Source organism: Pseudomonas sp. EA_65y_Pfl2_P74 (genome assembly GCF_963970575.1).
Taxonomy (GTDB): Bacteria; Pseudomonadota; Gammaproteobacteria; order Pseudomonadales; family Pseudomonadaceae; genus Aquipseudomonas; species Aquipseudomonas baetica_A.
In genome coordinates this window covers 57672-114332 of record NZ_CAXAOQ010000015.1, presented here as the reverse complement: position 1 = coordinate 114332, position 56661 = coordinate 57672, and the positions used below count along the sequence as shown (strand labels likewise).

General features: G+C 59.6%; 59 protein-coding genes (1 of these 59 cut by a window edge). 13 read left to right on the top strand and 46 right to left on the bottom strand.

Annotation, left to right across the window (positions count from 1 at the left end; all coding sequences use genetic code 11):
* Nucleotides 1-167 precede the first annotated feature (167 nt).
* The 9 genes from gcl to AACY18_RS14425 all read left to right on the top strand — a co-directional run bounded on the left by gcl (nucleotide 168) and on the right by AACY18_RS14425 (nucleotide 11121).
* Nucleotides 168-1943: a glyoxylate carboligase gene (gene gcl / locus AACY18_RS14465; protein WP_250603832.1), complete on the top strand. Its 1776-nt coding sequence runs from the start codon at nucleotides 168-170 to the stop codon at nucleotides 1941-1943.
* Nucleotides 1944-2083: 140 nt separating this feature from the next.
* On the top strand, nucleotides 2084-2866 hold the full coding sequence (gene hyi / locus AACY18_RS14460) for a hydroxypyruvate isomerase (RefSeq protein WP_339465218.1): 783 nt from the start codon (nucleotides 2084-2086) through the stop codon (nucleotides 2864-2866).
* A 96-nt stretch (nucleotides 2867-2962) separates the two neighbouring features.
* Nucleotides 2963-3856 (top strand): 2-hydroxy-3-oxopropionate reductase, encoded by an 894-nt coding sequence (locus AACY18_RS14455; protein ID WP_339433623.1) that lies wholly within the window; start codon nucleotides 2963-2965, stop codon nucleotides 3854-3856.
* A 157-nt stretch (nucleotides 3857-4013) separates the two neighbouring features.
* Nucleotides 4014-5288, top strand: a complete 1275-nt coding sequence (locus tag AACY18_RS14450) for a glycerate kinase type-2 family protein (protein WP_339465217.1) — start codon at nucleotides 4014-4016, stop codon at nucleotides 5286-5288.
* Nucleotides 5285-6700, top strand: coding sequence for a pyruvate kinase (pyk, locus tag AACY18_RS14445; RefSeq protein WP_339433621.1), 1416 nt, complete (start codon nucleotides 5285-5287; stop codon nucleotides 6698-6700). Before AACY18_RS14450 ends, pyk begins: the two co-directional genes overlap by 4 nt.
* A 62-nt stretch (nucleotides 6701-6762) precedes the next feature.
* Nucleotides 6763-7677: an urea transporter gene (locus AACY18_RS14440; protein WP_339433620.1), complete on the top strand. Its 915-nt coding sequence runs from the start codon at nucleotides 6763-6765 to the stop codon at nucleotides 7675-7677.
* A 21-nt stretch (nucleotides 7678-7698) separates the two neighbouring features.
* The gene (locus AACY18_RS14435; RefSeq protein WP_339433619.1) at nucleotides 7699-8523 is read left to right on the top strand and encodes an ion transporter; all 825 of its coding nucleotides are present in this window, start codon (nucleotides 7699-7701) and stop codon (nucleotides 8521-8523) included.
* Between the two features lie 104 nt (nucleotides 8524-8627).
* Entirely contained in the window at nucleotides 8628-9623 is a 996-nt protein-coding gene (locus AACY18_RS14430; protein WP_339433618.1) for a sulfate ABC transporter substrate-binding protein, read from the top strand.
* Nucleotides 9624-9933: 310 nt separating this feature from the next.
* Nucleotides 9934-11121: an MFS transporter gene (locus tag AACY18_RS14425; protein WP_339433617.1), complete on the top strand. Its 1188-nt coding sequence runs from the start codon at nucleotides 9934-9936 to the stop codon at nucleotides 11119-11121.
* 41 nt (nucleotides 11122-11162) lie between these two features.
* Here the strand turns inward: AACY18_RS14425 and AACY18_RS14420 are convergent, their stop codons facing one another.
* The 12 genes from AACY18_RS14420 to ccmA form a co-directional block, all read right to left on the bottom strand.
* Nucleotides 11163-11567 (bottom strand): type II toxin-antitoxin system HicB family antitoxin, encoded by a 405-nt coding sequence (locus tag AACY18_RS14420; RefSeq protein WP_221731941.1) that lies wholly within the window; start codon nucleotides 11565-11567, stop codon nucleotides 11163-11165.
* Complete coding sequence (locus AACY18_RS14415; protein ID WP_221731942.1) at nucleotides 11567-11779, bottom strand: type II toxin-antitoxin system HicA family toxin; 213 nt, start codon at nucleotides 11777-11779, stop codon at nucleotides 11567-11569. The genes AACY18_RS14420 and AACY18_RS14415 overlap by 1 nt, the downstream gene beginning before the upstream one ends.
* 154 nt (nucleotides 11780-11933) lie before the next feature.
* Entirely contained in the window at nucleotides 11934-12338 is a 405-nt protein-coding gene (locus tag AACY18_RS14410; RefSeq protein ID WP_339433616.1) for a hypothetical protein, read from the bottom strand.
* A gap of 25 nt (nucleotides 12339-12363) precedes the next feature.
* Nucleotides 12364-13566, bottom strand: a complete 1203-nt coding sequence (ccmI, locus tag AACY18_RS14405) for a c-type cytochrome biogenesis protein CcmI (protein ID WP_339433615.1) — start codon at nucleotides 13564-13566, stop codon at nucleotides 12364-12366.
* The gene (locus AACY18_RS14400; RefSeq protein ID WP_339465216.1) at nucleotides 13563-14033 is read right to left on the bottom strand and encodes a cytochrome c-type biogenesis protein; all 471 of its coding nucleotides are present in this window, start codon (nucleotides 14031-14033) and stop codon (nucleotides 13563-13565) included. Before AACY18_RS14400 ends, ccmI begins: the two co-directional genes overlap by 4 nt.
* Nucleotides 14030-14566, bottom strand: a complete 537-nt coding sequence (locus AACY18_RS14395) for a DsbE family thiol:disulfide interchange protein (RefSeq protein ID WP_339433614.1) — start codon at nucleotides 14564-14566, stop codon at nucleotides 14030-14032. The genes AACY18_RS14400 and AACY18_RS14395 overlap by 4 nt, the downstream gene beginning before the upstream one ends.
* Entirely contained in the window at nucleotides 14563-16551 is a 1989-nt protein-coding gene (locus AACY18_RS14390) for a heme lyase CcmF/NrfE family subunit (RefSeq protein ID WP_339433613.1), read from the bottom strand. The genes AACY18_RS14395 and AACY18_RS14390 overlap by 4 nt, the downstream gene beginning before the upstream one ends.
* A gap of 3 nt (nucleotides 16552-16554) precedes the next feature.
* Nucleotides 16555-17010, bottom strand: coding sequence for a cytochrome c maturation protein CcmE (gene ccmE / locus AACY18_RS14385; RefSeq protein ID WP_339433612.1), 456 nt, complete (start codon nucleotides 17008-17010; stop codon nucleotides 16555-16557).
* Nucleotides 17007-17183 carry a heme exporter protein CcmD gene (ccmD, locus tag AACY18_RS14380; RefSeq protein WP_339465215.1) on the bottom strand — a complete coding sequence of 59 codons (177 nt, stop codon included), beginning with the start codon at nucleotides 17181-17183 and terminating at the stop codon, nucleotides 17007-17009. The genes ccmE and ccmD overlap by 4 nt, the downstream gene beginning before the upstream one ends.
* Nucleotides 17180-17935, bottom strand: coding sequence for a heme ABC transporter permease (locus AACY18_RS14375; RefSeq protein ID WP_221731949.1), 756 nt, complete (start codon nucleotides 17933-17935; stop codon nucleotides 17180-17182). Before AACY18_RS14375 ends, ccmD begins: the two co-directional genes overlap by 4 nt.
* Before the next feature lie 98 nt (nucleotides 17936-18033).
* Nucleotides 18034-18702: a heme exporter protein CcmB gene (ccmB, locus tag AACY18_RS14370; RefSeq protein WP_339465214.1), complete on the bottom strand. Its 669-nt coding sequence runs from the start codon at nucleotides 18700-18702 to the stop codon at nucleotides 18034-18036.
* A complete protein-coding gene (ccmA, locus tag AACY18_RS14365; RefSeq protein ID WP_339433611.1) occupies nucleotides 18699-19334 on the bottom strand; it encodes a cytochrome c biogenesis heme-transporting ATPase CcmA in 636 nt (211 codons plus the stop codon). The genes ccmB and ccmA overlap by 4 nt, the downstream gene beginning before the upstream one ends.
* Before the next feature lie 197 nt (nucleotides 19335-19531).
* On the opposite strand from ccmA, the gene fliK reads away from it, so the two are divergent.
* On the top strand, nucleotides 19532-21106 hold the full coding sequence (gene fliK / locus AACY18_RS14360; protein WP_339465213.1) for a flagellar hook-length control protein FliK: 1575 nt from the start codon (nucleotides 19532-19534) through the stop codon (nucleotides 21104-21106).
* Nucleotides 21103-21432: an EscU/YscU/HrcU family type III secretion system export apparatus switch protein gene (locus tag AACY18_RS14355; RefSeq protein WP_339465212.1), complete on the top strand. Its 330-nt coding sequence runs from the start codon at nucleotides 21103-21105 to the stop codon at nucleotides 21430-21432. Before fliK ends, AACY18_RS14355 begins: the two co-directional genes overlap by 4 nt.
* Before the next feature lie 117 nt (nucleotides 21433-21549).
* Here the strand turns inward: AACY18_RS14355 and AACY18_RS14350 are convergent, their stop codons facing one another.
* The 14 genes from AACY18_RS14350 to flhA all read right to left on the bottom strand — a co-directional run bounded on the left by AACY18_RS14350 (nucleotide 21550) and on the right by flhA (nucleotide 35966).
* A complete protein-coding gene (locus AACY18_RS14350) occupies nucleotides 21550-21945 on the bottom strand; it encodes a DUF2802 domain-containing protein (RefSeq protein ID WP_339433597.1) in 396 nt (131 codons plus the stop codon).
* Nucleotides 21946-22431: a chemotaxis protein CheW gene (locus AACY18_RS14345; protein ID WP_095050193.1), complete on the bottom strand. Its 486-nt coding sequence runs from the start codon at nucleotides 22429-22431 to the stop codon at nucleotides 21946-21948. It lies immediately after the preceding gene.
* A gap of 90 nt (nucleotides 22432-22521) precedes the next feature.
* A complete protein-coding gene (locus AACY18_RS14340) occupies nucleotides 22522-23466 on the bottom strand; it encodes a CheW domain-containing protein (protein ID WP_339433596.1) in 945 nt (314 codons plus the stop codon).
* A 2-nt stretch (nucleotides 23467-23468) separates the two neighbouring features.
* Nucleotides 23469-24257, bottom strand: coding sequence for a ParA family protein (locus tag AACY18_RS14335; protein ID WP_339433595.1), 789 nt, complete (start codon nucleotides 24255-24257; stop codon nucleotides 23469-23471).
* Nucleotides 24258-24300: 43 nt separating this feature from the next.
* Nucleotides 24301-25191, bottom strand: coding sequence for a flagellar motor protein MotD (motD, locus tag AACY18_RS14330; RefSeq protein WP_339433594.1), 891 nt, complete (start codon nucleotides 25189-25191; stop codon nucleotides 24301-24303).
* A gap of 12 nt (nucleotides 25192-25203) precedes the next feature.
* On the bottom strand, nucleotides 25204-25944 hold the full coding sequence (locus tag AACY18_RS14325) for a flagellar motor protein (RefSeq protein WP_339433593.1): 741 nt from the start codon (nucleotides 25942-25944) through the stop codon (nucleotides 25204-25206).
* Entirely contained in the window at nucleotides 25944-27077 is a 1134-nt protein-coding gene (locus AACY18_RS14320) for a protein-glutamate methylesterase/protein-glutamine glutaminase (protein ID WP_339433592.1), read from the bottom strand. The genes AACY18_RS14325 and AACY18_RS14320 overlap by 1 nt, the downstream gene beginning before the upstream one ends.
* Before the next feature lie 49 nt (nucleotides 27078-27126).
* A complete protein-coding gene (locus AACY18_RS14315; protein ID WP_339465211.1) occupies nucleotides 27127-29400 on the bottom strand; it encodes a chemotaxis protein CheA in 2274 nt (757 codons plus the stop codon).
* A gap of 54 nt (nucleotides 29401-29454) precedes the next feature.
* On the bottom strand, nucleotides 29455-30243 hold the full coding sequence (locus AACY18_RS14310; protein WP_339465209.1) for a protein phosphatase CheZ: 789 nt from the start codon (nucleotides 30241-30243) through the stop codon (nucleotides 29455-29457).
* Between the two features lie 18 nt (nucleotides 30244-30261).
* Entirely contained in the window at nucleotides 30262-30633 is a 372-nt protein-coding gene (locus AACY18_RS14305) for a chemotaxis response regulator CheY (protein WP_221731959.1), read from the bottom strand.
* Nucleotides 30634-30800: 167 nt separating this feature from the next.
* Nucleotides 30801-31541 (bottom strand): RNA polymerase sigma factor FliA, encoded by a 741-nt coding sequence (gene fliA, locus AACY18_RS14300; RefSeq protein ID WP_003222919.1) that lies wholly within the window; start codon nucleotides 31539-31541, stop codon nucleotides 30801-30803.
* Nucleotides 31538-32368, bottom strand: a complete 831-nt coding sequence (gene fleN, locus AACY18_RS14295) for a flagellar synthesis regulator FleN (RefSeq protein ID WP_003222917.1) — start codon at nucleotides 32366-32368, stop codon at nucleotides 31538-31540. The genes fliA and fleN overlap by 4 nt, the downstream gene beginning before the upstream one ends.
* A 116-nt stretch (nucleotides 32369-32484) precedes the next feature.
* On the bottom strand, nucleotides 32485-33825 hold the full coding sequence (flhF, locus tag AACY18_RS14290) for a flagellar biosynthesis protein FlhF (RefSeq protein ID WP_339433590.1): 1341 nt from the start codon (nucleotides 33823-33825) through the stop codon (nucleotides 32485-32487).
* Nucleotides 33826-33836: 11 nt separating this feature from the next.
* Nucleotides 33837-35966 carry a flagellar biosynthesis protein FlhA gene (gene flhA, locus AACY18_RS14285; RefSeq protein WP_339433589.1) on the bottom strand — a complete coding sequence of 710 codons (2130 nt, stop codon included), beginning with the start codon at nucleotides 35964-35966 and terminating at the stop codon, nucleotides 33837-33839.
* Between the two features lie 380 nt (nucleotides 35967-36346).
* Here flhA and AACY18_RS14280 point away from each other — a divergent pair, with 380 nt between their 5' ends.
* The gene (locus AACY18_RS14280; RefSeq protein WP_339465208.1) at nucleotides 36347-38764 is read left to right on the top strand and encodes an Ig-like domain-containing protein; all 2418 of its coding nucleotides are present in this window, start codon (nucleotides 36347-36349) and stop codon (nucleotides 38762-38764) included.
* Between the two features lie 617 nt (nucleotides 38765-39381).
* The gene (locus AACY18_RS14275; protein ID WP_339432595.1) at nucleotides 39382-39741 is read left to right on the top strand and encodes a DUF6124 family protein; all 360 of its coding nucleotides are present in this window, start codon (nucleotides 39382-39384) and stop codon (nucleotides 39739-39741) included.
* Nucleotides 39742-40194: 453 nt separating this feature from the next.
* Here AACY18_RS14275 and AACY18_RS14270 read toward each other — a convergent pair whose 3' ends face one another.
* The 20 genes from AACY18_RS14270 to fliE all read right to left on the bottom strand — a co-directional run.
* The gene (locus AACY18_RS14270) at nucleotides 40195-40863 is read right to left on the bottom strand and encodes a hypothetical protein (protein ID WP_339432596.1); all 669 of its coding nucleotides are present in this window, start codon (nucleotides 40861-40863) and stop codon (nucleotides 40195-40197) included.
* Nucleotides 40864-40996: 133 nt separating this feature from the next.
* Nucleotides 40997-41248, bottom strand: a complete 252-nt coding sequence (locus AACY18_RS14265) for a hypothetical protein (protein ID WP_339465207.1) — start codon at nucleotides 41246-41248, stop codon at nucleotides 40997-40999.
* A gap of 141 nt (nucleotides 41249-41389) precedes the next feature.
* On the bottom strand, nucleotides 41390-42529 hold the full coding sequence (flhB, locus tag AACY18_RS14260; protein WP_339465206.1) for a flagellar biosynthesis protein FlhB: 1140 nt from the start codon (nucleotides 42527-42529) through the stop codon (nucleotides 41390-41392).
* Between the two features lie 3 nt (nucleotides 42530-42532).
* A complete protein-coding gene (gene fliR / locus AACY18_RS14255) occupies nucleotides 42533-43318 on the bottom strand; it encodes a flagellar biosynthetic protein FliR (RefSeq protein ID WP_122593412.1) in 786 nt (261 codons plus the stop codon).
* 3 nt (nucleotides 43319-43321) lie between these two features.
* Nucleotides 43322-43591 (bottom strand): flagellar biosynthesis protein FliQ, encoded by a 270-nt coding sequence (fliQ, locus tag AACY18_RS14250; RefSeq protein ID WP_339432599.1) that lies wholly within the window; start codon nucleotides 43589-43591, stop codon nucleotides 43322-43324.
* On the bottom strand, nucleotides 43588-44346 hold the full coding sequence (gene fliP / locus AACY18_RS14245; protein WP_339432600.1) for a flagellar type III secretion system pore protein FliP: 759 nt from the start codon (nucleotides 44344-44346) through the stop codon (nucleotides 43588-43590). Before fliP ends, fliQ begins: the two co-directional genes overlap by 4 nt.
* Nucleotides 44346-44798 (bottom strand): flagellar biosynthetic protein FliO, encoded by a 453-nt coding sequence (fliO, locus tag AACY18_RS14240; RefSeq protein WP_339465204.1) that lies wholly within the window; start codon nucleotides 44796-44798, stop codon nucleotides 44346-44348. Before fliO ends, fliP begins: the two co-directional genes overlap by 1 nt.
* A complete protein-coding gene (fliN, locus tag AACY18_RS14235) occupies nucleotides 44799-45254 on the bottom strand; it encodes a flagellar motor switch protein FliN (RefSeq protein ID WP_401138226.1) in 456 nt (151 codons plus the stop codon). It abuts the gene before it with no gap.
* A gap of 56 nt (nucleotides 45255-45310) precedes the next feature.
* A complete protein-coding gene (gene fliM / locus AACY18_RS14230; protein ID WP_003222890.1) occupies nucleotides 45311-46279 on the bottom strand; it encodes a flagellar motor switch protein FliM in 969 nt (322 codons plus the stop codon).
* 9 nt (nucleotides 46280-46288) lie between these two features.
* Complete coding sequence (fliL, locus tag AACY18_RS14225; protein ID WP_221731974.1) at nucleotides 46289-46792, bottom strand: flagellar basal body-associated protein FliL; 504 nt, start codon at nucleotides 46790-46792, stop codon at nucleotides 46289-46291.
* Nucleotides 46793-47003: 211 nt separating this feature from the next.
* Nucleotides 47004-48362, bottom strand: coding sequence for a flagellar hook-length control protein FliK (locus AACY18_RS14220; RefSeq protein WP_339432602.1), 1359 nt, complete (start codon nucleotides 48360-48362; stop codon nucleotides 47004-47006).
* Between the two features lie 106 nt (nucleotides 48363-48468).
* A complete protein-coding gene (locus tag AACY18_RS14215) occupies nucleotides 48469-48816 on the bottom strand; it encodes an Hpt domain-containing protein (RefSeq protein ID WP_339432603.1) in 348 nt (115 codons plus the stop codon).
* A 31-nt stretch (nucleotides 48817-48847) separates the two neighbouring features.
* Nucleotides 48848-50551, bottom strand: a complete 1704-nt coding sequence (locus tag AACY18_RS14210; RefSeq protein WP_339432604.1) for an ATP-binding SpoIIE family protein phosphatase — start codon at nucleotides 50549-50551, stop codon at nucleotides 48848-48850.
* A gap of 5 nt (nucleotides 50552-50556) precedes the next feature.
* Nucleotides 50557-50862 (bottom strand): STAS domain-containing protein, encoded by a 306-nt coding sequence (locus AACY18_RS14205; protein WP_339432605.1) that lies wholly within the window; start codon nucleotides 50860-50862, stop codon nucleotides 50557-50559.
* 110 nt (nucleotides 50863-50972) lie between these two features.
* Nucleotides 50973-51422 carry a flagellar export protein FliJ gene (fliJ, locus tag AACY18_RS14200; protein WP_339432606.1) on the bottom strand — a complete coding sequence of 150 codons (450 nt, stop codon included), beginning with the start codon at nucleotides 51420-51422 and terminating at the stop codon, nucleotides 50973-50975.
* A gap of 6 nt (nucleotides 51423-51428) precedes the next feature.
* Nucleotides 51429-52787 (bottom strand): flagellar protein export ATPase FliI, encoded by a 1359-nt coding sequence (fliI, locus tag AACY18_RS14195; RefSeq protein ID WP_339465202.1) that lies wholly within the window; start codon nucleotides 52785-52787, stop codon nucleotides 51429-51431.
* Nucleotides 52777-53580 carry a flagellar assembly protein FliH gene (gene fliH, locus AACY18_RS14190; RefSeq protein WP_339465201.1) on the bottom strand — a complete coding sequence of 268 codons (804 nt, stop codon included), beginning with the start codon at nucleotides 53578-53580 and terminating at the stop codon, nucleotides 52777-52779. Before fliH ends, fliI begins: the two co-directional genes overlap by 11 nt.
* Before the next feature lie 4 nt (nucleotides 53581-53584).
* Nucleotides 53585-54604 (bottom strand): flagellar motor switch protein FliG, encoded by a 1020-nt coding sequence (gene fliG, locus AACY18_RS14185; protein ID WP_007920042.1) that lies wholly within the window; start codon nucleotides 54602-54604, stop codon nucleotides 53585-53587.
* Nucleotides 54597-56384, bottom strand: coding sequence for a flagellar basal-body MS-ring/collar protein FliF (fliF, locus tag AACY18_RS14180; RefSeq protein WP_339432609.1), 1788 nt, complete (start codon nucleotides 56382-56384; stop codon nucleotides 54597-54599). Before fliF ends, fliG begins: the two co-directional genes overlap by 8 nt.
* 15 nt (nucleotides 56385-56399) lie before the next feature.
* A protein-coding gene (gene fliE, locus AACY18_RS14175) for a flagellar hook-basal body complex protein FliE (RefSeq protein ID WP_221731982.1) crosses the window boundary here: on the bottom strand, nucleotides 56400-56661 show its 3' portion. Its footprint extends 68 nt past the window's final position; the window shows 262 of its 330 coding nt (coding positions 69-330); its start codon lies off the right edge, out of view; the stop codon is at nucleotides 56400-56402.

Here is a 56661-nt window from a genome sequence, read left to right as displayed (position 1 = left end):
AATAATTATCGAAAATCGCTACATGCGACGAAAAGCCACAGCAGAATCGGCTTCCGACGAATGAAACGAACGCTTGATAAAATGGATTGACCTGCGCCGTCCGCCGTGAATACACTCTGCGCAAAGCCACTTGTATACAATTACAAAACGTAAAGAGGCACAAAACCATGAGCAAAATGAGAGCAATCGAAGCCGCCGTTCTGGTGATGCGCCGTGAAGGGGTTGATACCGCTTTTGGCATCCCGGGCGCTGCAATCAACCCGCTGTACTCCGCCTTGCAGAAAGTCGGTGGCATCGATCACGTCCTCGCTCGCCACGTTGAAGGCGCCTCGCACATGGCCGAGGGTTACACCCGCACCAAGGCCGGCAACATCGGCGTGTGCATCGGCACCTCCGGCCCGGCCGGTACCGACATGGTCACCGGGCTCTACAGCGCCTCGGCCGACTCGATTCCCATCCTCTGCATTACCGGCCAGGCACCCCGCGCCCGTATGCACAAGGAAGACTTCCAGGCGGTCGACATCACCAGCATCGTCAAGCCCGTCACCAAGTGGGCGACCACGGTTCTGGAACCGGGCCAGGTGCCTTACGCGTTCCAGAAAGCTTTCTTTGAGATGCGCTCCGGCCGTCCAGGCCCGGTGCTGATCGACCTGCCGTTCGACGTGCAGATGGCTGAAATCGAATTCGACATCGACGCCTACCAGCCGCTGCCGCTGGCCAAGCCGACCGCAACCCGCGTGCAGGTGGAAAAGGCTCTGGCCCTGCTCGATCAGGCCGAGCGTCCATTGCTGGTCGCCGGTGGCGGCATCATCAACGCCGACGCCAGCGATCTGCTGGTGGAGTTCGCCGAGCTGACCGGTATTCCGGTGATCCCGACCCTGATGGGTTGGGGCACCATTCCGGACGATCACCCGCTGATGGTCGGCATGGTCGGCCTGCAGACTTCGCACCGTTACGGCAACGCGACGATGCTCAAATCCGACGTGGTACTGGGCATCGGTAACCGCTGGGCCAACCGCCACACCGGTTCGGTTGATGTCTACACCGAAGGTCGCAAGTTCATTCACGTCGACATCGAAGGTACGCAGATCGGTCGTGTGTTCACACCGGACCTGGGCATCGTGTCCGACGCCGCTGCCGCATTGACCGTGTTCATCGAAGTGGCGCGTGAATGGCAAGCCGCCGGCAAGCTGAAAAACCGCAGTGCCTGGCTGCAGGATTGCCAGCAGCGCAAAGCCAGCCTGCATCGCAAAACCCACTTCGACAACGTGCCGGTCAAGCCACAGCGCGTTTACGAAGAAATGAACCAGGTGTTCGGCAAGGACACCTGCTACGTCAGCACCATTGGTCTGTCGCAAATTGCCGGCGCGCAGTTCCTGCACGTCTACAAGCCGCGTCACTGGATCAACTGCGGCCAGGCAGGCCCGTTGGGCTGGACCATTCCGGCAGCGCTGGGCGTGGTGAAGGCCGATCCGAACCGTAAAGTCGTGGCCCTGTCGGGGGACTATGACTTCCAGTTCATGATCGAAGAACTGGCGGTCGGCGCTCAGTTCAAACTGCCGTACATCCACGTCGTGGTGAACAACTCGTACCTGGGTCTGATCCGTCAGGCACAGCGCGGGTTCGAAATGGACTACTGCGTGCAGCTGTCCTTCGATAACCTCAACGCGCCGGAACTCAACGGTTACGGGGTTGACCACATCGCAGTGGCTGAAGGCCTGGGCTGCAAGGCACTGCGTGTGTTCGAACCGTCGGAAATCGCCCCTGCCCTGCGCAAGGCCGAACAGATGATCGAAGAGTTCAAGGTGCCGGTGATCGTCGAGATCATTCTGGAGCGTGTGACCAACATCTCCATGGGTACCGAGATCAACGCCGTCAACGAATTCGAAGACCTGGCACTCGTCGGCAACGACGCACCGACGGCGATTTCGCTGCTTGATTAACTGTTGACCGCTCTCCCTGTGGGAGCGGGCTTGCCCGCGAAAGCATTTCCACATCCGACAATGATGTTGGCTGATCCACCGCTTTGGCGAGCAAGCCCGCTGCCACAAGGGGAACTTCACAAGATTTACGGGAGACCACCATGCCGCGTTTCGCAGCCAACCTGTCCATGCTGTTCACCGAACAGGATTTCCTTGCCCGTTTCGACGCCGCCGCCAAGGCCGGTTTCAGTGGTGTGGAATATCTGTTTCCGTACGACTTCAGCTCCGCCGAAATCAAGGCAAAACTGGAGGCCAACGGTCTGACCCAAGTGCTGTTCAACCTGCCGGCCGGTGACTGGGCCAAAGGTGAGCGCGGTATCGCGTGCCTGCCGGATCGGGTCGAAGAATTCCGCGCCGGTGTCGATCTGGCCATTGCCTACGCGCAAGTGCTGGGCAACACCCAGGTCAACTGCCTGGCCGGTATCCGTGCGCAAGGCGTGGACGATGCCACCGTGGAAAAGACCTTCGTCGCCAACCTCAAGTACGCGGCCGACAAGCTGCAAGCGGCGGGCATCAAACTGGTGATGGAAGCGATCAACACCCGTGACATCCCAGGCTTCTACTTGAACAACACCGCGCAAGCCCTGTCGATTCGCGGACAGGTCGGCAGCGCCAATCTGTTCCTGCAATACGACATCTATCACATGCAAATCATGGAAGGCGATCTCGCCCGCACCCTGCAATCGCACCTGGGTGAGATCAACCATGTGCAGCTCGCAGACAACCCCGGGCGCAACGAGCCAGGTACCGGTGAAATCAACTACCGCTTCCTGTTCGAACACCTGGACCGCATCGGTTATCAGGGTTGGGTCGGTTGCGAATACAAGCCGCTTACCACCACTGAAGCAGGGCTCGGCTGGTTGAAAACCCACAACGCAATTTAAGAACAACGCAAAACCTGTAGGAACGGGCTTGCTCGCTCCCACCCAAAGCAACACCCCCAATTTGCTTGAGCAAGACAAAAACAAGAGGATTTTCTCATGGCTAAAATCGGATTTATCGGCACCGGCATCATGGGCCACCCAATGGCGGCGAACCTGCAGAAAGCCGGTCACAGCCTGTTCCTGTCGGCGCACCACGACCCCGCGCCTGCCGACCTGGTTGCCGCGGGTGCCGTCGCGCTGGCCAACCCGCGCGAAGTGGCTCAGGAAGCCGAGTTCATCATCGTCATGGTCCCGGATACCCCGCAGGTCGATGACGTGCTGTTCCGCGCCGACGGCGTCGCTGCCGGTATCGGCAAAGGCAAAGTCGTGATCGACATGAGCTCGATCTCGCCGACCGCCACCAAAGCCTTCGCGGCGAAGATCAACGAAAAAGGTGCGCAATACCTCGACGCACCTGTGTCCGGTGGTGAAGTCGGTGCCAAAGCCGCGACCCTGAGCATCATGATCGGTGGCGACGCCGATGCCTTCGAACGCGCACTGCCGCTGTTCCAGGCCATGGGCAAGAACATCACGCTGGTCGGTGGCAATGGCGACGGTCAAACCGCAAAAGTGGCAAACCAGATCATCGTGGCCCTGAACATTCAGGCCGTGGCTGAAGCCTTGCTGTTCGCTTCGAAAAACGGTGCCGATCCAGCCAAGGTGCGTGAAGCGCTGATGGGCGGCTTCGCATCCTCCAAGATCCTCGAAGTGCACGGCGAACGCATGATCAAAGGTACCTTCGATCCAGGCTTCCGCATCAGCCTGCACCAGAAGGACCTGAACCTGGCTCTGCAAGGCGCCAAGGAACTGAACATCAACCTGCCGAACACCGCCAACGCCCAGCAAGTGTTCAGCACCTGCGCGGCCATCGGTGGCAGCAACTGGGATCACTCGGCGCTGATCAAGGGCCTGGAACACATGGCCAACTTCTCGATCCGCGACAAGCAGTAAGCCTTTGCCCCGCTTTCCATGTGGGAGCGGGTTTGCTCGCGAAGAGGCAATGTCAGTCGACACCAAGGTTGACTGACCCCGCGCACTCGCGAACAAGCCCGCTCCCACACTGGATCTGAGTTGCCCTTTCGAATAACAAGAATTCCGGGAGCCCGCCATGTCGGTCGATCCGCAACAACTGCTGCGCGAGCTGTTTGCCACAGCCATCGACGCGGCCCACCCGCAGCAAGTCCTCGAAGCCCACCTGCCAGACGATCGCACCGGTCGGGTCATCGTCATCGGCGCCGGTAAAGCCGCGGCCGCGATGGCGCAAGTGGTCGAACGCTGCTGGCAGGGGGAAGTCTCTGGCCTGGTAGTGACTCGTTACGGTCACGGCGCCCCATGCGAAAAAATCGAAGTGGTCGAAGCTGCGCATCCGGTGCCGGACGCTGCCGGCCTGGCCGTGGCCAAGCGTGTGCTGGGCCTGGTGAGTAACCTGAGCGAAGACGACCGCGTGATCTTCCTGCTCTCCGGTGGCGGCTCTGCCCTGCTCGCCTTGCCGGCCGAAGACATCACCCTCGCTGACAAGCAATCCATCAACAAAGCCCTGCTCAAATCCGGCGCGACCATCGGCGAGATGAACTGCGTGCGCAAGCACCTCTCGGCGATCAAGGGCGGACGCCTGGGTAAAGCCTGCTGGCCTGCCACGGTCTATACCTACGCGATCTCCGATGTACCGGGCGACCTCGCCACGGTCATCGCCTCTGGCCCGACCGTGGCCGACCCCAGCACCTCGGCTGAAGCACTGGCGATCATCAAGCGCTACGGCATCGAGATCCCGGCGTCGGTACGCACCTGGTTGCAAAGCCCTGAATCGGAGACCGTCAAACCCGGTGATCCGAGCCTGGCCCGCAGTCATTTCCAGTTGATCGCCCGTCCTCAGCAATCGCTGGACGCCGCGGCGGTGAAGTGCCGTCAGACCGGTTTCAGCACGCTGATCCTCGGCGATCTGGAAGGTGAATCGCGCGAAGTGGCGAAAGTCCACGCCGGCATCGCTCGCCAGATCATCAACCACGGCCAGCCACTGGCGGCGCCGTGCGTGATCCTCTCCGGCGGTGAAACCACCGTGACCGTGCGCGGCAATGGCCGTGGCGGGCGCAACGCCGAATTCCTCCTTAGCCTGACCGATAGCCTCAAAGGCCTGCCCGTCGTCTACGCCCTGGCCGGTGACACCGACGGCATCGACGGCTCGGAAGACAACGCCGGTGCCATCATGACCCCGGACAGCTACAAGCGCGCCGCGGCACTGGGCTTGAGCGCCAGTGACGAGCTGGATAACAACAATGGCTACGGCTATTTCGAGGCGCTCGATGCGCTGATCGTCACCGAGCCGACCCGCACCAACGTCAACGACTTCCGCGCCATTCTGATTCTCGAGAGCTCTAAATCATGACGCCTGATAAAAAGGTCAAAATCCTCGCCACCCTCGGGCCTGCTGTCGATGGCATCCAAGACATCCGCGAACTGGTCGAGGCCGGAGTGAATATCTTCCGCCTGAACTTCAGCCACGGCGACCACGCCGACCACGCCAAGCGCTATCAGTGGATCCGCGAAGTCGAGCGTCAGCTCAACTATCCGCTGGGCATTCTGATGGACCTGCAAGGGCCAAAACTGCGTGTCGGCAAATTCGCCGAGGGCAAGGTGCAGTTGCATCGCGGTCAGGCGTTCCGTCTGGATCTGGATGCGACTCCCGGCGATGAGCGCCGGGTCAACCTGCCGCATCCGGAAATCATCGAGGCGCTGGAAGCCGGCATGGATCTGCTGCTCGACGACGGCAAACTGCGTCTGCGCGTGGTGACTAAGTACGACGATGCGATCGACACCACCGTGCTCAATGGCGGCGAGCTGTCAGACCGCAAAGGCGTGAACGTGCCGCAAGCGGTGCTCGACCTCAGCCCGTTGACGGCCAAGGATCGCCGCGATTTGAGTTTTGGTCTGGAGTTGGGTGTGGATTGGGTGGCGCTGTCGTTTGTCCAGCGCCCGCAAGACATGCTCGAAGCCCGCGCACTGATCGGCGACAAAGCCTTCCTGATGGCCAAAATCGAAAAGCCTTCGGCCGTCGAGCAACTGCGCGAAATCGCCGAGCTGAGCGACGCGATCATGGTGGCTCGCGGTGACCTGGGCGTGGAAGTCCCTGCCGAGAGCGTGCCGCAGATCCAGAAAAACATCATCAGCACCTGCCGTGAATTGGGAAAACCGGTGGTGGTGGCAACGCAGATGCTCGAGTCGATGCGCTTCTCTGCGACGCCGACCCGCGCTGAAGTCACCGACGTGGCCAACGCCGTGGCCGAGGGTGCCGATGCGGTGATGCTGTCGGCGGAAACCGCGTCGGGGGAATACCCGCTGGAAGCCGTGCAGATGATGAGCAAGATCATCCGTCAGGTGGAAAACGGCCCGGATTATCAGACGCAACTCGACGTCAGCCGCCCCAAGGCTGAGGCGACTGTTTCCGATGCCATCAGTTGCGCGATCCGACGCATCAGCAACGTGCTGCCAGTGGCCGTGCTGGTCAATTACAGCGAGTCCGGAGCCTCGACGTTGCGTGCGGCGCGGGAACGGCCCAAAGCACCGATCCTCAATCTGACGCCGAACCTGCAAACCGCTCGCCGTTTGAGCGTGGCGTGGGGCATTCACTCGGTGGTCAACGATCGTCTGCGTCAGGTCGATGAGGTGTGTTCTACCGCGCTGGAAATCGCCCAGGCGCAAGGCATGGCCGAGCGCGGTGACACGCTGTTGATCACTGCCGGTGTGCCGTTCGGGCAGCCGGGCTCGACCAACTCGCTGCGCATTGAGACGTTGATTTAACTCCAACATGATCGTTCCCACGCGCAGCAAAGGAACGATCAGTACTGACTTTCAGAACTGCCATGCCTGCCAACTCTTTCAACACCCACTGCCCCGACTGGGCCGAGGCTTTGCTCAACGGTTTCAGTCAAATCTTCTTCCAGCGTCATCCGCTGTGCGGCCTGCTGTGCCTGCTGGCGATCCTGCTCACCGCTCCGGTGCTGTTTGCCGGCGCGCTGCTGGGTGCCATGGCCGGATTGCTCACCGCGCAACGACGCAACTATGCCAAGGCTGATCGCCAGGCCGGATTGTTCAGCTACAACGGTGTCTTGCTCGGCCTGCTGCTGAGCCTGTACTTCCCGTGGTCGCCGATGCTGCCGCCGTTGATTCTTGCTGCCGGTGGCCTGAGCGCAATGCTCACACAGCAATGGCTCAAACATGTGTACCACCGCCGATCCATACCGGCCTATACCTCGCCTTTCGTGGGCATAAGCTGGGGGCTGCTTCTCTTCGCGGCGCCGCCCATGCCCATGCCTTCTGTCGAACTCAATAACGTGAGCCTGCTCGCCGCCGAGTTCAGAGGGTTGGGTCAGGTGATGTTTCTCGGTCATCCGCTGGCCGGCACCTTGATCGCCATCGGTTTGCTGATAGCTGATCGCCGGGCCTTTGCCTGGGCGCTGTTGGCAAGTGCAATCGGCCTCGGTTCAAGTCTGCTGCACCACGAAACCAATACCGCCCTGCTCGGCCTGGGCAGCTACAACGCCGTACTCGCCGCACTCGCCTTCAGTGCACAACGTCAACAACCGTGGCTGCCGTTGCTCGGCATCGTCCTCGCGCTGCTGGTGACACCCCTGTTTGCCGCCGTCGGTCTGGCCACGCTGACCGCGCCATTCATTCTCGCCTGCTGGCTGATCCGCGCTGGCATCCAGATGCTCGGCAACGCAACGGTTAACAGCACGCCTTGCGCTCATGGGGAGAATCAACCTAGGCTGCGCTGATCTTCGATTCAGGCGTTACATATGGACAGCAGCAAGCGTTGGCGTGATCAGCTTTACGTAGTGATTTTCCAGACCGACACCACGGCTGGGCGGCGTTTCGACGGCATTTTGCTGTTGATCATCCTCGCCAGCCTGGTGGTCGTGATGCTCGACAGCATCGACAGCGTTCACCGCAACTATGCCGATGCACTGGCGTACATCGAGTGGGGCTTCACCATTATCTTTCTCGGTGAGTACATCCTGCGCCTGTATTGCTCACCGAAGCCGTTGCGTTATGCCTTCAGTTTTTATGGGCTGGTGGATTTGCTGGCAATCGTGCCCGGCATCCTCGCCCTGTATTACAGCGATGCACAGTATCTGCTGATCATCCGCATCATCCGGATGCTGCGGATTTTTCGCGTGCTCAAACTCAGCCCGTACCTCAAGCAAGCCAACTATCTGATGTCGGCGCTGCGCGGCAGCAAGCAGAAGATCGTGGTGTTTCTGGTCAGCGTCTGCACGCTGGTGACGGTGTTCGGCACGCTGATGTACGTGATCGAAGGCCCGGAACACGGCTTCACCAGTATTCCCAAAGGCATCTATTGGGCAATCGTGACGCTGACCACCGTGGGCTTCGGCGATATCGTGCCGACAACCCCGCTGGGCCAGGTGATTTCGTCGCTGGTAATGATCACCGGTTACTCGATCATCGCCGTGCCCACCGGGATTTTCACCGCCGAACTGGCCAACGCCATGCGCGGCGAACATCTGCAACACGATTGCCCGGTGTGCAAGAAAAACAGCCACGAACACGACGCAGCTTTCTGCTCCCGATGCGGCAATGCACTGTTCAAGAAAATGGAATAAGCAAAGTGCTTTTTAATCTTTAAGCGACTATGCGTGCCCCGTTATAGTCAGTGGCAAGTGGCCTCACCTTTGGCACAACACCCCCACAGAACAAGGAATGCGCAGTGAAAAAACTCTTTGGCGCCTCACTTCTCGCCGCCGGTCTTGCGTTCGGTAGCGTGGCTCAAGCCGCACCGACCCTGCTGAACGTTTCCTACGACGTGATGCGCGATTTCTACAAGGACTACAACACTGCGTTCCAGAAACACTGGCAAGCCGAGCACAACGAAAACATCACCGTGCAGATGTCCTTCGGCGGTTCGAGCAAGCAAGCGCGCTCGGTGATCGATGGCCTGCCGGCCGACGTCATCACCATGAACATGGCCACCGACATCAACGCCCTGGCCGATCACGGCAAACTGGTGCCGGAGAACTGGGTTACCCGACTGCCGGACAACAGCGCACCGTTCACCTCGGCGACCGTGTTCATTGTGCGCAAGGGCAACCCGAAAGCCCTGAAAGACTGGCCGGACCTGCTTAAAGACGGCGTGCAGGTGATCGTGCCAAACCCGAAAACCTCGGGTAACGGCCGCTACACCTACCTCTCGGCCTGGGGCTACGTGCTGAAGAACGGCGGTGACGAGAACAAAGCCAAAGACTTCGTCGGCAAACTGTTCAAGCAAGCGCCGGTGCTGGATACCGGTGGCCGCGCCGCGACCACCACATTCATGACCAACCAGATTGGCGACGTGCTGGTGACTTTCGAGAACGAAGCGGAAATGATCGCCCGCGAATTTGGCCGTGATCAGTTTGAAGTCATCTACCCAAGCGTCTCCGCCGAAGCCGAGCCACCGGTGTCGGTGGTCGATAAAGTCGTCGACAAGAAAGGTTCGCGCGCAGCCGCTGATGAGTACCTGAAATACCTGTGGTCGCCTGAAGGTCAGGAAATCGCTGCGGCCAACTACCTGCGCCCGCGTGACCCGGCGGTGCTGGCCAAATACACCGACCGTTTCCCGAAAGTCGACTTCCTGTCGGTGGAGAAAACCTTTGGTGACTGGCGCACCGTGCAGAAGACCCACTTCAATGATGGTGGGGTGTTTGACCAGATTTACAGCCAGTAATAGTCAAGCGGCTCTATGAAAAGGCGATCTCAACGGGTCGCCTTTTTTGTGGGAATTTGAAATCACCACCATGTCCCCTATGACGAACAGTAAAGCGCAGCAGTAAACATACGCACGCTACTGAAGAAGATGTAGCTGAATGTATCATCGACGCTCAATGGTCGAACGCAAGGTTCACCGAGGTGGTAACCACCTGACTGCAGCCATTCATTGCTCAAAGAAATAATCGATATCAACCGAAGGCCTCTTCTGCCAATACGATTTGTCCCATAGCCTCTGCGCATTCCCTTTCGCTGGATCGAGAAACCTTATGACCACCGCCACTCACGCAATGACCCGAGGTATGGTGCTGCTGTTCGCCTTCTGCTGCGGCGCCATCGTTGCCAACATCTACTACGCCCAGCCGATCATCGGCCTGATTGCGCCGGACCTTGGCCTCTCCGACACCATGGCCAGCTTCATCGTCTCGCTGACGCAAATCGGTTATGCGCTGGGCCTGTTCTTTCTGGTGCCGCTGGGCGATCTGCTGGAAAACCGTCGGTTGATGATCATCACCACGGTGGTGGCGATTGCCAGCCTGCTCGGCGCCGCATTTACCGATCAGCCCAACGTGTTTTTGCTGATCTCGCTGCTCGTGGGTTTCAGTTCCGTGTCGGTACAGATCCTGATTCCGCTGGCCGCGCATCTGGCGCCGGAGGAATCTCGCGGGCGCGTCGTCGGCGCAATCATGGGTGGTCTGCTGCTGGGTATCCTGCTGGCGCGGCCGGTGTCGAGCGTGGTTGCCGATCATTTCGGCTGGCGGGCGATGTTCATGATTGCGGCAGCATTGATGGCGGCGATCAGCGTGGTGCTGGCACTGACCGTGCCCAAGCGCCAACCGGATCACAGCGCCTCTTACGGGCAACTGCTCGGTTCGCTGTGGACGCTGCTGCGCCAACAACCGGTGCTGCGTCAGCGCGCGTTTTATCAGGGGTGCATGTTTGCCACGTTCAGCCTGTTCTGGACAGCGGTACCACTTGAGTTGGCGCGCAACCACGGCCTGTCACAAAGCGAGATCGCGATCTTCGCCCTGGTCGGCGCCATCGGTGCCATCGCCGCCCCCATCAGCGGACGCCTGGCCGACGCTGGCCACACTCGCATCGCTTCGCTGCTGGCGATGCTGTTCGCCAGCCTGAGCTTCCTGCCCGCCTTCATCCACCCGGCCTACAGCGTGATCGGCCTGGCCGTGACCGGCGTGGTATTGGACTTCTGCGTACAGATGAACATGGTGCTTGGCCAGCGTGCGGTGTACTCGCTGGACGCGAAAAGCCGTGGTCGCTTGAACGCGCTGTACATGACCAGCATCTTCATCGGCGGCGCCTTCGGCTCGTCGGTCGCCAGCGCGGTGTTCGAGCATGGCGGCTGGTTGTGGATCGTGATTGTTGGCAGTGCGTTTCCATTGTTGGCGTTGTTGCGTTTTTTGGGTGCATCGCAACGGCGATCGCTGGCGACTGCGTAACACGTAAAAAGCATCGCAGGCCAACTGGCCCGCGATGCTTTTCAATACCTGACCAGCTTCTCCATCGCCGCATCCGCCAGAAAGGAGGAGCGGCTTTTGACGTTGTGTTCGCGCACATAGCGGTCGATTCGCTGAATCACATAACCGGGCAGGGTCACGTTGACCTTCTCGGTCTTGCCCAGGTATGGCGAGATATCCAGCTCCAGCATGCCCCAGCCCATCCCGGCGAACTCCGGATTGTTGCGATGCGCCGCAGCAGAGGTCGGCATCGGAATCGCCTCTCCGTCCGCCGCAATCTCCTGCAACATGATGTGGGCGATTTCAACGGCTGCATTGTAGGCATCTTCAAAGCTATCCCCTGCCGTCACGGCGCCGGGAATATCGGGGATCTGAATACCGATGGCGGTGTTCTCATCGCCCCACTCGATGCAGATTGGATATTGCATTATGGATCTCCTTCGAAACTGGCTGGCGGGTTGTACAACCCGGCACGCCTCCTGATGCTTTTGACCGTCCCCAACGGCAAATCCTTTTTCGGGTGAGGAACGGGAATCGTGTATGGGTTGTAGCGGTGCCTGAAGAGGTGATGACTGCCGGTAATCCTGTCCAGCGTCCAACCCGCCTCCTCCAGCTCCTTGATCAATAACCTGCTCTGCACCAACCGCCTCCTTGCCCTGGCCCATTAAAAGTAACCCTAGAGTTATCTTTACTCAAGCACAGAAATCCAAAGAGCGACGTCCGGTTGTTTTACAGAGTGTGATTGATTGCAGCCACAGACAGCACAACGGCGATCCAGGGATCGCCGTTTTTCATCACTGCCCGAACTGCTTGCCCAGCCCCGGTGGCACGCCGTGGATGTCGGTGTCTTCCCATGGGCCGTTGGGGCTGATCGAGCGGCTCCAGCCGTTGTTCCAGCGATAGTAGGTGCGCTGGCGGTAGAACGTGTCGGACTGGTCGTCAAGCACATAAACGCCGAGTTTCTGATCCCAATGGCTGTTGCCGCCCGGTGGCGGGGCGAAGCTGGCCGAGGTGCGCGGGACAGGTTTGGCCGGTTTGGCCGGAATGCTTTTGCCCGGTATCGGCGAGGTCGAAGGGGTCGGGCTGGGTTGTGACGGCGGAATCGGCGGCAGGTGGGTGGTCCGTTCCGGTCGTTGCACCGCACATGCACTCAAGCCCAGGGCCAATGTGAGAACCGTGATTCGGGCGATGGTGTGCATAGCGGTGCTTTCCTGTGTTGCCCGGTTACTTGTCCGGGCTGTCGATGGTCAGTTTTTGCAGCGCGGTGGTGCTGCTGGCCAGCGGGCCGCTGCGGCCAACCCACTCACCGGCGGTCGGCTGACCGGCACGGGAGATGCGCGCAACCAGTTGGACTTCAGGGAAGTTCGACAGTTTCAACTGCGGCATCATGGCGTCGGCATCGCCCAGTTCGACCGTGACCGGCAGATCGGCCACGGTCAGGCGCTTGGCCGCCAGCGGTGCCGGTGGCCCGGACGTGGCGCGGGCGAAAATGAACACGCTGTCGCCCGGTTGCACCTTGTCTTTGAGTTCATTAGCCACATCGACGCGTACCTTAAGCCGTGCGGCAGGCTTGGCAGCCGGTGCCTGGGCAACCTTGCCGCCGCTGGCTTGCAGGCGCTCGGCGGCACGTTCGATCCCGCCTTGCAGCGCTTCGCGGGATTTGTCGCTCGCAGGCAATTGCGCCAGCAAACGGTTCCAGTAGTCGATGGCCTCCTGATAACGCTCGCCTTCGAACGCGGCGATGCCGAGCAGACCAAGGCTGGTGACTTCCTTTGGATCGGCCTTCAGCGCTTCATCGGTCAGGGCCTGGATCTTGCTCGACCATTTTTTGCCATCGGCGAAATACTGCGCCTGCGCCCACTGGCCGAGCAGTTCCGGTTGGCGACCAGCGAGATTGGCGGCACGTTCAAACATCTTCGCCGCGTCCGCCGGACGCTCCTGAGCCATGTAGGTACGACCCAAGAAATACAGACCTTCAGCAGAATCCGGTTGTGCCGCAACGGCACGTTCCAGACGCAGGGTCATTTCTTCCATCGACTGCGGTGCCTGGGCGAATTCGCGGGTCAATTCGACCTTGTCGGCGGCGCCGAAGTGCAGGTACAGGGCCAAACCCAACACTGGCACCAACACGGCGGCCAGCAGCGGCAGCGGTTTACCCAGTTTCGAGACACGCGGCGCGGTAACGCCTTCGGTGTCGGCGAGCAATTCACGCGCGGCTTCGGCGCGGCCGCTGTCCATTTGCGCGGCATCCAGCACACCTTCGGCCTGCTGCGATTGCAACTCGGCGACACGTTCCTGATACAACGCAACGTTGAGGGCAGTACGATCCTCTTCACGCTGGGCGCGGCGTTCACGCAATACAGGGATCAGCAGAAAACTCAGGGCGACCAGAAGCAACAGCCCTGCGGCAAGCCAGAAATCAATCATTCTTGGTTTTTATCCAACAGTTGGTCGAGGCGCTGACGCTCTTCGGTAGACAGCGATTGCGGGGTGTCGGCGCGTTGTGCGCGACGGCGGCGGACGATCACCGCGATCACCACGAAACCACCGAGCAGCAGGCCGGCCGGGCCGAACCACAGCAGCGCGGTCTTGGCGTTGAGTGCGGGTTTGTAGCGGACGAAATCGCCGTAGCGATCCACCATGAAATCGATGATCTGCTGGTTGTCCTTGCCCTCGCCGAGCATGCGGAAAATCTCTTTGCGCAGGTCAGCGGCAATCGGTGCATTGGAATCGGCGATGTCCTGGTTCTGGCATTTGGGGCAACGCAGTTCCTTGGTCAGTTCGCGGAAACGTTCGCGATCACCTTCCTTGGCGAACTCGTAGGTGTCGATCGCGGCATGGGCCACACCGACCAGGTTCAAGCCCAACACAATAGCCGCTAAAAAACGCTTCATGGCTTGGCCTCATCGACCAGCGCCTGATACTTGGCCGCGAGTTTTTCGCGCCAGACCTGTTCGTCGATCACACCGACGTACTTGTCGCGGATGATGCCCTTGGCGTCGATGAAGAAGGTTTCCGGCGCGCCGTAGACACCGAGGTTCAGCCCCAGCGAGCCTTCGTCGTCACGGATGTCCAGTTGATACGGATTGTGGAATTCGGCCAGCCACTTCAAGGCATCGGCGTTGACGTCCTTGTAGTTGATCCCGTAGATCAACACGCCACGCTCGGCGAGTTTGTTCAGCACCGGATGCTCGACCCGGCAGGAAATGCACCAGGTGCCCCAGACGTTAACCAACGCCGGTTTGCCGAGGATGTCAGCCTTGGTCAGGGTCTTGTCGCCCTGAACCGCCGGCAGCGAAAACTCCGGGAACGGCTTGTTGATCATCGCCGACGGCAGCTCTGCCGGATCGAGGTACAGACCGCGATACAGAAACACCGCCACCAGCAGGAAAAGCGCCAGGGGTACCAGCATCAACCAACGTCTCATGCAGCCGCTCCCGTCATGCCCAGCGCTTCACGCACTTTGGATTTCACCTTGACCCGATAACGTCGATCCAGCGCCGCGAGCAATCCGCCCAGACCGGTCAGCAGACCGCCGAACCAGATCCAGCGCACGAACGGTTTGACGTGAACCCGTACCGCCCACGCGCCGTTTTCCAGCGGCTCACCGAGGGCGACGTAGAGGTCACGGGTGAAACCGGCGTCAATCCCGGCTTCGGTCATCATCGAACTCTGTACGGTGTACAGGCGTTTTTCCGGGTGCAATACACTGACTTCCTTGCCGTCGCGGATCACCCGAATGGTGCCTCTGTCGGAGGTGAAATTCGGCCCTTCGAAGTGTTTGGCGCCTTCGAAGACGAAGTGATAACCGGCCAGATCCATCGATTCGCCCGGCGCCAGACGCAGGTCGCGTTCGGCACTGTTCTGGCTCGACAACACCACGCCCAGCGCGCAAACGGCGATGCCGAGGTGGGCGATCTGCATGCCCCAATAACTGCGGGTCAGGGTCGGCAGACCTTTGATCAGACCTTTGTGGCGAGTCTTGTCGAAAATATCGCGCACGCCGGCAAGCAACACCCACGCGGCGAGCAGGAAGGTTGCGATAACGGCCCAGTTGAAATCGCCGTAAGCGACACCGGCGACCACCGCCAGCGCGACGCTGCCCAGCAACACCGGGGTCAGCATGCTTGCCAGCCATTTCACCGGGGTGTCTTTCCAACGGACGATCACGCCAACCGCCATCACCATCATCAACAACGCCATCAATGGAATGAACAGCGCGTTGAAGTACGGCGGGCCGACCGACAGTTTGGCGCCGCTGATGGCATCAAGAATCAGCGGGTACAACGTGCCGAGCAGAATCATCGACGCTGCCACAACCAATACCAGATTGTTGCCCAGCAGCAGGGTTTCCCGCGACCACAGGTTAAAGCCGACCTGGCTCTTGACCACCGGCGCGCGCAACGCAAACAGCGTCAGCGAACCGCCGACCACGAACAGCAGGAAAATCAGGATGAACACGCCGCGCTCCGGGTCGGAGGCGAACGCATGTACCGAAGTCAGCACGCCGGAACGCACGAGGAAGGTACCGAGCAGGCTCAACGAGAACGCAGCAATCGCCAGCAACACGGTCCAGCTCTTGAACACACCACGTTTTTCCGTGACCGCCAGCGAGTGAATCAACGCGGTGCCGACCAGCCAGGGCATGAACGAGGCGTTTTCCACCGGATCCCAGAACCACCAGCCGCCCCAGCCGAGTTCGTAGTAGGCCCACCACGAACCGAGCGTGATGCCGATGCCGAGGAAGGCCCAGGCGACGATGGTCCATGGCCGCGACCAACGCGCCCACGCGGCATCGAGACGCCCCCCCAGCAGTGCGGCGATGGCGAAGGCAAAGGCTACCGAGAAACCGACATAACCCATGTACAGCATCGGCGGATGGACGATCAGGCCGATGTCTTGCAGCAATGGATTGAGGTCGCGACCGTCCGCCGGAATTTGCGGCAGGATGCGCGAGAACGGGTTCGACGTCAGGATCAGAAACAGCAGGAAACCGGTGCTGATCATGCCCATCACCGCCAATACGCGGGCGAGCATGACTTGTGGCAACTGGCGGGAAAATACCGACACGGCGAAGGTCCAGCCGCCTAGGATCAGCGCCCACAACAGCAACGAACCTTCGTGGGCGCCCCACACGGCGCTGAATTTGTAGTACCACGGCAAGGCGCTGTTGGAGTTCATCGCAACGTAGGCCACGGAGAAGTCGTCGGTCATGAAGGCGTAGGTCAGGCAGCCGAAGGCAAACACCAGAAACGCGAACTGCCCCCACGCCGCCGGTTGGGCCAGGCCCATCCACAAACGGTCGCCGCGCCAGGCACCGAACAGCGGCACCACGGCCTGCACCAGCGCAAAACACAGCGCCAGAATCATCGCCAGATGACCCAACTCAGGAATAAAAATCGCCGAAGTCATCGATCAACCCTCCTTCGCTTGAGTCGGCGCGGATTGACCGCTGTCTTTCAACGCTTTGGTTACTTCCGGCGGCATGTACTTCTCGTCGTGCTTGGCCAGCACTTCATCGGCGACGACCACGCCATCGGCGTTGATCTTGCCCAGGGCCACGATGCCCTGCCCTTCGCGGAACAGATCCGGGAGGATGCCGCGATAGGTGATGGTCACGGCTTTGTTGAAGTCGGTGACGACGAATTTGACGTCCAGCGAGTCCGGCGAACGTTGCAGCGAGCCCTTCTCGACCATGCCGCCGGCACGGATGCGCGTGTCGTGCGGTGCTTCGCCGTTGGCGATCTGGGTCGGGGTGTAAAACAGATTGATGTTCTGCTGCAGGGCGCTCAAGGCCAGGCCGACGGCAGCGCCGACCCCGACCAGAATGGCCAGAATGATGATCAGACGTTTTTTGCGCAGCGGATTCACTTGCCGTTCTCCCGGCGCAGACGACGCGCCTCTTGTTGCAAATAGTGCTTGCGGGCCGCGATGGGCTTCACCACGTTGTAGATCAGCACCGCCAGACAGATGCCGTAGGCCGACCAGACATACAGGCCATGATGGCCCATGGCGAGGAAATCGCCGAATGAAGCAAAAATCATCGCGAGGCCTCCAGACTGTTCTGCACTTCTTCTTTAACCCAACTGGCGCGGGCTTCACGTTTGAGCACTTCAAGGCGCATGCGCAGCAACAGCACGGCGCCGAAGAAGCAGTAGAAACCCAGCACCGTCAGCAGCAGCGGCAGCCACATCTCGGCCGGCATCGCCGGTTTTTCGGTGAGGGTGAAGGTCGCGCCCTGGTGCAGGGTGTTCCACCACTCCACCGAGTACTTGATGATCGGGATGTTGATCACGCCGACGATGGCCAGCACCGCGCAGGCCTTGGCGGCGCTGTCGCGGTTGCTGATCGCATTGCCCAATGCGATCACGCCGAAATACAGGAACAGCAGAATCAGCATTGAAGTCAGCCGCGCATCCCAGACCCACCACGACCCCCAGGTCGGTTTACCCCAGATCGCCCCGGTCACCAGCGCCACGGCAGTCATCCACGCGCCGATCGGAGCGGCGCATTGCAGGGCGACGTCGGCCAGTTTCATCTTCCACACCAGCCCGACCACACCGCACACCGCCAGCATCACGTAGATCGACTGAGCGAGCATCGCAGCGGGCACGTGGATATAGATGATGCGAAAGCTGTTGCCTTGCTGATAGTCCGGCGGCGCGAAGGCCAAGCCCCAGACCACGCCGACGCCAATCAGCAGCAACGCTGCGATGCTCAGCCACGGCAGCAACTTGCTGCTGATGCCGTAAAACCACTTGGGCGAGCCGAGCTTGTGAAACCAGGTCCAGTTCATACTGTTTCCATCACGGGTGCCGCTCATCGTCGCGAGCTGGCAAAGGGTCATGCTTTTTCTTTAAAAAAAAGCGATCAAAAAATGATCAGACCTCATTATTATTCGCCGACGCTGATCTTCAGGCCAGCAGCTATTGCAAACGGTGTCAGGGTGATCGCCAGGGCGGTCAGGCTACCCAGCCACAGCAGATACCCGGTCGCCGGCATGCCTTGCAACGCCGCCTGCAAGGCGCCACTGCCGAGGATCAATACCGGGATGTACAACGGCAGAATCAGCAGCGCCAGCAACAGGCCGCCACGCTTCAAACCGACCGTCAGTGCCGCGCCCACCGCACCGAGCAAGCTCAGCACCGGTGTGCCCAGCAACAACGAAAGCAACAAAACCGGCAGACACGCGGCAGGTAAACCCAGCATCAACGCCAGTAAGGGCGAGAGCAGAACCAGTGCCAGACCGGAGAAAAGCCAGTGTGCCAGCACCTTGGCCAAGACCAGAAGTGATAGCGGGTGCGACGAAAGGACCCACTGCTCAAGGGAGCCGTCTTCGAAGTCACTGCGAAACAGCCCGTCCAGCGAGAGCAGGACCGACAAAAGCGCCGCCACCCAGACTAACCCCGGGGACAGGTTTTGCAACACTTGAGTTTCCGGGCCGACGGCCAGCGGGAACAACGCGATGACGATGGCGAAGAAAATCAGCGGATTGGCCAGTTCCGCCGGGCGGCGAAACAGCAGTCGGGATTCACGGGCAACCAGCAGGCCAAACACACTCATACAGCCCAGTTCCCCAGATCGATGTCGCGATAACCGGCCGGCATCCGGCTCAGTGTGTGGTGTGTGGTCAATACAACGAGGCCTCCGCGTTCGCAGTGGCTCGCCAGATGCGCTTCGAGTTGCGCCACGCCCTGCTTGTCGAGGGCGGTGAAGGGTTCGTCGAGAATCCACAGTGGTGGGCTGTCGAGATACAACCGCGCCAGCGCCACGCGGCGTTGTTGCCCGGCGGAAAGCGTGTGACAGGGAACATCTTCGAATCCGCGCAATCCTACGGCTGCCAGCGCTTGCCAGATCGACTCGCGTTCGGCGGGTTGATGCAGGGCGCAAAGCCAGGACAGATTTTCTTCCGGGGTCAGCAGATCCTTGATTCCGGCGGCGTGGCCGATCCACAACAGGTTGCGCGCCAGTTCGGCCGGCTGTTCGGTCAGGGGCTGACCGTTGAGCAACACCTGGCCGCTGGTCGGCTGCATCAAACCGGACAACAACCGCAAAAGACTGGTTTTACCGCTGCCGTTGGGCCCGCTGATCTGCACCATATCGCCACTGGCCAGCCTCAATTCGAGATTTTCGAAAAGCAGCCGCAGATCACGTTCACACGCGAGGGCAACAGTTTGCAGGACAGGACTGGTCAAGGGATCACGGGCCTTATACGGTTCAAGTCGGCTCTGGCACGGCCGTTAAAGAGATGCAGCATAGATGCATTGACGGCTCGATCTAGAGAGCTGCGTCAAACAATTGCTATGTTTTTTGAACGAAGCGCAAGACGGGCGGCATTATACATGCCGTGCCTTACTCTCAAGAGTGCAATTTCCTCAGGTTGTGTCCGCGTATGACAGGCGAAATGAACATCCTCCCGCTCCCGCCAACCACCCCGGCGAATGCTCGCCCGCAGGTGGGTGAGTTGCTCAAACTGCTGACCCCGGTCGAAGGCTTGATCGGTGCCGGCCAGAGCGCCAAGGCCGAGGTGTTATCGCTCAAACAGGCGGATCAGACCTTTCAACTGCTGCTCAAGGTGACCCTCGACAGCGGTCGGCAAACCACCGTGCAAGCGACCAGCAACCTGCCGTTGGCGCAAGGCACCAGCCTGGCGATCACTCAGCCGTCGGCGGGCAATCTGGCGATTACCGTGCAGCAGGCGATTGCCAGCAGCGTCGCCACCCTCACCCGCATCGATACCGCGCAATTGCCGGTCGGCACATTGCTACAGGGCAAAGTGGTGACTTCGCAGGCGTTGCCGCAGCCACCGGGGCAAGCGACGGTTTTTCGTTCGATGGTCAGCCTGCTCAATACCGCGCTAAGCGGCAGCACGTTGACCGTCGACAGCCCACAGCCGCTGCGCATCGGCACCTTGCTTTCGGCACGGGTACAGGATTCCCAAACCCTTACATTCGTACCGCTGAGCAGTCGTCAGGAGCAATTGGCGGTGAGCCAGCAACTGGTCGGTCAGCAAAGCCGCCAAGGTTCGCTGGATGGATTGTTGAAGGTGCTGCAAAGCCTGCCGCCAGCCACCGATCAGACGTCGGCGGATGTGCGCGCCGCCGTCAACAAACTGCTCGCCGGCCTGCCGGATGTGCAGCAAATGAGCACGGCCAAAGGCGTTGCCTTGGCGCTGGCCAACAGCGGCGCGTTCCTCGAAGCGAAACTGCTGACCGGACAAACCCCGACGCTGGCTCCGGACATGAAAGCCGATCTGCTCAAGCTGATCGCGCAACTGACGCCTGGGTTGCCGAGCAGCACCAGTTTCAACGCTATCCTCGCCGCCAACACACTGGCGCAAGCGCTGCCGAGCTTCGTGCGCAACGCCCTCGGCACCCTCGGCCAGGTCAGTGCCAAACCGGTGCCCGGCGGCTTTCCGCTGCCCGACCGCTTGCTGCAAAGCCTGGAAGGCGAAGGCGATCTGGAGCATCTGTTGCGCCTGGCGGCCGCTGCGGTTTCACGCCTGCAAAGCCATCAGTTGTCGAGCCTGGAACAGACTGGCGTCACCGATGACGGGCGCCTGCTCAGCACCTGGCAACTGGAAATCCCCATGCGCAACCTGCAGGACATCGTGCCGCTGCAGGTCAAGTTCCAGCGCGAAGAGGCGCCGGAAAAAGAGCCTCAATCCAACGAGCGCCGCGACGAACGCGAACCCAGGCAACAATTGTGGCGCGTCGATCTGGCGTTCGACATGGAACCGCTGGGGCCCATGCAGATTCAGGCGCAGTTGATCAGTGGCAGCCTGTCGAGTCAGCTCTGGGCCGAACGTCCTTACACCGCTGACCTGATCGAAAACAATCTGGCCGCGCTACGCCAGCGCCTGCTGGATCGCGGCTTGAATGTCGGCGATCTCGACTGCCACCACGGCACCCCGCCGCAAGGCAACCAAACCCGTCTCGAACACCGCTGGGTTGATGAAACTGCATGAACGACGCTACCGCTCCACGCCAGGCCATCGCCCTCAAATACGACGGCAACCACGCTCCGACCCTCACCGCCAAGGGTGACGAGGAACTGGCCGAAGAAATCCTGCGCATTGCCCGCGACTGCGAAGTGCCGATTTATGAAAACGCTGAACTGGTGCGCTTGCTGGCGCGCATGGAACTGGGCGACAGCATTCCCGAAGAGCTGTATCGCACCATTGCCGAGATCATCGCGTTTGCGTGGAACCTGAAGGGGAAATTCCCCGAGGGGCATGATCCGGATGCGCCGATGGTCGAGAAGGATGTCACCGAACGAGGGGATGATGATTAAGGCCTAAAAGCAAAAAATCGCAGCTTCGCCAGCGCCTACATTGGAATGAGTTTCCCTGTAGGCGCTGTCGAAGGCTGCGATCTTTTGATATTGCTTGCCGCTCGAAACTCGAAACTTCTAGCTGCTCTTGTGCAACTTGCGCATCAACTCCGCCTCAGCCTGGGTCAAGCCACAGGACTGAGTCAGCTCATCGACGCTCGCGCCCATGCCCACCAGTTTCGCCGCCTGGGCGAACGATAGGCTGGAAGGGTCGCGCTGTTCCAACTGAACAATCTTGTCCGGCAAAGGACCGACGACCGCGCGCAACTCGTGCAGGGCTTCACCCATGCGCACGTTGCCGTTCTGGTAATCATCGACACGCTTGGCCAGCTCTTTGATGCGCTGATCACGCAGCGCATCGCCCTGAGCCTGTTGTGCCGCGATAACCTTTTGCGCCTTGATGTACGCCAGAAACATTGCCAGCGTGCCTGCCCAGAAAAGGAACAGGACAATGACCGCCACCTCGAGAATCAATCAGATGCTCTCCAGTTCCGACCATTCTTCTTCGCTCATCATCTTGTCCAGCTCGACCAGGATCAGCAACTCGTTGTTCTTGTTGCACACGCCCTGGATGAACTTGGCCGATTCTTCGTTACCGACGTTCGGTGCGGTTTCGATTTCCGACTGACGCAGGTAAACCACTTCGGCCACGCTGTCGACCATGATGCCAACCACTTGCTTGTCGGCTTCGATGATGACGATACGGGTGTTGTCGCTGATCTCGCCGGTGCTCAGGCCGAAGCGCTGGCGGGTGTCGATCACGGTGACCACGTTACCGCGCAGGTTGATGATGCCCAGCACGTAGCTGGGTGCACCCGGCACCGGAGCGATCTCGGTGTAACGCAGGACTTCCTGAACGCGCATCACGTTGATGCCGTAGGTTTCGTTGTCCAGTTTGAAGGTCACCCATTGCAGGATCGGATCTTCAGAACCTTTTGCATTCGTCGCCTGACTACTCATACCCTGACCCCTCGAAAAAACCGCACTGGGCGGTGTGTGTTCTGTGTGGTGGCATTCAACAATGCCATCGCCTACTTGTTATGTCGGCTGCTATGTCGGTTTATGTAGGGGCTTGTTGCCGCCCAATTGCTTTGCCCCGCCGCTGGCGATCAACTCGGCCAGCGCGGAAACGTCAAGCAATGCACACATGTGCTCAATCACCGTGCCGGCGAGCCATGGCCGCTGACCCCGGTGACTTCTCCATTTGATTTCATTCGGGTCCAGACGCAACGAGCGACTGACCTGATGCACCGCCAGGCCCCACTCGTAACCTTGTACCGAAATCACGTACTGCAAGCCCTGACGGAAATCATCGCGATAGCGATCCGGCATGACCCACCGCGCGGTATCGAGAACTTTCAGGTTTCCAGCCTGACTCGGCAGGATCCCGAGAAACCATTCTGGCTGACCGAACAGCGGCGTCAGCTCGTGACCGGCCAGCGAATAGATCGAACCGAGGCACACCAGCGGCACCGCCAGCGTCAATCCGGCAACGTCGAACAGCAAACATTCGAAAGCTTCCGATGCCCACGCTGGACGGCCGTCGGTTTCCACCGGTGGCGGTGTGTTGCTCGGCGGCAGATGCACTTCAACCAGTGGCGGGACCAGCGTCTGTTCGACGGGTGCAGGGACGACCGGTGCAGGCTCGATCACTGCCGGTTCTGGCGCGGTCTTGAGCAATTGGGTTTGCAGCAGCGGTGCCAACGTCGAAACCGAGGCGCGAACCGGTTCGGCTTCTTCGATCAACGCCACTGGCGCCTTGGCGACGGGTGCGACGGCAGGCACGGCCACAGGCGCAACAGCTTTTTGTGCATCACGCGCCTGCTCTTCCAGTACCGCCGCCTGAAATTCATCCAGCGCTTCAGCGCTTTCAATCACCTCAGGCTGCGCCGCCACCTGCGCCGGCAATTCGTCGGGAATTTCCTCCAACAAACTGTCCAGATAAGACTGCAAAGCCAACTGCGGCTTGGACGTCAACTTCAGCGGCCGATTCATGCTCAGGCCACCTGCGGAACAAGTTGTTGCGCCAGCAGATGCTTGAGCAACGCGCGGTAGGCCAGCACGCCACGGCTCTTGCCGTCGAATTGCGACGGCGTGACACCGGCACGGCTGGCATCGCGCAGACGCGTATCGACCGGGATGTAACCCTGCCAGATCTCGTCCGGAAATTTGTCGCGCAGTACGCGCAAGGTGCCCAGCGACGCCTGGGTGCGGCGGTCAAACAGGGTCGGCACGATGCTGAACGGCAGCGCCTGTTTGCGCGAGCGGTTGATCATTGCCAGGGTGTTGACCATGCGTTCCAGGCCTTTGACCGCCAGATGCTCGGTCTGCACCGGAATCACCAGTTGCTGGCTCGCCGCGAGGGCGTTGACCATCAGCACGCCGAGCAACGGTGGGCTGTCGATCACGGCGTAATCGAAATCCTGCCACAACTGCGCCAGACTCTTGGCGATCACCAGCCCCAGACCACTCTGCCCCGGCGACTGACGCTCAAGGGTCGCGAGTGCGGTGCTCGATGGCAGCAGGGAAATACGTTCGTCGCTGGTCGACAGCAGCAACTGCCCCGGCAGGCCTTGCGGCACGCTGCCCTTGTGCAGAAATAGATCGTAGTTGCTGTGTTCCAGGCTGTCGGGGTCATAGCCGAAATAGCTGGTCATCGAGCCGTGCGGGTCGAGATCGACCACAACCACGCGCTTGCCCGCCTCGGCCAGCAACCCGGCTAAAGCGATGGAAGATGTGGTTTTACCAACACCACCCTTTTGATTGGCGACTGCCCAGACTCTCATTCGGTTCGTTCCTCCCGGCCGATATGCTCGACCGAGACATAGCTCAGCGTGTTAATGCGGGCGACGGAGAATTGACGGCACTCTCGCGTCCCGGCGTCTTGACCACGGTCGGTGCAGTTTGTGTGCCAGCACGCTTGAGTGCGGCATCCGGTTTGGCGTTGGCCGTTCCGGTGCCCGTAAGGCTGCGACGCACATCGAGATTTCGCGACACCACCAGCACCACACGACGGTTTTTCGCTCGGCCTTCGGCCGTGGCGTTGTTGGCTACCGGCTGGAATTGGCCGTAACCCACCGACGCCAGGCGACCGGGGTTCACGCCCTGCATCGCCAACATACGCACGATGCTCGCCGAGCGCGCCGAAGACAGCTCCCAGTTGGTTGGGTACTGCGCAGTGCGAATCGGCTGGTCGTCAGTAAAACCTTCGACGTGGATCGGGTTGTCGAACGGTTTGAGGATCGCCGCGACCTTGTCGATGATGTTGAAGGCGACGTCACTCGGCATGGCGTCACCGCTGCCGAACAACAGGCTGGAATTGAGTTCGATCTCGACCCACAACTCGTTACCGCGCACGGTCATCTGGTTGGAGGCGATCAAGTCGCCGAACGCGGCGCTGATGTCATCGGCGATGCTTTTCAGCGGATCACTGGCACCGGCGATACCGGCGTCGACCTGATCGGCATCCTTGACCAACGGCTTGGCCGGGGTCACGGTCTTGGGTCGTTCGTCGCCAATCGGAATCGGCTTGAGCGAGCGGTCGGAGTCGGTGAAGACGCCGATCAGCGCTTCGGAAATGACCTTGTACTTGCCTTCATTGATCGACGAGATCGAGTACATCACCACGAAGAACGCGAACAGCAAGGTGATGAAGTCCGCGTAGGACACGAGCCAGCGCTCGTGGTTGACGTGTTCTTCCTGGTGGCGACGACGAGCCATGAGGTCAGTCCCTTAATCCATGAAGCCTTGCAGCTTCAACTCAATGGAGCGAGGGTTTTCACCTTCGGCGATCGACAGGATCCCTTCCAACAACATTTCGCGATAACGCGACTGCCGCAACGCGATTGACTTCAGTTTGGCCGCCACCGGCAGCAGGATCAGGTTGGCGCTGGCCACACCATAAATGGTGGCGACAAAAGCCACGGCGATGCCGCTACCCAATTGCGTCGGATCGGCAAGGTTGCCCATGACATGAATCAGGCCCATTACCGCACCGATGATGCCGATGGTCGGCGCGTAGCCGCCCATGCTTTCAAAGACTTTGGCCGCTTCGACGTCGCGCGCTTCCTGGGTGTAGAAATCCACTTCAAGAATGCTGCGGATCGCTTCCGGCTCGGCACCGTCGACCAGCAGTTGCAGGCCTTTGCGCGAGTAGCTGTCGGGTTCGGCGTCGGCCACGCCTTCCAGCCCCAGCAAACCTTCCTTGCGCGCAGTGAGGCTCCAGTTGACCACCCGATCAATGCCGCCCGCCAGGTCGACTCGCGGCGGAAAGAAGATCCAGGCGAGGATCTGCATCGCGCGTTTGAACGCGCTCATCGGTGATTGCAGCAGCGCAGCACCGATGGTGCCGCCCAGTACGATCAGTGCCGCCGGGCCGTTGGCCAGCGCACCGAGGTGACCACCTTCAAGGTAGTTACCGCCGATGATGGCGACGAACGCCATGATGATCCCGATAAGGCTTAGAACATCCATCAGATACACGCCTCGACGATGTGCTTGCCGATATCGTCCAGACCGTACACCGCGTCAGCGAGATCGGCTTTGACGATGGCCATCGGCATGCCGTAGATCACGCAACTGGCTTCGTCTTGCGCCCACACGGAGCTACCGCCCTGCTTGAGCAGACGCGCGCCCTCACGGCCGTCGGCGCCCATGCCGGTCAGTACCACCGCCAGAACTTTGTCACCGTAGGATTTCGCGGCAGAACCGAAAGTAATGTCCACGCACGGCTTGTAATTCAGGCGCTCGTCGCCCGGGAGGATTTTCACCGCACCACGGCCGTCGATCATCATTTGCTTGCCACCCGGCGCCAGCAACGCGAGGCCCGGACGCAGGATGTCGCCATCCTCGGCTTCCTTGACGCTGATGCGGCAAAGCTTGTCGAGTCGCTCGGCGAACGCCTTGGTGAACGCCGCCGGCATGTGCTGGATCAAGACAATCGGTGCCGGGAAGTTGGCCGGCAATTGCGTCAAGACGCGTTGCAGGGCAACCGGGCCGCCAGTCGACGTACCGATGGCAACCAGTTTGTAGGCCTTGCGTTTCGGCGCGGGCGACGATGCGCTGGCGGCCGAAGTGCGGGTGGGCGCCGGAGCAGGTGCCGGACGAGCCGCAGCGCTGCTGTGGCTGCTGAAGCTCGACGCCGCTGGCGTGGGTGTCGGCGCAGGCGCAGCCACCGGAGCCGGTGCGCTATAGCCACTGAAACGACGATTACTGCGCGAGATGCTGTGCACCTTCTCGCACAGCAGTTGCTTGACCTTCTCCGGATTGCGGGAGATGTCTTCGAAATTCTTCGGCAGGAAATCCACCGCGCCGGCATCCAGCGCATCCAGGGTGACCCGGGCGCCTTCGTGTGTCAGCGAGGAGAACATCAAGACCGGGGTCGGACAGCGCTGCATGATATGCCGCACAGCCGTGATGCCATCCATCATCGGCATCTCGTAGTCCATGGTGATCACGTCTGGCTTGAGGGCCAGGGCCTGATCGATCGCCTCTTTACCGTTGGTTGCCGTGCCGACAACCTGGATGCTCGGATCCGCAGAAAGAATTTCCGAGACGCGGCGGCGGAAAAAACCCGAATCGTCCACCACCAGGACTTTGACTGCCATAAACACTCCATTAGGTGCAGCGGGACGTTATCGCCCCGCTGCCCCGGATTCAAATACGCCGTGCGGCGTAACGCTTGAGCATGCTTGGAACATCGAGAATCAGTGCAATGCGGCCGTCACCGGTGATGGTGGCGCCGGACATGCCCGGAGTGCCCTGCAGCATTTTGCCCAATGGCTTGATGACCACTTCTTCCTGGCCGACCAGTTGATCGACGACGAAGCCGATCCGCTGAGTGCCCACCGAAAGGATCACCACATGGCCTTCGCGCTGCTCTTCGTGAGCGGCGGAGCTGACCAGCCAGCGCTTGAGGTAGAACAATGGCAGCGCCTTGTCCCGCACGATCACCACTTCCTGGCCGTCCACGACGTTGGTCGTCGACAGGTCGAGGTGGAAGATTTCGTTGACGTTGACCAACGGGAACGCGAACGCCTGATTGCCGAGCATCACCATCAGGGTCGGCATGATCGCAAGCGTCAGCGGTACCTTGATGACAATCTTCGAGCCCTGGCCCTTGGTCGAGTAGATGTTGATCGAACCGTTGAGCTGGGAAATCTTGGTCTTCACCACGTCCATGCCGACACCGCGGCCGGACACATCGGAGATCTCGGTCTTGGTCGAGAAGCCCGGGGCGAAGATCAGGTTGTAGCACTCGCTATCGCTCAGGCGATCGGCCGCGTCCTTGTCCATCACACCGCGTTTTACCGCGATGGCACGCAGAACGTTCGGGTCCATGCCTTTGCCGTCATCGGAGATCGACAGAAGAATGTGATCGCCTTCCTGCTCGGCCGCCAGAACGACTTTGCCGCCCCGCGCCTTGCCTGAATCTTCACGTTCTTCCGGCGATTCGATACCGTGGTCGACCGCGTTGCGCACCAAGTGGACCAGCGGGTCGGCCAGAGCCTCGACAAGGTTTTTGTCCAGGTCGGTTTCTTCGCCGACCAGTTCCAGGTTGATCTCTTTCTTGAGCTGACGCGCCAGGTCTCGAACCAGGCGTGGGAAGCGCCCGAAGACCTTCTTGATCGGCTGCATCCGGGTTTTCATTACCGCGGTCTGCAAGTCAGCCGTCACCACGTCCAGGTTCGACACGGCTTTGGACATGGCTTCGTCACCACTGTTCAGACCCAGGCGCACCAGACGGTTACGCACCAGCACCAGTTCGCCGACCATGTTCATGATTTCGTCGAGACGCGCGGTGTCGACCCGCACAGTCGTCTCGGCTTCGCTCGCCGGTTTTTCCGGTGGCGGTGCTGCTGGAGCGCGGGCAGGCGCCGGTGCGGCAGCGGCAGCCGGTTTTGGCGTTTCGGCTTTTGGTTCAGGCTTGGCCGCAGGTTTGGGCGCAGCAGCGGCCGGGGCCTTGGCGGCTGGCGTGGCAACAGTCGAAGCGGAACCCGTAGCAGCGGTGCCGACTTCAGAGAACTTGCCTTTGCCATGCAATTCGTCGAGCAGCGATTCGAACTCGTGATCGCTGATCAGATCGCTGCCGGCAGCGGCGGCAGCCGGTGCGGCTGGCGCAGCAGGTGCCGAGGCAATCGCCGACTCCAGCGCATCAACGGCGAAATTGCCTTTGCCGTGCAACTGATCGAGCAACGCTTCGAATTCGTCATCGGTGATGTCCGAACTGTCGCCCGCCGCCGGTGCTGCCGGTGCTGCCGGAGCCGCCGCCGGTGCTACAGCGTCAGCCGCGAACTGGCCTTTACCGTGCAACTGATCGAGCAATGACTCGAACTCGGCATCGGTAATTTCATCGCTGGCGGCCGCATCGGCAGCTGGCGCAGGCGCAGCAGCCGCCGGGGCTTGGGCTTCAGCCTTGACGGCGTTCAGCGAGTCCAGCAGTTGTTCAAATTCGTTATCGGTGACGTCGCCCGAATCGCCTTCGACGACCAGGTCTTCGATCATCTCGGCCACGGGAGATGCCGGGGCTTCGTCCGCCGTTTGCGGCTCGGCCAGACGCGCCAGGGCGGCCAGCAGCTGCGGGGTGGCCGCCGTGATCGGTGCACGTTCGCGGACTTCGCTGAACATGCTGTTCACCGCGTCCAGTGCTTCGAGGACAACGTCCATCAGTTCTGCATCAACGCGCCGCTCACCCTTACGCAGGATGTCGAACACGTTTTCGGCGATGTGACAGCACTCCACCAGCTCGTTGAGCTGAAGGAAGCCGGCGCCCCCTTTTACAGTGTGGAAACCGCGAAAAATTGCATTGAGCAGATCTGCATCATCCGGACGGCTTTCCAGCTCGACCAGTTGTTCGGACAGTTGCTCAAGAATCTCGCCGGCCTCAACCAGGAAATCCTGAAGGATCTCTTCATCGGCGCCGAAGCTCATTAATGGGGTGCTCCTACAGGTCTAAAAACCCAAAAAACCTAAAATTCCAAAACTCTAGAACCCAAGGCTGGATAACAAATCGTCCACATCGTCCTGACCGGACACAACGTCTTCTCGTTTATCGGCATGAATCTGCGGACCTTCACCCTGCGAGAGATGTTTTTGTGGATCTTTTTCTGCAAGCATCGCCTCACGGTCATGTTCGATGCCCGCAAAGCGGTCCACCTGACTGGCCATGAGCACGAGTTTGAGCAAATTGCTTTCGACTTCGGTGACCAGTTGCGTCACACGCTTGATCACCTGACCGGTGAGGTCCTGGTAATCCTGGGCGAGGAGGATGTCGTTCAGATTGCCCGACACCGCACGGTTGTCCGTGCTGCTGCGCGACAGAAAACCGTCGACCCGGCGCGCCAGTTCACGGAACTCTTCAGCCCCGACCTCGCGACGCATGAAGCGGCCCCAATCGGTGCTCAGCGCCTGGGCTTCTTCAGCCAGGCCATTGACCAGCGGCGTGGCGCTTTCCACCAGATCCATGGTGCGGTTGGCCGCGGCTTCTGTCAGCTTGACCACATAGCCCAGACGCTCGGTGGCGTCGGTGATTTGCGACACTTCCTCAGCCTGCGGCATGTGCGGATCGATCTGAAAGTTGACAATCGCACTGTGCAGTTCGCGCGTGAGCTTGCCCACTTCCTGATACAGGCCGCGGTCACGGGTCTGATTGAGCTCATGGATCAGTTGCACAGCGTCGCCGAACCTGCCTTTTTCAAGGCTTTCGACCAGTTCGACCGCGTGTTTTTTCAGGGTCGACTCGAAATCGCCCTGTGAAGATTCGTTATGCTCCATAGCTCCCCCGCGCGTTCATCAGCCGATGCGTTCGAAAATCTTCTCGATTTTTTCTTTCAACGCCTGGGCCGTGAAAGGTTTGACCACGTAGCCGTTAACACCGGCCTGGGCCGCTTCGATGATCTGTTCGCGCTTGGCTTCAGCGGTCACCATCAGCACGGGCAGGTGCTTGAGTTTTTCATCGGCACGCACGTGGCGCAGCAGGTCGATACCGGTCATGCCCGGCATGTTCCAGTCCGTTACCAGAAAGTCGATGTTTCCGCTGTTGAGTACCGGAATGGCGGTAATGCCATCGTCGGCCTCGACGGTGTTGGTGAACCCCAGATCACGCAGCAGGTTCTTGATGATCCGCCGCATCGTTGAGAAGTCATCAACGATGAGGATTTTCATGTTTTTGTCCAATTCGACCTCCAAGCAGTCTTAAACGCGCCCAGCACCTGGACGCGCCATTTCAATCATTCCGGCGTAGCACTCGAAGACTGTCTGGAACACAACGGAGCAAGACCGGTGCCGCTCATCACCGCACCGGCCTCGTTCGCAGTGTCCCCACACTGCCTTCAGCGCGCTCGCCACTCCCCCAAACGCCCCCGCAAACGGGCCGCGCACTGGCTGTGTAACTGGCTGACCCGCGATTCACTGACGCCAAGGACTTCACCGATCTCCTTGAGGTTCAGCTCTTCGTCGTAGTACAGCGCCAACACCAGTCGCTCACGCTCCGGCAAATTGGCAATCGCGTCCGCCAGCGCTGCCTGGAAGCGTTCATCTTCCAGATCGCGTGACGGCTCAAGATGAGCACTGGCGCCATCCTCGTGCAGCCCTTCGTGTTCGCCGTCCTGCAACAGGTCGTCGAAACTGAACAAGCGACTGCCCAGGGTGTCATTCAAAATCCCGTAGTAATCGTCGAGACTCAATTGGAGTTCGGCCGCAACCTCGTGATCTTTAGCATCACGGCCGGTTTTAGCTTCAATTGCGCGAATTGCGTCGCTGACCATACGGGTGTTGCGGTGAACCGAGCGTGGCGCCCAGTCCCCTTTGCGCACTTCGTCGAGCATCGCGCCGCGGATTCGAATGCCCGCGTACGTTTCGAAACTGGCACCTTTGCTGGCGTCGTATTTGGTCGAGACTTCAAGCAGACCGATCATGCCGGCCTGGATCAGATCCTCGACCTGCACGCTGGCCGGCAGGCGTGCCAGCAAGTGGTAGGCAATGCGCTTGACCAGTGGCGCGTAACGCTCGATCAGTTCGTACTGCGCGTCACGCGCCGACTTCTTGTAGTAATTCATACCGCTGGCTGTCATAGCACGGGCCCTGCCGTTTGCTGCACGAGGCGCTCGACGAAAAACTCAAGGTGGCCACGCGGGTTGGCCGGCAGTGGCCAGGTGTCGACCTTCTGCGCGATGGCCTTGAACGCCAGTGCGCACTTGGAACGCGGAAAGGCTTCATAGACTGCACGCTGCTTCTGCACGGCCTTGCGCACGCTTTCGTCGTAGGGCACGGCGCCGACGTATTGTAGGGCCACATCAAGGAAGCGATCCGTGACCTTGGTCAACTTGGCGAACAGGTTACGGCCCTCCTGCGGGCTCTGGGCCATGTTGGCCAGGACGCGGAAGCGGTTCATGCCGTAATCACGGTTCAACAGTTTGATCAGTGCGTAGGCGTCGGTGATCGAAGTCGGCTCGTCGCAAACCACCAGCAACACTTCCTGCGCCGCGCGCACGAAACTGACTACCGAGTCACCAATGCCCGCAGCGGTGTCGATCACCAGCACGTCGAGATTGTCGCCGATGTCGCTGAAGGCCTGAATCAGGCCGGCATGTTGCGCCGGGCTCAGGTGAACCATGCTCTGGGTGCCGGACGCCGCCGGCACGATGCGAATTCCGCCCGGGCCTTGCAACAGCACGTCGCGCAGTTCGCAGCGGCCTTCGATCACATCGGCCAGCGTGCGTTTGGGGGTCAGCCCCAGCAGAACGTCGACGTTCGCCAGTCCCAGATCGGCGTCCAGCAGCATGACCCGACGGCCAAGCTCTGCCAGCGCCAGCGACAAGTTCACTGACACGTTAGTTTTCCCGACGCCACCTTTGCCGCCGGTCACCGCGATCACCTGTACGGGATGCATGCTGCCCATGTTATTTCTTTACCTTGTCTTGCATAGACGGAGGCCACATTACTGGCTGCGCGTTCACAACCTGAACAATGCATGGCAGACCATCGATGTAGGTACAAAAACTGTTCATGAATACCTCAGCCTACCTGCTTGGTCGGGCTGTGATAGATATCAGCGAACATGTCAGCCATGGCTTCTTCGCTGGGTTCTTCCTGCATTTGCACGCTGACGGCGCGGCTGACCAGTTGATGACGGCGCGGCAGATGCAGATCATCCGGAATCCGTGGGCCATCGGTCAGGTACGCGACCGGCAATTCATGACTGATCGCCAGGCTCAACACTTCGCCAAGGCTGGCCGTTTCATCCAGTTTAGTCAGGATGCACCCGGCAAGCCCGCAACGCTTGTAACTATGATAAGCGGCGGTTAGAACCTGTTTCTGGCTGGTGGTTGCCAAGACCAGATAATTTTTTGAACGGATGCCTCGCCCGGCCAGACTTTCGAGCTGCATGCGCAGTGCCGGATCGCTGGCTTGCAGGCCCGCGGTATCGATCAGCACCACGCGCTTGCGCAGCAATGGATCCAGCGCCTGCACCAGCGATTGGCCCGGGTCGACGTGCGTCACCGGCACATTGAGGATACGACCCAGGGTCTTCAATTGTTCCTGAGCGCCGATACGGAAACTGTCCATGCTCACCAGCGCAACGTTCTGCGCGCCGTACTTAAGCACATAACGGGCAGCGAGTTTAGCCAGCGTGGTGGTCTTGCCCATACCTGCCGGACCGACCATGGCGATCACCCCGCCTTCTTCCAGCGGCTCGACTTCCGGTACGGCGATCATCCGCGCCAGGTGCGCCAGCAGCATGCGCCAGGCCTGACGAGGTTCTTCGATATCGGTGATCATCGCCAGCAGATCGCGCGACAACGGACCGGAGAGACCGATACGTTGCAGACGACGATACAGGTTGGCTTGCGCCGGACGCTTGCCTTGCAACTGATTCCAGGCCAGCGTGCCAAGCTGCACTTCCATCAGTTCGCGCAGGCTGTTCAATTCAAAACGCATCGAATCCAGTGCACGCGGATCAACACCACCGGAAGACTGCGCAGGCGCCGGGGCCGGACGCGCTGGTGCGGCGTAAGTCGGCTCGCTCAGCGGTTCAGCAGCGGTCAGCGGCAGGCCAGCGGTCAACGGCAGGCCGGCGAAGATCTGGCGATTGCTATTGCCATCGGCTTCGCCACGCAGGCTCAACTCGGCCTGAGCGGTGACGATGCGCGACTGGGTCTTGCGCAGCTCATCTTCGAGTTCAATGTTCGGAACCCGCGGCGCCAGCGCCGACAATTTGTAATCCAGCGCCGCCGTCAGCTCGACGCCGCCGGCAATGCGGCGGTTGCCAATGATGGCGGCATCAGCGCCCAGCTCATCACGAACCAGCTTCATGGCCTGACGCATATCGGCGGCGAAAAAACGCTTAACTTGCATAAACCACTACCTCAGCCGTTGGGCCCTACTGTCGCAACGATCGTCACTTGCTTGTTGTCCGGAATTTCCTGGTAGGCCAGCACATGCAGCCCTGGGACGGCGAGGCGACCAAAACGCGAGAGCATCGCGCGGATCGGACCTGCTACCAACAGAATCACCGGTTGACCTTGCATTTCCTGACGCTGCGCCGCTTCGATGAGCGAACGCTGCAGCTTCTCGGCCATGCTTGGTTCCAGCAGAACGCCCTCTTCCGAGCCTTGTCCTGCCTTCTGCAGACTATTGAGCAATATTTGTTCCAACCTTGGTTCCAAGGTGATCACAGGCAGCTCGGACTCAGTGCCTACAATGCTTTGGACGATGGCGCGCGATACGCCGACCCGCACAGCAGCCACCAACGCGGCGGTATCTTGACTCTTCGCGGCGTTGTTGGCGATAGCTTCGGCAATGCTGCGGATGTCGCGCACCGGCACGTGTTCGGCCAACAGCGCCTGCAATACTTTGAGCAGTTGCGACAGCGAAAGCACACCCGGCACCAGCTCTTCAGCCAGTTTCGGCGAACTTTTGGCCAGCAACTGCATGAGTTGCTGCACTTCTTCGTGGCCGATCAACTCGCTGGAATGCTTGTACAGAATCTGGTTCAGGTGAGTGGCGACCACGGTGCTCGCATCGACCACCGTGTAACCCAGCGATTGCGCCTGCGCCCGCTGGCTGATTTCGATCCACACCGCTTCCAGTCCGAAAGCCGGATCTTTGGCGTTGATACCGTTGAGCGCGCCGTAGACCTGCCCCGGATTGATCGCCAACTCGCGATCCGGGTAGATCTCCGCCTCGGCGAGGATCACACCCATCAGGGTCAGGCGATAGGCGCTCGGCGCCAGATCGAGGTTGTCGCGGATATGCACGGTCGGCATCAGGAAGCCCAGATCCTGCGAGAGCTTTTTGCGCACGCCCTTGATTCGCGCCAGCAATTGTCCACCCTGATTGCGATCCACCAGCGGGATCAGGCGATAGCCCACTTCCAGGCCGATCATGTCGATCGGGGTCACGTCGTCCCAACCCAGCTCTTTGGTTTCCATGGCGCGGGCCGGCGATGGCAGCAACTCTTGCTGACGCTTGACCTCTTGCAGCGCTTGAACCTTGGCGACACTTTGTTTTTTCCAGAACAGATAGGCGCCACCGGCGGCCAGCGCGGCCATGCTCAGGAACGAGAAGTGCGGCATGCCCGGCACCAGGCCCATGACCGCCATCAGCCCCGCTGCAACCGCCAGCGCTTTGGGCGAGGCGAACATCTGACGGCTGATCTGTTTGCCCATGTCTTCCGAACCGGAAGCACGCGTCACCATGATCGCTGCCGCTGTCGATAACAACAGTGATGGCAATTGCGCCACCAAACCGTCACCGATGGTCAACAAGGCGTAAACCTTGCCCGCTTCGGCGAAACTCATGTGGTGCTGGAAGATACCGACGGCCACGCCGCCAATGAGGTTGATGAACAGAATCAGCAGACCGGCGATGGCGTCACCGCGCACGAACTTGCTCGCACCGTCCATCGAACCGTAGAACTCGGCCTCTTGGGCGACTTCCGAACGGCGAGCCTTGGCCTGGTTCTGATCGATCAGACCGGCGTTGAGGTCGGCGTCAATCGCCATTTGCTTGCCAGGCATCGCATCGAGGGTGAAGCGCGCGCTCACCTCGGAAATCCGCCCGGCGCCTTTGGTCACCACGACGAAGTTGATGATCATCAGGATCGCGAAGACCACGATACCCACCACGTAGTTACCGCCGATCACCACCTCACCGAAGGCCTGGATCACCTTACCGGCAGCCGCGTGACCATCCTGACCGTTGAGCATCACCACCCGCGTCGACGCCACGTTGAGCGCCAGCCGCAGCAGGGTCGCGACCAGCAGAATCGTCGGGAACACCGCGAAATCCAGCGGCCGCAGGGCGTAAACGCAAACCAGCAGGACGACGATTGACAGGGCTATGTTGAAGGTGAAAAACACGTCCAGCAGGAACGGCGGCACCGGCAACATCATCATGGCCAGCATGACCAGCAGCAACAGCGGCACGCCCAGATTGCCTCGACTGAGATCGGCAACGTTCGAGCGAGCACTGTTGAGTAACTGAGAGCGATCCACCGGTTTTCCTCGTTCCTTTAAAGCAAACTTTTGACGCCCAGAGCGGGCTCACGGCGGGTACTGCAAGAAGCTTTCCAACTTTTGCCGGGGAACGAAATAGCGAGGGAATAAACTCACTCCTACAGGGGACCGCATTCCAAATGTCAGATTGAAATGCATTCCAAACTGGGGAGCGAGCCTGCTCGCGAAAGCTGACTCCCAGGCAATATCTTCCCCCAAAAAAACCGCCGTTCCGAATCAACCGGGACGACGGTTTTTTTATCCATTCAATGACCACTCGTCTGAGACATGTCGACACCTGTCAGATCTGACAGGTGCGCAATCTCCAATTAAGCGCTCTGATAACCCCTGCCCGTTCCCACCGCGCAGGAGCCTCATCCATGACCACCTCAACCCCACCGGACAACACCGTCCTCGTCCTTCGCCCGCCAATAGTCACCGGCCACACCACCCCCGTGGTAGGTGCACATATCGGCGTGTCTTTGTTGAACTATGATCTGGTCGCCGACGGTGAAGGCGCCTTTGTCCTCGTCGATCCACCGGAGCAGGGCACCATGGATCCCGGCGATGTCATGGAGCTTTGGCTTGAGAATGAATCGGAAGCACTGGACAGCGAAACCATTGTCGATCCGGACGTGCGCACCACGTTGCGCATTCCCAGGGGTCGCCTGCATCCGGACAAGGTCAACAAGATGCACTACACCGTCAAGCGTGGCAGCGCCAATCGAGGCACTTCCACACCACCGCTGGAAATCCTCTACAACCTCATCCGCCCCGGCCTGAAGGATCGGTATGACAGCTCTGGTGGCCACTCCGAACTCAAGTTGCTGCTGCCCGATGTGATCAAGAACGGCGTCGGCCCGGACTTCGTCAGCGCCGAAGTGTGCGTGGCCTACCCGTATTGCCGGGCGTATGACCTCATCACCCTCAAGTGCAACGGCGAACTGCTGGAACCCAAGCCCAAGGTCAATCAGAATCAGGCGCCGCAACCGCCGAACCCCGGTGACGAAACCCCCATCACCATTTGCTTCACCGTCACCCGCGCCTTTCTGGACCAGGCGAAACGGCTGGATAAAAAACTGCATTTCTCCTACACCGTCACCGACCAGCTCGGCAACGGCCCGGACACGCCGTGGTCGCCGGTGCAGAGCGTGGATGAGGATCTGGATGGCGTCCTGCTGCCGATGCCAATTCTGCTGGAGCGCAAAGAAGACTATCCCGGTGATGACGCGAGCATCATTGACCTGGAAAAACTGGCGGGCGGGCCATTGCTGCTGGTCGTGATGACCAAAGACAACCGCTTTGTGGTGGGAGACGAGATTGTGGCGACCTATACCACTACCGGGCAAACCGCCCCCGTGGTCGTCAGGGGTAAAGTCGAAGAGGATCCGTTCCTTGGGAAATTGCCCAGTTTTCTTGAAGTGTCCAATGACAAGGTCTTCGCTGGCAGCAAGGTGACTGCGATTTATGAATTGCACAGGCCCAATGTGGGGTTGGTGGGGAGTTCCAATACGGCCACCGCAACGGTGACGGGCACAATCCCGGTCGATCTGAAGCCGCCAACCTTAGTGGCACCGGCGACCAACCCGGTTGATGTGTTGGCCTACGAAGAAGGTGTCACTGTGCGCGTCGAACACCTCTTGGCCTTGCCGGGGGACCAGGCTCGGTTGCTGGAAGTTGACCCCAAGCCCGACGCAAAGCCCTTTCCGTTACTGACGCTCAACCAGAATAAACGCGCCAACTTCAAACTTGATCCCGCGTTTCTCGTCGAACGGCGCGGAACAACCATCAAATTGCGTTGGGAATTGATTCGCGGAGGAAAATCCGAAGGTGAGTCCCCGGATCTGGTGCTGACTATCCAACCTATCGCCGAGAATGACCGGCGGTTACCGACACCGAACATTGCCGGCAACACTGGTAAGGAACTGGACGTTCAAGACCTCACGGCAGACGCGCGGATTCTCGCGGTGAAATGGCCGTTGTTCAAGCTGGGGCAACCGATCTGGGTCACGTCTGCAGGCTTTGACAAGAATGGTGATCCCGTCAGCAAGGACGTCAGGTCGGGAGAGCTCAATGATTCGACGGCTGGATTGTCGGTGGAGGCGCCGGCTGAGTGGCTTAAAGGCCTCAAGGACGGGTCTGAACTGACGACTACCGTAAAAATAAATCTGGATGAAGTCGTCGATGCCGCTAGGGCAGTGGCCTTGCCGTTGCGCACTTATACTGTCAAGGCGTTGCATCCTTTCACCATAGAACCCGCCCTCATGGAGATTAATGGCCTAAACGTCAATGCGGACTTTCTTGCCCTGACCGGCACCCCTGCACCCGAAACGACACAAACACGGGTTCCAACTTCTGGAGATGGCAGCTACTCCTATTTTTCTAGTGCTACCGACGTAGCGACCGTTAATAGTAACGGGCTGGTCAGCGGCCACAAAAACGCAAGTGCGACTATTACTGTGCGAGAAAACAGCACTCAACGTGAAGTCTCATTCCCCGTAAAAGTGCAAAATGTTGTACGCCTTGTCATGACCCCTACACATACATACAGCATCAGCGCAGCTATTAACTGGATGAATTCAATTGGCGGATCACCTGTTTCAAATGCAGCTATTGAAGTACTGAAAGTCAAATACAGGCCACTGGTATCCAGCGCAGGCGGCTGGCTATGTCGTAATGATGGATGTGGCGCCGGACAATACCTTTCGGTCATAACCAATAACCCAAACGCATGGTACATCGCCTGTTTCACCGGTAATAACTCACAGGCACACGGCTGGTGCCTTCTGCCTGGCTGAGTTTGACGCACAACAGACGGCACACGTGCTCGATGCTAAGCAAAATGGTGACAGTTTGCGGGACACTTTTAGGAGCTGCCGCCGGGTGCGATCTCTTGTCTTTTAAACTCTAAGTAATTTGGTGACGGATTATTTAACCAATGATTTAAACAGCGGCGCTTGATCGAGATTTTTCTACTGACCGGTATCGCCCTTTCGCGGGCAAGCTCGCTCCCACAGGGAAACGCATTTCAAATGTGGGAGTGAGCTTGCTCGCGAACGGGCCAGTGAAGTCAGCGCAAATCGCCTTTTAAACTCAGGCGTTTAAAAGACACCTTCAGACACGCCTTTCAGGCTACAAATTCTTGCGCCATTGCCTACAGCTACGACAGAATCCGCCGGCTTGTGCGCCTTGGGGGCGGGTTCTATTGTGGTCCGGTCGCTGACGAATCAGCGATCGGGTCTCGCAGCCCGTCGATCTCTGGACGCACAACACCCGCTTTTTTTATGGCGGCTGTACGTGGGAGACCTTCGGGTCTGCCGGTTCTAGAGTCCCGGTCTGCGACCCGCGTATAGCTGCCACCCTCATTCGTCTCGCAGCGAACGCTGGCAGCTCCAATGACTCTAGGAGCTTCACCATGATCAAACCAACACCCAACCCACCCGAAATCGACCTCGCCTCCCCCTACGAATCCCTCGATTCAAAAAAACTCAACGATGCCGCCGAACGCGCCCTCGATCACTACCTCTGCCCACCCGGCTCCACGCCACCACCGCGTAAAACCCGCCGGATGTACGCCGTTACCGCTGACTTCAAAAATGAGGAACTGCTGGCCGATGCCAGCGAAACACTCGCCTCAGCCAGAACCATCGCTCATGACTTCGCCCATCTCATACCCGCATCGCAGCGCAGGACGCTGCTGGGGATCGCGCAACTGATCATGCTCGGCGAGCTGGCGGTGAATCGGGTGATGGATAATCTGGAGTTGCCGAATTAGCAGGTTGCTGACGCTTTCGGGAGCAAGCCCCCTCCCACAGGTTCAGCGTTGTGAACCCAGACTTGTGATCGACACCACCCCCTGTGGGAGCGGGTTTGCTCGCGAAGGCTGCTTCACAGCCAACACCTGTATTCAGGCATAAAAAAACCGCCGCCCGACTCAATCCGGACAGCGGTTTTTTGTTTCATGGCTCAACGGGGACAGGGCACCGTCTTGTATGAATGTGGTTCGTCCTTGCTTCACCCAGTAGTGCCCAAGCCCATAGAGTAGGGGGAGTGCGTCTGTTCACGACTTAGGTGCGTCAGGCGACAAAACCTATAGGAAGACTTTTTCATACCTGAATAAGCCTGGATTACACATAGATCAAAAGATCGCAGCCTTCGGAAGCTACCACTGAGGTTCATTTCAACGGTAGGAGTTGCCGTGGCTGCGATCTTTTGGTTTGAGCGCTGGTTACTGCGCGGTCAGAATCTGCTTGGGCGAAATATTACCGAAGGCGAGTTGTTTGCTATCAATGTACTGCGTACCCCGGAATATTGCCTGCCCGTCGACCTCAACGAAATCCTCATCCATGTACATGAGCACGACCTTGGTTTCTGGCACCTTGATCTGTGGAACCGCCGAATGGCCCTGCAGCAGATTGAGGGCCCAATGAAACTGAATAATTGGCAAATCACCTATTTCAATCTGGCTCGTGCCGTCCAGTGACCGAAAGTCTTGCCGTGCCGTCATGCGTAGCTTGCGGCCGATCAGCTCGAACACCGGCTTGCCATAACGCGCCTCCAAATCACGCCCCGTCGCCCATTGATCCATGTAATAGCCTGGCGAGGTGAACAGCTCGAACAACGCCTGGTTGTCGTGGATTTTCCCCGCAGCGTCAAACAAATAGTTGTAGGAGTAGTGATAAGCCAGACCGTAGAGCTCGGGCCTGATGGCGTTGATCGGATTATCGAGATAATCCGGGACATAAATATTGGCCATCTGCACAAAGTGGATGAAGTCCAGATCCAGATCGAAGCTGACCGTGTACCGGATAGACCTTTCCTTCGGATTCGCCTCCAACCTCCCTGAAACATATTCCAGCGTCATGCCTTCGAGTTTTTTGTAGATTCGTTCTGTCATGATCGTGCTCTCTGCGCCGAGGGATTATTCCCGAATGTATGGCAGCGCAGCTGGAGGGTGGCGTCTACTGTCAGATCTGACAGGCAGACAGGGTTTTCAGACAGACGGTAACCCTCCGTCGTACAGCCGCAGACTACTTCAGCGGGCGATCTGGATTAATTCGTAGATTTGTTGCTTCTCCTCCCGCCGTTTTCGGTTCGTCAAACTCGACCGGATCGCCCACTTTGATTTTTTCACGATGTTCGTCCATCAACGCAATACTGAATTTGTAACCTTTGTCCGCAAGAAAAAAACCTGTTGCGGCAGCAAAAGAACTTCCCGAGCGCGTCGGGGTGATGATGCCTTTACCGGTTTTAGCGTCATAGCTTGTGAACGTACCTTTCATTGTCGTGCTCCTTTGCGCTCGCTCGAAGTACCCGTACCGGGTATGCGGCGTTAACAAGCATCAAACTGCAAAATCACGGCGACTGCACCTGTCAGAGTTGACAGTCATGGGGGAGCGCAGACAAATGGCTTCGCCGCAACGTCAGGAATCGCGGCGCAAATCCGGCGGAATCGGCAAATCATCCTTGAGCGGATCCGGGCGTTTGCCCTTGCCGGCGCGGTATTGGCGAATCTGGTAGACGTAGGCCAACACCTGAGCAACCGCCAGGTAGAGGCCACCAGGAATTTCCTGCTCAAGTTCGGTGGAGTAGTAGATCGAGCGCGCCAGCCCCGGCGACTCGAGCAGCATGACGTTGTTGGCCACGGCGATTTCGCGGATCTTCAGCGCCAGGAAGTCACTGCCCTTGGCCAGCAGCACCGGCGCCCCGCCCTTTTCCGAATCGTATTTGAGCGCCACGGCATAGTGGGTCGGGTTGGTGATGACCACGTCGGCGTCGGGAATCGCCGCCATCATCCGCCGCTGGGACATTTCGCGCTGGGTCTGGCGGATGCGTTGCTTGACCTCCGGCCGCCCCTCCTGATCCTTGTGCTCGTCGCGCACTTCCTGCTTGGTCATCAGCAGTTTCTTGTGGGCTTCCCAGAGCTGCACCGGCACGTCGACGGCGGCGATGATGATCAGGCCACAGGCCAGCCACAACGCACTCCAGCCGACCAGCGTGACGCTGTGAATGATGGCCATTTCAAGCGGCTCGTGGGCGATCCGCAAAAAGTCGTCGACGTCCGCCGACAACACCGCCAACGCCACGCCCAAGGTAATCAGAAACTTGGCCAGCGCCTTGAGCAGTTCGACCACCGCCTTGAACGAAAACATCCGCTTCAGGCCCGACGCCGGGTTCATCCGACTGAACTTGGGCGCCATGGAGCCCGCCGCAAACAGCCAGCCCCCGAGGGAAATCGGCCCGATCAGCGCCGCCAGCAGCAGGGTGATCATGATCGGCTGGATCGCCAACAGCGCCATCTGGCCCGACTGCAACAGAAACGCGCCCATGGAGCCCTGATCCATGATTACCTCACGGGACAGCGTGAAGTTCAGGCGCATCAGCTCCATCAAGTCTTCAGCCAACATGCCGCCGAACACCAGCAGCGCGCCGGCACCGGCCATCATCACGGCAAGGGTGTTGAGTTCTTTGGAACGAGCGATCTCACCCTTCTCGCGGGAGTCCTTTTTACGTTTTTCCGTGGGGTCTTCTGTTTTGTCCTGACCACTTTCGCTCTCCGCCATGACTCAGCGCGCCCGTGCCAGTTCGCGTAACAACTGCAAGGCCTCGGTGGCCAGCGGTTGATACTGATTGAGAATATCCGCCAGACCAACCCAGACGATGAACAGCCCGAGCACCAGAGTCAGCGGGAAACCGATGGAGAAAATGTTCAATTGAGGCGCCGCACGGGTCATCACGCCAAACGCGATGTTGACCACCAGCAGCGCAGTGACCGCCGGCAATACCAGCAATAATGCAGCCCCCAGCACCCAGCCGAGTTTGCCGGCCAGCTCCCAGTACTGCGCGGTCATCAAACCGCCGCCGACGGGCAGCGTGGTGAAGCTTTCGGTGAGGACTTCGAACACTACCAAATGGCCGTTCATCGACAGGAACAACAGGGTCACGAGCATGGTAAAGAACTGCCCGATCACCGCCACCGAGACGCCGTTGGCCGGGTCGACCATCGAGGCGAAGCCCATACCCATCTGTATCGCGACGATCTGTCCGGCCACGGCAAACGCCTGAAAGAACAACTGCAGGGAAAACCCCAGAACGGCGCCGACCAGGATCTGCTCGGCAATCAGCAGCAAACCGCTGAGATCCAATGGGCTGACCGCCGGCATCGGCGGCAGGCTCGGCGCAATGCACACGGTGATGGCCACGGCGAAATACAAGCGTATCCGGCGCGACACCAGGGTCGTGCCGAACACTGGCATCACCATGAGCATTGAGGCGACGCGAAACAGCGGCAACATGAACGAGGCCACCCAGGTACTGATCTGGGTATCGGTCAGCTGAAGCAGCGATTGCATGGCTTAGCCGATGACCATCGGTATGTTTTTGTACAACTGGATGATGTATTCCATGAACGTCTGCACGATCCAGGGGCCTGCGACGATCAGGGTCACCAGCATCACCAGCAGACGCGGCAGGAAGCTCAGGGTCTGTTCGTTGATCTGGGTCGCGGCCTGGAACATCGCCACCATCAAACCGACCAACAGGCTCGGCACCACCAGAATCGCAACCATCAATGTAGTCAGCCACAGTGCTTCACGAAAGATATCGACGGCGACTTCTGGCGTCATGGCGAGACACCTCCAAAACTGCTGGCCAGGGTGCCGATGATCAGCGCCCAGCCATCGACCAGTACGAACAGCATGATCTTGAACGGCAGCGAAATGATCAGCGGCGAGAGCATCATCATACCCATCGCCATCAGCACACTGGCCACGACCAGGTCGATGATCAGGAACGGGATGAAGATCATGAAACCGATCTGGAACGCGGTTTTAAGCTCCGAAGTGACAAACGCCGGTACCAGAATCGTCAGCGGCGCCTGATCAGGCGTGGCGATGTCGGTACGTTTGGACAGACGCATGAACAGCTCAAGGTCGCTGGAACGAGTCTGCGCGAGCATGAAGTCCTTGATCGGCACCTGCGCCTTTTCCACCGCTTGCTGAGCGGTGAGTTTTTCCGCCAGATAGGGTTGCAAGGCATCGTTGTTCACCCGGTCGAACACTGGCGCCATGATGAACATCGTCAAAAACAGCGCCATACCTGTGAGGATCTGGTTCGACGGTGTCTGTTGCAGGCCAAGGGCCTGACGCAGAATCGAGAAGACGATGATGATCCGGGTGAAACTGGTCATCAGGATGACCGCCGCCGGGATAAAGCTCAGCGCGGTCATGATCAGCAGAATCTGCAGACTGACCGAATACTCCTGCGCGCCGTCGGCGTTGGTGCCCAGCGTGATTGCCGGGATCGACAACGGATCGGCGGCGAACGCCAGTGGCGCGGCCAGCAACAGGGCCAGCGTCAAGACGATGCGTAGCGCACCCATTACTTCGTATCCTTCTGATCCTTGCCGAGAATCTTCAGCAGATGCTGAGCAAATTCAGGGGTCGCTTTTTCACGGGTCGCAGGCACTTCGACCGGTTCCTTGAGCACATGCAGCGCGGTGATGGTGCCGGGGCTGAGCCCAAGCAAAATCTGCTCGTTGCCGACCTGCACCAGCAGCAAGCGGTCACGCGGACCGAGTGCGCGTGAACCGATCAGTTCGATCACTTGCCCCTTGCCGGCAGGTCCGGCCTGCTGGACCCGGCGCAACAGCCAGGCAAGGAAGAAGATCACGCCCAGCACCAGCAACAGGCCAAACACCAGTTGCGTCAACTGCCCGGCCACGCCGCTGTTGACCATTGGCGCTGTGGCGGCAGGCACCGTGGTGGCTGTCGACGGTTCGGCGGCCAGCACGCTCAGCGGCAATGCCAGCAAAGCCCAGAGAAACCGTTTCACTCAGCGCAGCTTCTTGATGCGTTCGCTTGGGCTGATCACGTCGGTCAGGCGGATGCCGAACTTCTCGTTGACCACGACCACTTCACCGTGAGCGATCAGGGTGCCGTTGACCAGCACATCCAGCGGCTCACCCGCCAGACGATCGAGCTCGATCACTGACCCCTGGTTCAGTTGCAGCAGATTGCGAATGTTGATGTCGGTACTGCCCACTTCCATCGAGATGGACACCGGGATATCCAGGATCACGTCCAGGTTCGGACCGTCCAGTGTGACCGGGTCGTTATTCTTCGGCACGCTGCCAAACTCTTCCATCGTCAGACGGTCGGAGCTCGATGCGCCGGCATCAGCGGCCAGCAAGGCGTCGATGTCAGCCTGGCCGTCGCCAGTCTCTTCCAGGGCAGCAGCCCATTCATCGGCCAGTGCCTGATCGTCCTGGGCGTTCATATCGTCGTTCATCATTTGTCCTCGGCGGGCAAAAATTCAGCTAAATGTGTGGGGGTGAGAGCGCCGCTTCAGCGACGCTCGATGGGCTCGATTACCTGCAACGCGAGGTTGCCTTTGTGCGAACCCATCTTGACCTTGAAGGCTGGCACGCCGTTGGCGCGCATGATCATGTCTTCCGGCATTTCAACCGGGATCACATCGCCCGGCTGCATGTGCAGGATGTCGCGCAGCTTCAACTGACGGCGAGCAACGGTGGCGCCGATCGGTACGTCGACATCGAGCACGTCCTGGCGCAGGGCGTTGACCCAGCGTTCGTCCTGATCGTCGAGATCGGACTGGAAACCGGCGTCGAGCATTTCGCGCACCGGCTCGATCATCGAGTACGGCATGGTCACGTGCAGATCGCCGCCACCGCCATCGAGTTCGATGTGGAACGTGGAGACCACAATCGCTTCGCTCGGGCCGACGATGTTGGCCATGGCCGGGTTCACTTCCGAGTTGATGTACTCGAAATTGACTTCCATGATCGCCTGCCAGGCTTCTTTCAGATCGACGAACGCCTGCTCCAGCACCATGCGCACCACGCGCAGTTCGGTCGGGGTGAACTCACGCCCTTCGATCTTGGCGTGACGGCCGTCGCCGCCGAAGAAGTTGTCCACCAGTTTGAACACCAGTTTGGCGTCGAGGATGAACAGCGCGGTGCCGCGTAAAGGTTTGATCTTGACCAGGTTGAGACTGGTCGGCACGTACAGCGAGTGCACGTATTCGCCGAACTTCATCACCTGCACGCCACCGACGGCAACGTCCGCCGAGCGGCGCAGCATGTTGAACATGCTGATACGTGTGTAGCGGGCAAAACGCTCGTTGATCATTTCCAGGGTCGGCATACGCCCGCGGACGATGCGATCCTGACTGGTCAGGTCGTAGCTTTTGACACTGCCGGGTTCGGCAGCGTTATCGGTCTGTACCAGACCATCGTCGACGCCATGCAACAACGCGTCGATTTCATCCTGGGACAGCAGATCCTGCACGGCCATGTCGTGTTCCTACTGCAGTACGAAATTAGTGAAAAGCAACTGTTCGATCACCACTTTGCCCAGCTCTTTCTGCGCCACTTCCTGGACGCTGGCTGTGGCCTTCTGGCGCAACATCTCTTGCCCGACCGGGGTCGCCAGAGTGGCAAAATCCTGACCGGAGAAGAGCATCACCAGGTTATTGCGGATCACCGGCATGTGCACTTTGAGCGCTTCCAGATCGGCCTGATTACGCGCCAGCATGGTGATACTCACCTGCATGTAGCGCTGACGGCCGTTCTGGTTGTAGTTGGCGACGAATGCCGGCGCCATCGGCTCGAAAATCGCCGGTTGCTTACCAACCGGAACAGTCTCGGCCGCCTCGGCAGATTTGCTCTGGGCACTGTGCATGAAGAACCAGGTCGCCCCCACAGACGCGCCGATGGCCAGCAGCAATGCCAGCACGATCACAATGATCAGCTTGAGTTTGCCTTTGGTTGCAGGGTCTTTTACTGCTGCTGTTTCGCTCTTCGCCATGCCAATAATCCGTCACTATTCGGGTTTTCACAGTCGCACGGCAAGGCAAGAGCAAGTGTTATGCCAGAAGTGTCGGAGCAAATTGGGAGAACACACAAAACCAATGTGGGAGCGGGCTTGCTCGCGAATGCAGTGTGTCAGCCAACATTAATGTTGAATGTCATTGCGCATTCGCGAGCAAGCCCGCTCCCACAGGGGGTACTGGGTTGTGTCAGGCGTAGTAGTCGACGGCGCTGGAGCCAATCACGCTGGTGGTCTGCGCGACAGCTTCGGCCACGCTGACAGGCGCCAATTCTTCATCCGCCGAATCCAGTCGGCCACCGGCAGCACTGGTGCGACCGCTTTGGCCCTGCTGCGCCTGATCCTGACCTTGCTGCCCCTGCCAGCCACGGTTCTGGTCAGACACATTGACGTCGACCTGCCCCATACCTTGCTGGGCGAACATCTCGCGCAGACGATGCATCTGCCCGTCCAGCGCCTCACGCACACTCGGGTGTGCACTCATGAACGTCACCTGAGTCTGCTGGTCCGGAACCATATTGACCCGGATATCCAGACGCCCCAGTTCAGCCGGCTGCAACTGAATATCCGCCGCCTTCAGATTGGCGCTCGACAGATACATGACGCGGTTGACCACTTCTTCAGTCCAGCCGCTTTGATGCATGGCGATTGGCTGACTGACCGGCACGACGTTGGCGGTCTTAGGCGTGGCTGCCTGGGTCAGTGCCGCCAGACGGTTGGCGAAGTCGTCGACCCGAGTGTCACTGGTGGCGGATTTGAGGTCTTTGAGCCCGTCGTCGATCAGGCCGCTGAAAGCCTTCTCCCCACCCTGACTGGTACTGTCCTTGTCGGCCTGCACATCGAGCATGCTGGCCATGCCCGCGGCGAAGTTCTGCGCCGAGGTCAATTCACCGTCGGCCTGAGCCTGTGCGGGCGCAGCTTTGGGTTGCGCCTGACTGGCAGAGGAAATGTGTCCGCCCTGCTCCATCGCCATGCGCACCACCGGGAGCGAGTCGAGGGGATCGGCTGCCGGGTCGAAATCACTGTCGGCGGTGGCCGAAGGGTCCTTGACCGCACTGGGCTGCAAGGCTACTGCCGGGGTATCGGTTTTGGTGGAAGGTGTCGCTTCGACAACCGGGGCCGGCCCCACAGGAGCCGTGACGACCGGTTGCACGCTTTCTGCCAGTGCCGGATCGACCGGTGTAGCGTCCGCCACTGGGGCCTGAGCGGTGTCCGGGCTGTCGTCGCTGTTGTTTGTCTTGTCGTCGGCTGCCGGTGTTTTGTCGGCAGGCAAGTCATTGCCGCTATCGGCAACCGTCGGTTGTGCGGCGGCAGCCGAATCCTTGCCAACGTCCGTTTTACCGCTGTTGTCAGCAACCTTGTCACGCGCCGGTTTAATCGCCATGTCGGGGGTTGCGGCAGATTTTCTCGGGCCTTGATCGGCAAACACTTCAGCGAAGCTTGAGGCCTTGCCCCCGGCGTCCAGGGCCATTGCCGACGACTTGGCAGAGGCAGCTTGAGCCTTCGCCTGAGCGGCGCTCTGAAGAAGAATGTTGGGGGTCGCAGGCATAAAACGGTCTCCGCTGCACTGGGATCGTAGGTACAGTTGACCGAGATATCTGCAAGTGCCGGGCCAGTTTTGTCCGGCGCCGAAGAAAAGCGCCGGACGGTGGGAGTCAGTGAGTCAGCGCTTGCTGTCGCTCTTTTTCGTAGACAGCGCTTATAAACTCAAACTCGCCAATGATATCGGCGATCAGTTGGGCAATTTGCGTCGCACTCTTGTCCTTGGCTTCGGCTTCCAGTTCACGACACAGTTCAGCCAATCGAATGGCTCCCATGTTACTGGCACTGCCCTTGAAACTATGGGCAACGTCCGACAGCGCTTTGGCGTCGACGGTGACTTGAAGATCGTCCAGACGCAGCCTGGAGTCGGCCAGAAAGGTATCCAGCAGTTCCGGGTAACCTTCCTCCATGACTTCGCGCAGGACGCTCAGCGTTTCGTGATCCACATGTTCGTCAGTCACTTGCTCACTCCTTGATCAAGAATTGCGCGGATTATGCACCAACCCCCCAGGAAAATTCCACGCGGGCACTACGGCCCTGGTCCGACCAGCTCGCGTTGCGCCCCAATTGGCGGATCAAGCTGACACCACGCCCCGACAGACGGACATCTTCGATTGGCCGATCCATCACCCGGGCAACATCAAACCCCTTGCCACTGTCTTCAACCCGAATGACCAGACAGCCACCTGAACCTTGCGGCTGCACCTGTAGATGTACGCGGACATAACCGTCCTGCAATGCTTCCAGACGCGCATTGCGCTGTTCATAGTAGCGGGCGAATCCGGCAGCATCGCGTTTGAGACTGGAATCCAGCCCCAACACTCCGTGCTCCAGTGCATTGGAATACAACTCGGCGAGCACGCTGTACAACGCGCCGCTTTGCGCTCGCAACCCATGCACTTCGAGCAGCAACTGCAACAGGTATGGCAATGGATTGAAACGCTTGAGCGTAGCGCCGCGAAACTCGAAGCTCACCGACCAGTCCAGCGGGCACGACTGGCCGCTGTCCGAATACATCGGCTGCGAAGGATTGGCCTGCACTGGCTCCAGCAGGCTGATCTCGACCATGCTCACGTCATCACGCGCCTCACCACGAAAATCGCACAGCGCCCGCTCGATATCCTCGAACAACCGATCAGGCTCGCGATTGGCAGCAAACACCTGCTGCAAACGCTCGACACCGAACAGTTGATCATGGGCATTGCTGGTGTCGATCACCCCGTCGGACAACAGGAAAACCCGATCACCGACAGCCATCGGATAGACTTGCGTACTGTCATCGAACGCTTGCGGACTCAGAACGCCCAGCGGCAGATGCTGCGCGGCCAACGGAATACGCTCGCCGCTGGCAATCCGGTGCAGATAGCCGTCAGGCATGCCGCCGTTCCAGACCTCCACCGAACGCCTCTGGAAACTCAGGCACAGCAGCGTTGCGCAGCAAAACATGTCCACCGGCAAAATACGCTTGAGCTTGGCATTCATCTCTCGCAGGGTTTCGGCCAGGCCGTAGCCCTTGGCCGTCATGCCGTAAAACACTTCGGCCAACGGCATGGCACCCACCGCGGCCGGCAAACCGTGGCCGGTAAAATCGCCTAACAGCAAATACATGTCGCCCGCGGGGGTGTGCGCCGCCAGCAGCAGGTCACCATTGAACAGCGCATAGGGCGATTGCAAATAGCGGATATTCGGCGCACTCAGACAACCGGAATGCGCGACCTTATCAAACACCGCTTTGGCGACACGTTGCTCGTTGAGCAAATAATGGTGATGTTTGGCAATCAGGTCGCGCTGTTGCAGCACAGTGGCCTGCAAACGGCGCAACCGATCCATCGCCTTGATTTTGGCGGCGAGGATGACCTGGTTGTAGGGCTTCGCCAGAAAGTCGTCACCTCCTGCCTCAAGGCAACGCGCCAGGGCTTCACTTTCGGTCAGCGACGTGAGGAAGATGATCGGCACCAGGGTTTCCCCTGCCAGCGCCTTGATCTGTCGCGCGGCCTCGAAACCGTCCATCACCGGCATCATCGCGTCCATCAGGACAAGACTGGGTTGCTGACGGCGGAAAATATCGACGGCTTCGGCACCGTTGGCCGCCGTGAGCACTTCATGGCCCTGACGACGAACGATGGTCGACAGCAGCAAACGGTCAGCGGCGCTGTCTTCGGCGATCAGGATCGTCAGCGGCTCTTGCGCCTGCATGGTCGTCAACTGATGTGGAAGAGCTTGTCGAAGTTGGAAATGGCGAGAATTTTGCGTACGTCGGAGCTGCTGTTGACCACCCGTACGTCCGATTCATCACCGCCAGCATGATCGCGCAGCAGGAGCAGCATACCCAGCGCAGAGCTGTCGAGATAGGTCGCGTCTTTAAGGTCGACCACGATGGACTCAGGCTTACGGCTGAGCCCCTCATAAGACTCGCGAAACTCCTGATGGCGACCGAAATCGAAACGCCCCTTGACCGAGATCGTCAGTTTTTGACCATCCGGAGATACTTCTCTAACGACTGACATTGACTGGCTTCCTTGTCATTGCGAACGTGTACAAGGTTTAGCACTTGGCATGCGCAGGAGCAAGGCGCAATACACGATCAAATACATGTACGAGCTTGAGGTACTTATTTTTAGTAAGGATCATGTCGGGGTAGACGTTGGGACAACTCGTCGAGCAACTTCTGCTCGCGTTTGTCTTCAAGGCGCTGCGCCTCCTCGCGATAGCGCTGCACCAGTTTGCGCAGGCCTTCAACTTTGGCGAAGGCCTGCTGCCAAGCCTCACGCGCCTTGTCCAAATTATTCTGATGCCAGACCAGGCTCTGGCGCTGCTGATCAACGGCGGTGTCGAGTTGCGCCAGAAACCCCTGAAACCCTAGCAGCCATTGCCCGCTAACACCGGTGCTGCCGCGCACGATCCATTGCTGCGAGTAATCCAGGCGAAAGGCATGCAGGTCGGCGAGCTTGCTTTCGGCTACCTTCACTTGCCCCTGGAAATAGCCCAAACGCTGCACGGCGGTTTTCTCGGCTTGCTCGGCCATGTCCACTACCGGCGCCAGGCGCGCTGCTCGGCTGACAGCCATGGCCGGTTATCCGCCCGCCGCTGGCGCGAAGAGGGTTTCAAGATAGGCTTGGCTCTCCCCCATGTTGATGCTGTCGTTCAGCCCCTGACGCTGATACCTGACCAATTGTGGTTGCAGGGAAATCGCCAGATCGGTCTCGCGGTCACCACCTGCAACATAAGCGCCGACGCTGATCAGATCGCGACTCTGCTGATAACGCGACCATAGCTGTTTGAAATACTGCGCGCGCTGCATGTGTTCCGACGACACCACCGCTGGCATTACCCGACTGATCGACGCTTCGATATCGATGGCCGGGTAGTGCCCTTCCTCGGCCAGGCGCCGGGACAGCACGATGTGGCCGTCAAGTACGCCTCGGGCCGAGTCGGCAATCGGGTCCTGCTGGTCATCGCCTTCGGACAACACGGTATAGAACGCGGTAATCGCCCCCCCGCCCTTCTCCGCATTACCGGCGCGCTCCACCAACTTGGGCAACTTGGCAAACACCGACGGCGGATACCCCTTGGTCGCGGGCGGCTCGCCGATGGCCAGGGCGATTTCCCGCTGGGCCTGGGCAAAACGGGTCAACGAATCCATCAGCAACAGAACGTTCTTGCCCTTGTCGCGAAAATACTCGGCGATCCGCGTGCAGTACATGGCTGCGCGCAGACGCATCAACGGCGCATCGTCCGCTGGCGAGGCCACCACCACCGAACGCTTGAGGCCTTCTTCACCGAGAATGTGCTCGATGAACTCCTTGACTTCACGACCCCGCTCACCGATCAGACCCACGACGATAATGTCGGCCTCAGTGAAGCGAGTCATCATGCCCAGCAATACGGATTTACCGACACCGGTACCGGCGAACAGGCCCAGTCGCTGCCCCCGGCCGACCGTCAACAAACCGTTGATGCAACGAATGCCCACATCCAGTGGAACACTGATCGGGTCACGGTTGAGCGGGTTGATCGTCGGGCCGTCCATCGGCACCCAGTCTTCGGCTTTCATGCCGCCCTTGCCGTCCAGCGCGCGACCGGCGCCGTCGAGCACACGACCGAGCATGCTCATGCCCATCGGCAAGCGACCGGTATCGGCCAGCGGCACCACACGGGCGCCCGGGGCGATACCGGCGACGCTGCCGACCGGCATCAAAAAGACTTTGCTACCGGAGAAGCCCATGACTTCCGCTTCAACCTGCGAAGGGTGATAGCTGTCGTCGTTGATCACCAGGCAGCGCGTGCCCATGGCTGCGCGCAGGCCTTCGGCTTCCAGCGTGAGGCCGACCATCCGCAGCAGGCGACCTTCGAGAATGGGCGCACCGGCCATTTCAGTGGCCTCGGCATAAGTGCTCAGGCGCTTGGCGAAACTGGTGCGTTCAAGGCGCATCGGTGGCGTCCGCGAGCGGCTCGTCTGGGGCCGCCACCGGTTTGGCGTCCTCAGGGATATCCAGACTCAAGTCCGGCGCGGCCGGGTGCAGAGCCTGTTCGTGCAACTGATCGAACAGCTTGTCCATGACCTGAGTGACGCGGGTTTCAATGCTCGCGTCGATTCGGCTTTGCTCGGTTTCAACGCGGCACCCACCCGGCATCAAGGATTCGTCCTCGACGATGCGCCAGGTTTCCTCATGACGCTCGCGCAGGGCTTTGGCCTGTTCGAAGTCCTGAGGGTTGATGTACAAGCGCACATTATCGACGCCCAGCGGCAGCAGCTTGAGGGCGTCGCGCATGACGTGTTCGATCTGGCTCGAGTCGATGGCCAACTCGCGCTTGATCACCTGTTTGGTGATGTGCTGTACGAGGTCGACCAACGACTTTTCGATCTGCGTGTCTTGTTCGGCGATGGGCTCGAACAGATGCCCCATCAATTGCTCAAGGCTGACAAGTTTAGCCTCCAAGGCCACTTCGGCCTCTTGACGCACCTTGAGCGTGGCACTGTGAAAACCCTCTTTTTCGCCGATGGCGAAACCCTCGTTGTAGGCCTCCTGACGGATGCTTTCGAGTTCTTCCAGGGTCAGTGGCTGGACTTCTTCCAGCGGCACTTCTTCCATTTCCGGCGGTTCGGGCTCCGGCTCCGGCTCGGGTTCCGGTTTCGGCGGATCGAAACTGGGCAGTGCCCAGGACTCGAAACTGCGAACATCCCGGGCACGGATCAGATCCGTCACATCGTCATGCTTGTCCATGGGCTTAGATCATTTCCTCGCCGCCCTTGCCACCGAGCACAATCTCGCCGGCTTCGGCCATACGACGGGCAATGGTGAGGATTTCTTTCTGTGCCGTTTCCACGTCGCTGACACGCACCGGACCTTTGGCCTCGAGGTCGTCGCGCAACAGTTCGGCCGCACGTTTGGACATGTTCTTGAAGATCTTCTCTTTGACGCCTTCGTCCGAACCCTTGAGGGCCAGCACCAGCACGTCGGAAGACACTTCGCGCAGCAGCGCCTGAATGCCGCGGTCGTCGACATCGGCCAGGTTGTTGAACACGAACATGAGGTCTTCGATCTGACCGGACAGGTCTTCGTCGACTTCGCGGATCGAGTCCATGAGCTGCCCTTCGATCGAGCTGTCGAGGAAGTTCATGATGTCCGCCGCACGCTTGATGCCACCCAGGGTGGTGCGCGAGGCGTTCGAGTTGCCGGAGAACTGCTTCTCGAGAATCTGGTTCAGTTCTTTCAGTGCCGCTGGCTGCACGGTGTTCAACGACGAGACGCGCAGGATGATGTCCAGACGCACCTTGTGGTCGAAGTTGCCAAGCACCTCACCGGCCTGATCCGGATCGAGGTACGCGACCACGATGGCCTGGATCTGCGGGTGCTCGTAACGAATGACGTCGGCAACGGCACGCGGCTCCATCCATTTCAGGCTGTCCAGGCCGCTGGTGTTGCCACCGAGCAGGATGCGGTCGATCAGGCCGTTGGCCTTGTCTTCACCCAGGGCCTGGGTGAGCATTTTGCGCACATAGTCGTCGGAACCGACGCCCAGGCTGGTCTGGTCGCCGACGATGTCGACGAACTCGCTCATGACCTGCTCGACCTGCTCGCGATGGACGTTACCCATCTGCGCCATGGCCACACCCACACGCTGAACCTCTTTGGGCCCCATGTGGCGCAGCACTTGCGCAGCATCGGTCGAGCCAAGGGACAGCAGCAGAATCGCGGCTTTGTCGACCTTGTTCAGTTTGACGGTAGCGGCTCGGTTATCACTCATCTGCGTTAATCCACTCTTTCACGACCTGAGCCACGCGACCCGGGTCTTCAGCCACCAGACTCTTGATTGCATTCAGCTGCGCGTCATAACCCTCGCTCGGGCTCGGCAACAGAATGCTCTGCGGACCACCGAGGCTTACGCGGTCGTTGGAAAGTTCGCCGTCCAGGCCGCCCATGCCACCGAGTTCCACGTCGCTGCCCAAACCGGCCAGCTCCTTGCCTTTGCCGCCGCCGGTGATGTTGTTGAGCACCGGACGCAGCACACCAAACACCAGCACCAGGATGAACAACACACCCAGCACCTGTTTGACGATGTCCCAGAACCATGGCTGGGAGTAGAACGGAATATCGGCAATCACTTCGCCGCGCTCGGCGGAGAACGGCATGTTGATCACGCTGACGCTGTCGCCACGGCTGGCGTCGAAACCGACGGCGTCCTGCACCAGACGGGTGAAGCGCGCCAATTCATCGGCGCTCCACGGCGCGCGGGTGATTTCCCCGTTGGCCGCATTGACCTTGACCTGATCGTCGACCACCACCGACACCGACAGCCGATTCAGGCGACCCTGCTGCTGCTTGGTGTGGCTGATGGAGCGATCGAGTTCGAAGTTCTTGGTGGATTGTTGACGCTTGTCAGCCGGGTACGGCGCGAGCATCGGCTGGCCGGTGGCCGGGTCCATGATCTGCTGACCGTTGGCATCAACCAATGGTTGACCTGGCTGGATCATGCCAGCCGCAGTGGCAGCACCACCGGTGGTTTGCGGCGCCGAAGCTGGCGACGGCGGCTGGTTGCTCAGCGCCCCTGGCACACCTTGCGGGCCGTTGCTGGCGGTACGCTGCTCGTTGACCGACTGCTCGCTGCGCAACGCCGGTTGATCCGGGTTGAACTGTTCGGCAGTGGATTCGACGGCGTTGAAATCGATATCGGCCGAGACTTCGGCCTTGTAGCGGTCGTTGCCCAGTACCGGTTGCAGAATGTTGTGCACGCGCTGGGTGAGCATGCTTTCCATGCGGCGGCTGTAATCGAACTGCTTGCCGGCCATGGTCATTTCGGAGTTTTCCGCCTGATCAGAGAGCAGGTTGCCCTTCTGGTCAACGACAGTGATCTGCGATTTGCTCAGCTCGGGAACGGAAGTCGCCACCAGGTTGATGATCGCCACCACCTGACCTGGCTCCAGCGAACGACCGGAGTACAGTTCAACCAGAACCGAGGCACTCGGCTTGCGCTCATCACGCACGAATACCGAACTCTTCGGAATCGCCAGGTGCACACGAGCACCCTTGACGTTGTTCAGGCTGGAAATGGTGCGCGCCAGTTCACCTTCCAGGCCACGACGATAACGGGTCGCTTCCATGAACTGGCTGGTGCCCAGCCCCTGTTCCTTGTCGAGGATCTCGAAACCGATATTGCCGTCGCTGGGAGTGACACCAGCGGCAGCGAGTTTCATCCGCGCACGGGACAGGTCATCGGCCTTGACCAGCAAGGCGCCGGAATTCGGTTCGACGGTATAAGGGATGTCGGCGGAGGCCAGGGTGTCCATGACCTGTTTGGCGTCCATGCCGGCAAGGCTGCCGTACAACGGACGGTAATCCGGCTGCTGCGACCACAACACCACGGCAAAGCCAATCGCCACACTCGCAGCCAGGCCGACCAACAGGCCTACCTGACGCAGCATGGTCATCTCGGAGAGGTTTTCCAGGAAGGACAGACCGAACAGCGGCGGTTTGCCGTCTATCGGGGTGGCCTTGGCCGGAACATTATCGGCGACTGCTTCTGCCATGACTCAATCTCGTCCTTAAACCGGCATCTGCATGATGTCTTGATATGCCTGAACCAGTTTGTTGCGTACCTGGGTCAGAGCCTGGAACGACACGCTGGCTTTTTGCGAAGCGATCATCACGTCCGTCAGATCGACGCCGCTTTTACCGATTTCAAAAGCGTTAGCCAACTGATTCGACGCCTGCTGGGTATCGCTGACTTTGTTGATCGCCTGACCGAGCATGTCGGAAAAGCTGCTGCCAGCCAGTTCAGGGACAGCGGCTGTCGATTTCGGCGCA

What these genes read in the sequence shown, in the direction of transcription:
- AACY18_RS14325 (WP_339433593.1), bottom strand. Translation starts at nt 25,944, where the DNA reads ATGGATGTTCTAAGCCTTATCGGGATCATCATGGCGTTCGTCGCCATC.
- AACY18_RS14210 (WP_339432604.1), bottom strand. Translation starts at nt 50,551, where the DNA reads ATGCAGGCGCAAGAGCCGCTGACGATCCTGATCGCCGAAGACAGCGCC.
- fliF (WP_339432609.1), bottom strand. Translation starts at nt 56,384, where the DNA reads ATGGCAGAAGCAGTCGCCGATAATGTTCCGGCCAAGGCCACCCCGATA.
- AACY18_RS14400 (WP_339465216.1), bottom strand. Translation starts at nt 14,033, where the DNA reads ATGAAGCGTTTTTTAGCGGCTATTGTGTTGGGCTTGAACCTGGTCGGT.
- AACY18_RS14220 (WP_339432602.1), bottom strand. Translation starts at nt 48,362, where the DNA reads ATGCCTGCGACCCCCAACATTCTTCTTCAGAGCGCCGCTCAGGCGAAG.
- AACY18_RS14355 (WP_339465212.1), top strand. Translation starts at nt 21,103, where the DNA reads ATGAACGACGCTACCGCTCCACGCCAGGCCATCGCCCTCAAATACGAC.
- fliN (WP_401138226.1), bottom strand. Translation starts at nt 45,254, where the DNA reads ATGAACGACGATATGAACGCCCAGGACGATCAGGCACTGGCCGATGAA.
- AACY18_RS14280 (WP_339465208.1), top strand. Translation starts at nt 36,347, where the DNA reads ATGACCACCTCAACCCCACCGGACAACACCGTCCTCGTCCTTCGCCCG.
- fliH (WP_339465201.1), bottom strand. Translation starts at nt 53,580, where the DNA reads ATGGACAAGCATGACGATGTGACGGATCTGATCCGTGCCCGGGATGTT.
- AACY18_RS14435 (WP_339433619.1), top strand. Translation starts at nt 7,699, where the DNA reads ATGGACAGCAGCAAGCGTTGGCGTGATCAGCTTTACGTAGTGATTTTC.
- fliM (WP_003222890.1), bottom strand. Translation starts at nt 46,279, where the DNA reads ATGGCCGTGCAGGATCTGCTGTCCCAGGATGAAATCGACGCGTTGTTG.
- AACY18_RS14395 (WP_339433614.1), bottom strand. Translation starts at nt 14,566, where the DNA reads ATGAGACGTTGGTTGATGCTGGTACCCCTGGCGCTTTTCCTGCTGGTG.
- AACY18_RS14420 (WP_221731941.1), bottom strand. Translation starts at nt 11,567, where the DNA reads ATGCAATATCCAATCTGCATCGAGTGGGGCGATGAGAACACCGCCATC.
- flhB (WP_339465206.1), bottom strand. Translation starts at nt 42,529, where the DNA reads ATGGCGGAGAGCGAAAGTGGTCAGGACAAAACAGAAGACCCCACGGAA.
- hyi (WP_339465218.1), top strand. Translation starts at nt 2,084, where the DNA reads ATGCCGCGTTTCGCAGCCAACCTGTCCATGCTGTTCACCGAACAGGAT.
- AACY18_RS14440 (WP_339433620.1), top strand. Translation starts at nt 6,763, where the DNA reads ATGCCTGCCAACTCTTTCAACACCCACTGCCCCGACTGGGCCGAGGCT.
- fliA (WP_003222919.1), bottom strand. Translation starts at nt 31,541, where the DNA reads ATGACAGCCAGCGGTATGAATTACTACAAGAAGTCGGCGCGTGACGCG.
- AACY18_RS14320 (WP_339433592.1), bottom strand. Translation starts at nt 27,077, where the DNA reads ATGGCAGTCAAAGTCCTGGTGGTGGACGATTCGGGTTTTTTCCGCCGC.
- motD (WP_339433594.1), bottom strand. Translation starts at nt 25,191, where the DNA reads ATGGCTCGTCGTCGCCACCAGGAAGAACACGTCAACCACGAGCGCTGG.
- AACY18_RS14345 (WP_095050193.1), bottom strand. Translation starts at nt 22,431, where the DNA reads ATGAGTAGTCAGGCGACGAATGCAAAAGGTTCTGAAGATCCGATCCTG.
- pyk (WP_339433621.1), top strand. Translation starts at nt 5,285, where the DNA reads ATGACGCCTGATAAAAAGGTCAAAATCCTCGCCACCCTCGGGCCTGCT.
- ccmD (WP_339465215.1), bottom strand. Translation starts at nt 17,183, where the DNA reads ATGATTTTTGCTTCATTCGGCGATTTCCTCGCCATGGGCCATCATGGC.
- fliP (WP_339432600.1), bottom strand. Translation starts at nt 44,346, where the DNA reads ATGGGTGCGCTACGCATCGTCTTGACGCTGGCCCTGTTGCTGGCCGCG.
- fliK (WP_339465213.1), top strand. Translation starts at nt 19,532, where the DNA reads ATGACAGGCGAAATGAACATCCTCCCGCTCCCGCCAACCACCCCGGCG.
- AACY18_RS14275 (WP_339432595.1), top strand. Translation starts at nt 39,382, where the DNA reads ATGATCAAACCAACACCCAACCCACCCGAAATCGACCTCGCCTCCCCC.
- ccmI (WP_339433615.1), bottom strand. Translation starts at nt 13,566, where the DNA reads ATGATTGATTTCTGGCTTGCCGCAGGGCTGTTGCTTCTGGTCGCCCTG.
- gcl (WP_250603832.1), top strand. Translation starts at nt 168, where the DNA reads ATGAGCAAAATGAGAGCAATCGAAGCCGCCGTTCTGGTGATGCGCCGT.
- fliL (WP_221731974.1), bottom strand. Translation starts at nt 46,792, where the DNA reads ATGGCGAAGAGCGAAACAGCAGCAGTAAAAGACCCTGCAACCAAAGGC.
- AACY18_RS14410 (WP_339433616.1), bottom strand. Translation starts at nt 12,338, where the DNA reads ATGCACACCATCGCCCGAATCACGGTTCTCACATTGGCCCTGGGCTTG.
- AACY18_RS14340 (WP_339433596.1), bottom strand. Translation starts at nt 23,466, where the DNA reads ATGAATCGGCCGCTGAAGTTGACGTCCAAGCCGCAGTTGGCTTTGCAG.
- AACY18_RS14390 (WP_339433613.1), bottom strand. Translation starts at nt 16,551, where the DNA reads ATGACTTCGGCGATTTTTATTCCTGAGTTGGGTCATCTGGCGATGATT.
- fliJ (WP_339432606.1), bottom strand. Translation starts at nt 51,422, where the DNA reads ATGGCTGTCAGCCGAGCAGCGCGCCTGGCGCCGGTAGTGGACATGGCC.
- ccmB (WP_339465214.1), bottom strand. Translation starts at nt 18,702, where the DNA reads ATGAGTGTGTTTGGCCTGCTGGTTGCCCGTGAATCCCGACTGCTGTTT.
- fliR (WP_122593412.1), bottom strand. Translation starts at nt 43,318, where the DNA reads ATGCAATCGCTGCTTCAGCTGACCGATACCCAGATCAGTACCTGGGTG.
- AACY18_RS14305 (WP_221731959.1), bottom strand. Translation starts at nt 30,633, where the DNA reads ATGAAAATCCTCATCGTTGATGACTTCTCAACGATGCGGCGGATCATC.
- AACY18_RS14375 (WP_221731949.1), bottom strand. Translation starts at nt 17,935, where the DNA reads ATGAACTGGACCTGGTTTCACAAGCTCGGCTCGCCCAAGTGGTTTTAC.
- fliQ (WP_339432599.1), bottom strand. Translation starts at nt 43,591, where the DNA reads ATGACGCCAGAAGTCGCCGTCGATATCTTTCGTGAAGCACTGTGGCTG.
- AACY18_RS14315 (WP_339465211.1), bottom strand. Translation starts at nt 29,400, where the DNA reads ATGAGCTTCGGCGCCGATGAAGAGATCCTTCAGGATTTCCTGGTTGAG.
- flhF (WP_339433590.1), bottom strand. Translation starts at nt 33,825, where the DNA reads ATGCAAGTTAAGCGTTTTTTCGCCGCCGATATGCGTCAGGCCATGAAG.
- AACY18_RS14425 (WP_339433617.1), top strand. Translation starts at nt 9,934, where the DNA reads ATGACCACCGCCACTCACGCAATGACCCGAGGTATGGTGCTGCTGTTC.
- AACY18_RS14310 (WP_339465209.1), bottom strand. Translation starts at nt 30,243, where the DNA reads ATGGAGCATAACGAATCTTCACAGGGCGATTTCGAGTCGACCCTGAAA.
- AACY18_RS14205 (WP_339432605.1), bottom strand. Translation starts at nt 50,862, where the DNA reads ATGTCAGTCGTTAGAGAAGTATCTCCGGATGGTCAAAAACTGACGATC.
- fliI (WP_339465202.1), bottom strand. Translation starts at nt 52,787, where the DNA reads ATGCGCCTTGAACGCACCAGTTTCGCCAAGCGCCTGAGCACTTATGCC.
- AACY18_RS14455 (WP_339433623.1), top strand. Translation starts at nt 2,963, where the DNA reads ATGGCTAAAATCGGATTTATCGGCACCGGCATCATGGGCCACCCAATG.
- fliG (WP_007920042.1), bottom strand. Translation starts at nt 54,604, where the DNA reads ATGAGTGATAACCGAGCCGCTACCGTCAAACTGAACAAGGTCGACAAA.
- AACY18_RS14265 (WP_339465207.1), bottom strand. Translation starts at nt 41,248, where the DNA reads ATGAAAGGTACGTTCACAAGCTATGACGCTAAAACCGGTAAAGGCATC.
- AACY18_RS14450 (WP_339465217.1), top strand. Translation starts at nt 4,014, where the DNA reads ATGTCGGTCGATCCGCAACAACTGCTGCGCGAGCTGTTTGCCACAGCC.
- fleN (WP_003222917.1), bottom strand. Translation starts at nt 32,368, where the DNA reads ATGGGCAGCATGCATCCCGTACAGGTGATCGCGGTGACCGGCGGCAAA.
- AACY18_RS14270 (WP_339432596.1), bottom strand. Translation starts at nt 40,863, where the DNA reads ATGACAGAACGAATCTACAAAAAACTCGAAGGCATGACGCTGGAATAT.
- AACY18_RS14335 (WP_339433595.1), bottom strand. Translation starts at nt 24,257, where the DNA reads ATGAGAGTCTGGGCAGTCGCCAATCAAAAGGGTGGTGTTGGTAAAACC.